Annotated in this window: 66 protein-coding genes, 1 pseudogene and 1 other annotated feature (2 of these 68 cut by a window edge); of the genes and pseudogenes, 50 read left to right on the forward strand and 17 right to left on the reverse strand. The window is 34.7% G+C overall.

The window, feature by feature from the left end; all coding sequences use genetic code 11:
• The 5 genes from MHB55_RS09805 to MHB55_RS09825 all read left to right on the forward strand — a co-directional run.
• Nucleotides 1–274 carry the 3' portion of a site-2 protease family protein gene (locus MHB55_RS09805; protein WP_151109967.1) on the forward strand. 173 nt of this gene lie to the left of the window's left edge, so 274 of the gene's 447 nt are visible here — the last part of the coding sequence; the start codon falls outside the window, past its left edge; its stop codon occupies nt 272–274.
• Nucleotides 275–483: 209 nt separating this feature from the next.
• Complete coding sequence (locus MHB55_RS09810; RefSeq protein ID WP_151109965.1) at nt 484–987, forward strand: GNAT family N-acetyltransferase; 504 nt, start codon at nt 484–486, stop codon at nt 985–987.
• 349 nt (nt 988–1,336) lie between these two features.
• Nucleotides 1,337–1,966, forward strand: a complete 630-nt coding sequence (locus MHB55_RS09815) for a LysE family transporter (RefSeq protein WP_144537198.1) — start codon at nt 1,337–1,339, stop codon at nt 1,964–1,966.
• Nucleotides 1,967–2,141: 175 nt separating this feature from the next.
• Complete coding sequence (locus MHB55_RS09820; protein WP_154310869.1) at nt 2,142–2,597, forward strand: hypothetical protein; 456 nt, start codon at nt 2,142–2,144, stop codon at nt 2,595–2,597.
• Between the two features lie 165 nt (nt 2,598–2,762).
• Nucleotides 2,763–3,005, forward strand: coding sequence for a hypothetical protein (locus tag MHB55_RS09825; protein WP_340863119.1), 243 nt, complete (start codon nt 2,763–2,765; stop codon nt 3,003–3,005).
• An 847-nt stretch (nt 3,006–3,852) separates the two neighbouring features.
• Here the strand turns inward: MHB55_RS09825 and MHB55_RS09830 are convergent.
• Together MHB55_RS09830 and MHB55_RS09835 are read right to left on the reverse strand one after the other, a co-directional pair.
• Complete coding sequence (locus MHB55_RS09830; protein WP_340863120.1) at nt 3,853–4,659, reverse strand: AAA family ATPase; 807 nt, start codon at nt 4,657–4,659, stop codon at nt 3,853–3,855.
• A gap of 306 nt (nt 4,660–4,965) precedes the next feature.
• Entirely contained in the window at nt 4,966–5,766 is an 801-nt protein-coding gene (locus MHB55_RS09835) for a nucleotidyltransferase domain-containing protein (protein ID WP_340863121.1), read from the reverse strand.
• Between the two features lie 635 nt (nt 5,767–6,401).
• Between MHB55_RS09835 and MHB55_RS09840 the strand changes: the two genes are divergently transcribed.
• From MHB55_RS09840 to MHB55_RS09850, 3 genes are all read left to right on the forward strand, one after another.
• A complete protein-coding gene (locus tag MHB55_RS09840) occupies nt 6,402–7,001 on the forward strand; it encodes a dienelactone hydrolase family protein (RefSeq protein WP_340863122.1) in 600 nt (199 codons plus the stop codon).
• A gap of 374 nt (nt 7,002–7,375) precedes the next feature.
• Nucleotides 7,376–7,771, forward strand: a complete 396-nt coding sequence (locus tag MHB55_RS09845) for a hypothetical protein (RefSeq protein ID WP_340863123.1) — start codon at nt 7,376–7,378, stop codon at nt 7,769–7,771.
• A 259-nt stretch (nt 7,772–8,030) separates the two neighbouring features.
• Nucleotides 8,031–8,447 (forward strand): hypothetical protein, encoded by a 417-nt coding sequence (locus tag MHB55_RS09850; protein WP_340863124.1) that lies wholly within the window; start codon nt 8,031–8,033, stop codon nt 8,445–8,447.
• A gap of 71 nt (nt 8,448–8,518) precedes the next feature.
• On the opposite strand, the gene MHB55_RS09855 is transcribed toward MHB55_RS09850, so the two are convergent.
• Together MHB55_RS09855 and secDF are read right to left on the reverse strand one after the other, a co-directional pair.
• Nucleotides 8,519–8,947, reverse strand: a complete 429-nt coding sequence (locus MHB55_RS09855; RefSeq protein ID WP_340863125.1) for a hypothetical protein — start codon at nt 8,945–8,947, stop codon at nt 8,519–8,521.
• Between the two features lie 91 nt (nt 8,948–9,038).
• Nucleotides 9,039–11,309 carry a protein translocase subunit SecDF gene (gene secDF / locus MHB55_RS09860; protein WP_340863126.1) on the reverse strand — a complete coding sequence of 757 codons (2,271 nt, stop codon included), beginning with the start codon at nt 11,307–11,309 and terminating at the stop codon, nt 9,039–9,041.
• A gap of 465 nt (nt 11,310–11,774) precedes the next feature.
• Here secDF and MHB55_RS09865 point away from each other — a divergent pair, with 465 nt between their 5' ends.
• The 9 genes and pseudogenes from MHB55_RS09865 (at nt 11,775) to MHB55_RS09905 (ending at nt 17,832) form a co-directional block, all read left to right on the forward strand.
• Nucleotides 11,775–11,999 (forward strand): hypothetical protein, encoded by a 225-nt coding sequence (locus MHB55_RS09865; protein WP_340863127.1) that lies wholly within the window; start codon nt 11,775–11,777, stop codon nt 11,997–11,999.
• Between the two features lie 80 nt (nt 12,000–12,079).
• Nucleotides 12,080–12,568 carry a hypothetical protein gene (locus MHB55_RS09870; RefSeq protein WP_340863128.1) on the forward strand — a complete coding sequence of 163 codons (489 nt, stop codon included), beginning with the start codon at nt 12,080–12,082 and terminating at the stop codon, nt 12,566–12,568.
• 173 nt (nt 12,569–12,741) lie between these two features.
• A pseudogene (locus MHB55_RS09875) lies at nt 12,742–13,206 on the forward strand (alpha/beta hydrolase family protein); the annotation flags it as partial.
• Between the two features lie 300 nt (nt 13,207–13,506).
• A complete protein-coding gene (locus MHB55_RS09880) occupies nt 13,507–14,121 on the forward strand; it encodes an FMN-binding negative transcriptional regulator (RefSeq protein ID WP_340863129.1) in 615 nt (204 codons plus the stop codon).
• A 218-nt stretch (nt 14,122–14,339) separates the two neighbouring features.
• A complete protein-coding gene (locus tag MHB55_RS09885) occupies nt 14,340–14,675 on the forward strand; it encodes a hypothetical protein (RefSeq protein ID WP_340863130.1) in 336 nt (111 codons plus the stop codon).
• A gap of 152 nt (nt 14,676–14,827) precedes the next feature.
• On the forward strand, nt 14,828–15,307 hold the full coding sequence (locus tag MHB55_RS09890) for a hypothetical protein (RefSeq protein ID WP_340863131.1): 480 nt from the start codon (nt 14,828–14,830) through the stop codon (nt 15,305–15,307).
• Nucleotides 15,308–15,526: 219 nt separating this feature from the next.
• Entirely contained in the window at nt 15,527–16,108 is a 582-nt protein-coding gene (locus MHB55_RS09895; protein ID WP_151109941.1) for a GNAT family N-acetyltransferase, read from the forward strand.
• A 127-nt stretch (nt 16,109–16,235) separates the two neighbouring features.
• Nucleotides 16,236–17,237: a phosphotransferase gene (locus MHB55_RS09900; protein ID WP_340863132.1), complete on the forward strand. Its 1,002-nt coding sequence runs from the start codon at nt 16,236–16,238 to the stop codon at nt 17,235–17,237.
• A gap of 127 nt (nt 17,238–17,364) precedes the next feature.
• Nucleotides 17,365–17,832, forward strand: coding sequence for a hypothetical protein (locus tag MHB55_RS09905; protein ID WP_340863133.1), 468 nt, complete (start codon nt 17,365–17,367; stop codon nt 17,830–17,832).
• Between the two features lie 262 nt (nt 17,833–18,094).
• On the opposite strand, the gene MHB55_RS09910 is transcribed toward MHB55_RS09905, so the two are convergent.
• Together MHB55_RS09910 and MHB55_RS09915 are read right to left on the reverse strand one after the other, a co-directional pair.
• Nucleotides 18,095–19,246 carry an acyl-CoA dehydrogenase family protein gene (locus MHB55_RS09910; RefSeq protein ID WP_340863134.1) on the reverse strand — a complete coding sequence of 384 codons (1,152 nt, stop codon included), beginning with the start codon at nt 19,244–19,246 and terminating at the stop codon, nt 18,095–18,097.
• 18 nt (nt 19,247–19,264) lie between these two features.
• Nucleotides 19,265–20,197: an aldo/keto reductase gene (locus MHB55_RS09915; RefSeq protein WP_340863135.1), complete on the reverse strand. Its 933-nt coding sequence runs from the start codon at nt 20,195–20,197 to the stop codon at nt 19,265–19,267.
• 352 nt (nt 20,198–20,549) lie between these two features.
• Here MHB55_RS09915 and MHB55_RS09920 point away from each other — a divergent pair, with 352 nt between their 5' ends.
• The 3 genes from MHB55_RS09920 to fosB are packed head-to-tail and all read left to right on the forward strand — an operon-like array spanning nt 20,550 to nt 22,102.
• Complete coding sequence (locus tag MHB55_RS09920; protein WP_191697077.1) at nt 20,550–21,092, forward strand: GrpB family protein; 543 nt, start codon at nt 20,550–20,552, stop codon at nt 21,090–21,092.
• Nucleotides 21,082–21,651, forward strand: coding sequence for a histidine phosphatase family protein (locus MHB55_RS09925; RefSeq protein WP_191697078.1), 570 nt, complete (start codon nt 21,082–21,084; stop codon nt 21,649–21,651). Before MHB55_RS09920 ends, MHB55_RS09925 begins: the two co-directional genes overlap by 11 nt.
• Nucleotides 21,652–21,679: 28 nt before the next feature.
• Nucleotides 21,680–22,102, forward strand: coding sequence for a metallothiol transferase FosB (fosB, locus tag MHB55_RS09930; protein WP_191697079.1), 423 nt, complete (start codon nt 21,680–21,682; stop codon nt 22,100–22,102).
• A gap of 98 nt (nt 22,103–22,200) precedes the next feature.
• On the opposite strand, the gene MHB55_RS09935 is transcribed toward fosB, so the two are convergent.
• From MHB55_RS09935 to MHB55_RS09945, 3 genes are read right to left on the reverse strand one after another with little or no spacing between them, the layout of a single operon-like run.
• On the reverse strand, nt 22,201–22,386 hold the full coding sequence (locus tag MHB55_RS09935; RefSeq protein WP_144536540.1) for a hypothetical protein: 186 nt from the start codon (nt 22,384–22,386) through the stop codon (nt 22,201–22,203).
• Nucleotides 22,373–22,561 carry a YvrJ family protein gene (locus MHB55_RS09940; protein WP_340863136.1) on the reverse strand — a complete coding sequence of 63 codons (189 nt, stop codon included), beginning with the start codon at nt 22,559–22,561 and terminating at the stop codon, nt 22,373–22,375. The genes MHB55_RS09935 and MHB55_RS09940 overlap by 14 nt, the downstream gene beginning before the upstream one ends.
• Nucleotides 22,554–23,069, reverse strand: a complete 516-nt coding sequence (locus MHB55_RS09945; RefSeq protein WP_191697080.1) for a sigma factor-like helix-turn-helix DNA-binding protein — start codon at nt 23,067–23,069, stop codon at nt 22,554–22,556. Before MHB55_RS09945 ends, MHB55_RS09940 begins: the two co-directional genes overlap by 8 nt.
• Before the next feature lie 421 nt (nt 23,070–23,490).
• On the opposite strand from MHB55_RS09945, the gene MHB55_RS09950 reads away from it, so the two are divergent.
• The 3 genes from MHB55_RS09950 to ileS all read left to right on the forward strand — a co-directional run bounded on the left by MHB55_RS09950 (nt 23,491) and on the right by ileS (nt 28,551).
• Nucleotides 23,491–24,798, forward strand: a complete 1,308-nt coding sequence (locus MHB55_RS09950; RefSeq protein ID WP_144536534.1) for a tetratricopeptide repeat protein — start codon at nt 23,491–23,493, stop codon at nt 24,796–24,798.
• 1 nt (nt 24,799) lies between these two features.
• Nucleotides 24,800–24,922, forward strand: coding sequence for a hypothetical protein (locus MHB55_RS09955; RefSeq protein WP_260866579.1), 123 nt, complete (start codon nt 24,800–24,802; stop codon nt 24,920–24,922).
• 258 nt (nt 24,923–25,180) lie between these two features.
• Nucleotides 25,181–25,421 (forward strand) — a binding site (T-box leader).
• 76 nt (nt 25,422–25,497) lie between these two features.
• Entirely contained in the window at nt 25,498–28,551 is a 3,054-nt protein-coding gene (gene ileS / locus MHB55_RS09960; RefSeq protein WP_445678247.1) for an isoleucine--tRNA ligase, read from the forward strand.
• Nucleotides 28,552–28,617: 66 nt separating this feature from the next.
• Here the strand turns inward: ileS and MHB55_RS09965 are convergent, their stop codons facing one another.
• Nucleotides 28,618–29,076, reverse strand: a complete 459-nt coding sequence (locus tag MHB55_RS09965) for a hypothetical protein (RefSeq protein ID WP_340863138.1) — start codon at nt 29,074–29,076, stop codon at nt 28,618–28,620.
• Nucleotides 29,077–29,190: 114 nt separating this feature from the next.
• Between MHB55_RS09965 and MHB55_RS09970 the strand changes: the two genes are divergently transcribed.
• Nucleotides 29,191–29,991, forward strand: coding sequence for a class I SAM-dependent methyltransferase (locus tag MHB55_RS09970; RefSeq protein ID WP_340863139.1), 801 nt, complete (start codon nt 29,191–29,193; stop codon nt 29,989–29,991).
• A 43-nt stretch (nt 29,992–30,034) separates the two neighbouring features.
• On the opposite strand, the gene MHB55_RS09975 is transcribed toward MHB55_RS09970, so the two are convergent.
• Complete coding sequence (locus MHB55_RS09975) at nt 30,035–31,441, reverse strand: HD domain-containing protein (protein ID WP_144536526.1); 1,407 nt, start codon at nt 31,439–31,441, stop codon at nt 30,035–30,037.
• Nucleotides 31,442–31,948: 507 nt separating this feature from the next.
• Between MHB55_RS09975 and MHB55_RS09980 the strand changes: the two genes are divergently transcribed.
• The 5 genes from MHB55_RS09980 (at nt 31,949) to MHB55_RS10000 (ending at nt 36,608) form a co-directional block, all read left to right on the forward strand.
• Nucleotides 31,949–32,113, forward strand: coding sequence for a hypothetical protein (locus MHB55_RS09980; RefSeq protein ID WP_186318069.1), 165 nt, complete (start codon nt 31,949–31,951; stop codon nt 32,111–32,113).
• A 143-nt stretch (nt 32,114–32,256) separates the two neighbouring features.
• A complete protein-coding gene (locus MHB55_RS09985) occupies nt 32,257–33,096 on the forward strand; it encodes an ABC transporter permease subunit (protein ID WP_154310852.1) in 840 nt (279 codons plus the stop codon).
• Entirely contained in the window at nt 33,093–34,133 is a 1,041-nt protein-coding gene (locus MHB55_RS09990; RefSeq protein ID WP_340863140.1) for an ABC transporter permease, read from the forward strand. Before MHB55_RS09985 ends, MHB55_RS09990 begins: the two co-directional genes overlap by 4 nt.
• A 20-nt stretch (nt 34,134–34,153) precedes the next feature.
• Nucleotides 34,154–35,131: an HD domain-containing protein gene (locus MHB55_RS09995; RefSeq protein ID WP_340863141.1), complete on the forward strand. Its 978-nt coding sequence runs from the start codon at nt 34,154–34,156 to the stop codon at nt 35,129–35,131.
• A gap of 223 nt (nt 35,132–35,354) precedes the next feature.
• Nucleotides 35,355–36,608 carry a Y-family DNA polymerase gene (locus MHB55_RS10000; protein WP_340863142.1) on the forward strand — a complete coding sequence of 418 codons (1,254 nt, stop codon included), beginning with the start codon at nt 35,355–35,357 and terminating at the stop codon, nt 36,606–36,608.
• Between the two features lie 76 nt (nt 36,609–36,684).
• Here MHB55_RS10000 and MHB55_RS10005 read toward each other — a convergent pair whose 3' ends face one another.
• Nucleotides 36,685–37,188 (reverse strand): cytoplasmic protein, encoded by a 504-nt coding sequence (locus tag MHB55_RS10005; RefSeq protein ID WP_154310850.1) that lies wholly within the window; start codon nt 37,186–37,188, stop codon nt 36,685–36,687.
• A gap of 309 nt (nt 37,189–37,497) precedes the next feature.
• Nucleotides 37,498–37,938: a GNAT family N-acetyltransferase gene (locus tag MHB55_RS10010; RefSeq protein ID WP_144536516.1), complete on the reverse strand. Its 441-nt coding sequence runs from the start codon at nt 37,936–37,938 to the stop codon at nt 37,498–37,500.
• A 136-nt stretch (nt 37,939–38,074) separates the two neighbouring features.
• On the opposite strand from MHB55_RS10010, the gene MHB55_RS10015 reads away from it, so the two are divergent.
• The 7 genes from MHB55_RS10015 (at nt 38,075) to MHB55_RS10045 (ending at nt 41,195) form a co-directional block, all read left to right on the forward strand.
• Nucleotides 38,075–38,368, forward strand: coding sequence for a hypothetical protein (locus tag MHB55_RS10015; protein WP_144536514.1), 294 nt, complete (start codon nt 38,075–38,077; stop codon nt 38,366–38,368).
• 16 nt (nt 38,369–38,384) lie between these two features.
• On the forward strand, nt 38,385–38,798 hold the full coding sequence (locus MHB55_RS10020; protein ID WP_144536512.1) for a DUF6157 family protein: 414 nt from the start codon (nt 38,385–38,387) through the stop codon (nt 38,796–38,798).
• Nucleotide 38,799: 1 nt separating this feature from the next.
• On the forward strand, nt 38,800–39,267 hold the full coding sequence (locus MHB55_RS10025) for a DinB family protein (RefSeq protein ID WP_340844427.1): 468 nt from the start codon (nt 38,800–38,802) through the stop codon (nt 39,265–39,267).
• A 176-nt stretch (nt 39,268–39,443) separates the two neighbouring features.
• A complete protein-coding gene (locus MHB55_RS10030; protein ID WP_340863143.1) occupies nt 39,444–39,860 on the forward strand; it encodes a GNAT family N-acetyltransferase in 417 nt (138 codons plus the stop codon).
• 89 nt (nt 39,861–39,949) lie between these two features.
• Nucleotides 39,950–40,342, forward strand: coding sequence for a VOC family protein (locus tag MHB55_RS10035; protein WP_340863144.1), 393 nt, complete (start codon nt 39,950–39,952; stop codon nt 40,340–40,342).
• A 23-nt stretch (nt 40,343–40,365) separates the two neighbouring features.
• Nucleotides 40,366–40,659 carry a hypothetical protein gene (locus MHB55_RS10040; RefSeq protein WP_340863145.1) on the forward strand — a complete coding sequence of 98 codons (294 nt, stop codon included), beginning with the start codon at nt 40,366–40,368 and terminating at the stop codon, nt 40,657–40,659.
• A 23-nt stretch (nt 40,660–40,682) separates the two neighbouring features.
• Nucleotides 40,683–41,195 carry a GNAT family N-acetyltransferase gene (locus MHB55_RS10045; protein ID WP_340863146.1) on the forward strand — a complete coding sequence of 171 codons (513 nt, stop codon included), beginning with the start codon at nt 40,683–40,685 and terminating at the stop codon, nt 41,193–41,195.
• Nucleotides 41,196–41,403: 208 nt separating this feature from the next.
• Here the strand turns inward: MHB55_RS10045 and MHB55_RS10050 are convergent, their stop codons facing one another.
• On the reverse strand, nt 41,404–42,150 hold the full coding sequence (locus tag MHB55_RS10050; RefSeq protein ID WP_340863147.1) for an SDR family NAD(P)-dependent oxidoreductase: 747 nt from the start codon (nt 42,148–42,150) through the stop codon (nt 41,404–41,406).
• Nucleotides 42,151–42,343: 193 nt separating this feature from the next.
• Between MHB55_RS10050 and MHB55_RS10055 the strand changes: the two genes are divergently transcribed.
• From MHB55_RS10055 to MHB55_RS10075, 5 genes are all read left to right on the forward strand, one after another.
• On the forward strand, nt 42,344–44,098 hold the full coding sequence (locus tag MHB55_RS10055) for an ABC transporter transmembrane domain-containing protein (RefSeq protein WP_144536497.1): 1,755 nt from the start codon (nt 42,344–42,346) through the stop codon (nt 44,096–44,098).
• Entirely contained in the window at nt 44,098–45,882 is a 1,785-nt protein-coding gene (locus tag MHB55_RS10060; RefSeq protein WP_151109895.1) for an ABC transporter ATP-binding protein, read from the forward strand. The genes MHB55_RS10055 and MHB55_RS10060 overlap by 1 nt, the downstream gene beginning before the upstream one ends.
• A gap of 90 nt (nt 45,883–45,972) precedes the next feature.
• Entirely contained in the window at nt 45,973–46,683 is a 711-nt protein-coding gene (locus MHB55_RS10065) for a cytochrome c biogenesis CcdA family protein (RefSeq protein ID WP_144536493.1), read from the forward strand.
• 16 nt (nt 46,684–46,699) lie between these two features.
• Complete coding sequence (locus MHB55_RS10070) at nt 46,700–47,065, forward strand: response regulator (protein WP_144536491.1); 366 nt, start codon at nt 46,700–46,702, stop codon at nt 47,063–47,065.
• 40 nt (nt 47,066–47,105) lie between these two features.
• A complete protein-coding gene (locus tag MHB55_RS10075) occupies nt 47,106–47,591 on the forward strand; it encodes a CcdC family protein (protein WP_144536489.1) in 486 nt (161 codons plus the stop codon).
• 13 nt (nt 47,592–47,604) lie between these two features.
• Here the strand turns inward: MHB55_RS10075 and MHB55_RS10080 are convergent, their stop codons facing one another.
• On the reverse strand, nt 47,605–48,066 hold the full coding sequence (locus MHB55_RS10080) for a DUF2621 family protein (RefSeq protein ID WP_144536487.1): 462 nt from the start codon (nt 48,064–48,066) through the stop codon (nt 47,605–47,607).
• A gap of 116 nt (nt 48,067–48,182) precedes the next feature.
• Here MHB55_RS10080 and MHB55_RS10085 point away from each other — a divergent pair, with 116 nt between their 5' ends.
• The 4 genes from MHB55_RS10085 (at nt 48,183) to MHB55_RS10100 (ending at nt 49,805) form a co-directional block, all read left to right on the forward strand.
• The gene (locus MHB55_RS10085; RefSeq protein ID WP_151109889.1) at nt 48,183–48,398 is read left to right on the forward strand and encodes a DUF1659 domain-containing protein; all 216 of its coding nucleotides are present in this window, start codon (nt 48,183–48,185) and stop codon (nt 48,396–48,398) included.
• Between the two features lie 19 nt (nt 48,399–48,417).
• On the forward strand, nt 48,418–48,630 hold the full coding sequence (locus MHB55_RS10090; protein ID WP_144536484.1) for a DUF2922 domain-containing protein: 213 nt from the start codon (nt 48,418–48,420) through the stop codon (nt 48,628–48,630).
• Between the two features lie 365 nt (nt 48,631–48,995).
• Nucleotides 48,996–49,124, forward strand: a complete 129-nt coding sequence (locus MHB55_RS10095) for a YvrJ family protein (protein ID WP_144536483.1) — start codon at nt 48,996–48,998, stop codon at nt 49,122–49,124.
• Between the two features lie 90 nt (nt 49,125–49,214).
• Nucleotides 49,215–49,805 (forward strand): SCO family protein, encoded by a 591-nt coding sequence (locus MHB55_RS10100; RefSeq protein WP_144536482.1) that lies wholly within the window; start codon nt 49,215–49,217, stop codon nt 49,803–49,805.
• 139 nt (nt 49,806–49,944) lie between these two features.
• Here MHB55_RS10100 and mscL read toward each other — a convergent pair whose 3' ends face one another.
• The gene (gene mscL / locus MHB55_RS10105) at nt 49,945–50,322 is read right to left on the reverse strand and encodes a large conductance mechanosensitive channel protein MscL (RefSeq protein WP_154310841.1); all 378 of its coding nucleotides are present in this window, start codon (nt 50,320–50,322) and stop codon (nt 49,945–49,947) included.
• Nucleotides 50,323–50,963: 641 nt separating this feature from the next.
• Between mscL and MHB55_RS10110 the strand changes: the two genes are divergently transcribed.
• Together MHB55_RS10110 and MHB55_RS10115 are read left to right on the forward strand one after the other, a co-directional pair.
• On the forward strand, nt 50,964–51,338 hold the full coding sequence (locus tag MHB55_RS10110) for an EAL domain-containing protein (protein ID WP_318245409.1): 375 nt from the start codon (nt 50,964–50,966) through the stop codon (nt 51,336–51,338).
• On the forward strand, nt 51,328–51,999 hold the full coding sequence (locus tag MHB55_RS10115; RefSeq protein WP_144536479.1) for a lytic transglycosylase domain-containing protein: 672 nt from the start codon (nt 51,328–51,330) through the stop codon (nt 51,997–51,999). The genes MHB55_RS10110 and MHB55_RS10115 overlap by 11 nt, the downstream gene beginning before the upstream one ends.
• A 108-nt stretch (nt 52,000–52,107) precedes the next feature.
• Here the strand turns inward: MHB55_RS10115 and MHB55_RS10120 are convergent, their stop codons facing one another.
• On the reverse strand, nt 52,108–52,356 hold the full coding sequence (locus tag MHB55_RS10120) for a GlsB/YeaQ/YmgE family stress response membrane protein (protein WP_144536478.1): 249 nt from the start codon (nt 52,354–52,356) through the stop codon (nt 52,108–52,110).
• Between the two features lie 1,233 nt (nt 52,357–53,589).
• On the opposite strand from MHB55_RS10120, the gene MHB55_RS10125 reads away from it, so the two are divergent.
• The 3 genes from MHB55_RS10125 to MHB55_RS10135 all read left to right on the forward strand — a co-directional run.
• Nucleotides 53,590–54,087: a DinB family protein gene (locus MHB55_RS10125; RefSeq protein WP_144536477.1), complete on the forward strand. Its 498-nt coding sequence runs from the start codon at nt 53,590–53,592 to the stop codon at nt 54,085–54,087.
• Nucleotides 54,088–54,209: 122 nt separating this feature from the next.
• Complete coding sequence (gene acnA, locus MHB55_RS10130) at nt 54,210–56,918, forward strand: aconitate hydratase AcnA (RefSeq protein WP_340863148.1); 2,709 nt, start codon at nt 54,210–54,212, stop codon at nt 56,916–56,918.
• A gap of 127 nt (nt 56,919–57,045) precedes the next feature.
• Nucleotides 57,046–57,344, forward strand: partial view of a serine hydrolase domain-containing protein gene (locus tag MHB55_RS10135; protein ID WP_340863149.1) — the beginning only. Its footprint extends 751 nt past the window's final position; the window shows 299 of its 1,050 coding nt (coding positions 1–299); it begins with the start codon at nt 57,046–57,048; the stop codon falls past the right edge of the window.

Here is a 57,344-nt window from a genome sequence, read left to right on the forward strand (position 1 = left end):
AGTTTACTTCTTTGGAGGAAGAGTTTTTTCAGAAAACCATGAGAAATTAAGTAAAAGCCAAAAAACATTTTATTACTTAGGGGGAGTTTTCTTTAACTTTATTTCTGCTATAGTACTTCACTTATTAACTGGTTATGAATTCCTAGTTTTTAGAAACTATTTGGATAGTTTTATTTTTGTATCGTATCTAACTGTTTTAATCAATCTAATTCCACTTAATACAATAATAGGTGCTACGGACGGTAAACAATTAATAGAACTATATAAGAATTAGTTAGAAGTTAATAGTAAAAACATATTGGAATAGACAGGATATTTCTGGAATGATAAACTTTAATGACCATACAATATTGGACGGCAAAGTGTAATGCTACCTTTATTTTGGATAAATTTTAATGGGAGTAGCTGCCAATAACATATACCTATTTTTAAATTTGTTTTTGTCTATAAAATGACGTACAAAATTATGATAGGAGTGTAATAATGATTGAATTAGACACAGAAAGATTAATATTAATTCCACTGACTGCAGAAAATCTAAGATTACTAATTGATAATCCAAAGAAAATGGAACAGAGTTTATCTATCAATGAATCAAATAGATTTCTTAGTTCGGATCTTAAACAAGCTATGGAAATTAGACTTTCAAAACTGTTAAGTGATGAAGAAAATTATATTTGGTATACCAATTGGTTAATCGTTTCGAAAGATCAAAACTGTAGTGTTGGTGGAGTAATGTTAAAAGGTCTTCCGAATGAAAATGGTGAAGTAGTAATAGGGTACTATACTCTTCCAGAATATCAAGGGAACGGCTATATGACGGAAACTATTAATAACATGAAAAACTGGTTGCTAAATCAGGCCGATGTTATGTATGTTATTGCTGATACGGATAAAGACAATATTCCATCGCATAGAGTTTTAGAAAAATGTGGGGCGAAAATTTATAAAGAAACAGATGAATTATATTTTTGGAGATTTGTTTAAAATAAATTAACGTAGAATGAAACGAGGCATCATTTGGCAATGGTGCCTCGTTTTTTTGAATTATTACCAAGGTCTATAGCATTAATAGTTGTTCCCAACATTCTAGTTCTATTATAGGTGCATAAGTAAATATGAAATTTTGAAAAGTAGAAGTATAACTGAGATTGTGATTTTTAATTGAAGATGTGTTTCATTTCGATGATTTGTTTATCAGTGTGAAATATTAAAATTCTACTAACGAAAAAGTTTAGTATAAGAGGTTGAATATACTATACTTTATTCTGTATAATAATTCATATAAACGGACATATGAGGGTATTTATTTTTACTTTTGAGAGAAGTGTTCATTGTGAGTTTGTATTTTGCTTATGTAATGGTGGGACTTGCCATTGCAATGCCTGTAGGCGCAATTACAGTCGAAATGACGAAGCAAGGATTGAAAAATGGATTTATACATGGATGGGCAGTAGGGTTAGGTGGTATGACAATTGATTTTGTGCTAATCATTTTACTATCAACAGGACTTGCTTCTATCTTAGCGCTGCCTATTATCCAAATTCCGATGTGGCTTATTGGAGCTCTGTTTTTATTGTACATAGGTTACGATTCAATTAAAAATGCTGATAAAGATATTACTTTATCTGGAGAAAAAGTAACAAAGTCTTTTTTTAGTTCATTTAAGAACGGACTTCTTGTGGCCATATCTCCAGGGAATCTAGTTTTTTGGGTAAATGTATTTGGAGTAGTACTTGCTAAAAACTATGCCAGCGATGAAAGTCATTTTTTCATTGTTGCATTAGGAATTTTAAGTGGAATATTGCTACACGACATTGGATTACTCACTATTATATCGATTACAAGGAAAGCACTAAATAGAAATATGATTAAATGGTTAACAATAATATCGGGGATATTATTAATAGGTTTTGCGGGATATTTTGTTTATGAGTTCATTCAAAGTTTGAAATTATATATATAAAACTTTTTCACGAACGGGTGCTGAAGTTACACAAGACCATCATTATCGATGGTTTATTTTTACATTATAAATAACAAGTAGAATTCGTTGAACCACTGTGAAATGTTACAGGTTAGTTGAACAAGCTGATAAAGTTTTTGCAATGAAAATATGAAGAAGATGAGGTATGTATGGAATGGGAGAAGAGGAACTTGTATTACTCTTTAAAAATGGAGTTTCTGATTTTAAAAGATGGGCTCGCAAAGCTGATAAATCCTCTGAAGAATGGGAAACAGAATACCCAAACTGGAACTGGCAATACCACGACACAGGAAATTTACTTAAAGAGTTATCAGTTGAGCGATGGAACGAAGAACTTATTGAAGATTTTCTTTATATACTAGCAAGAGATAATGAAGTCGAGAATATCATAGAAAACCTTATAGACTTACCTAATCAACTTTTATCATTAACTAAGTATGCTTTAATTTATAGTGATGCCGATGCAAAATGGCAAGTTGCTTATGGTCTCGGAGAAATCAAGGGAGATAACTTATTGATAAGAATGTATTTAAGTGATTTTCTAAATGATGAACAGGAGTATGTGCGAAGGCGTGCTTCCTTTGCTTTAGATAAACATGGAACACAATAACTAACTTATGATGTGTTTAGTTTTATGAGCTAATTAGTAAACAATATTGGTCAACATACGGTTTGGTACTATTTCTCATTGTATGATTAACATTATATGGAGAAAGCAAAAATAAAGAATTTTTTTCTCTTGTGATGTATATTGATTATTGAGGAGGGATCATTCTTGACTAACGAAGAAATAAACGAACTATCGGATGTATTGTTACAAAGTCTGTATGAGTATCATTTTGCTAATAATGGAGGAAGCTATGTATTACCTAAAGCAATGGTAAATACTGATCTCAATAGCAAACAAGCTATTGAATACCTTATTGAAAAGGAATATGCCATAGATAACGGGCAAGGGTCAGATAACCTAGTTTTAGCGATAACAGCGCAAGGTATGGACTATATTAAAAACAAATAAGTGTATCAGCAGAGGAACGTCCACAGGAGGCGTTCTTTTTATTTTATCCAACTAACTCGAGGGGGGAGAATGATGGAGGGAGTGAGTGTAGGGGACGAAATTTTTGGATAATGGAATTAAATCGATTAGAGTACTTTTAGCGATTATTGGAAAGGTATATGCTCCGTATAGTAAGAGAGGCCATGTGGTAATCTTTCTTTCATGTTATTAGACATGGTAACAGGCCATATTCGACTTGCTTAACTTGCATTCCGTCCAATCTCATTTAGATGGCCTTCATTTTTAGTTCAGCTAGATAACTTATCTTTTTCCCATAGAAAAACACCTCCACGTAGATAAGTTAGGTATTGTTATACCCGATTTTCAAGGAAAGGTGTTTTTATTTGTCTTATTTCTTTAGGTCACTGCATATTGCAGATTTCAAGTATTTGTTACCTTTTTTTTGGTTGATTATCACTTAACGGCACTCTCGTTATGTCCTGGTACTAACCCAGCTCAAGAACACAAATGAACGACGATAGAGAATTGTTTCACGATATCCGTAGCAACTTTGGCTAAGGTTTGCTCAGCCATTCGAGTGGCGATGTCGGGAATGGAGTCCAACCTTCTCGATATCTTCTTGGTGGGAGGATAGTCTAGTAGCCACCTCTTGATTTAGCACCTGTTCAGTAAGAAATTCTATATGAGTTAGAATGGTTTTTACCAAAAGTCGTTGATGAGCCTCTAAGCGCTAGTTCCAGTTCAGTTGGAAATTCGTATAATGACCTTGGCAAACGAATTAGAAGATTATAAGATTGTTTGTTGGCTATTATATGCGTTCTGAAGTGTCCATAGATGTTTCTGCTGATTATTCAAATTCATTCTTACGATTTTTGAAAAAGTCGTAGAAAAATCTTACGTTTTCAAGTTCAGTCCATATATATGTTCTCAAAAGGGGTGCGTCAAGACTATAAATTTTAGCATCTAGTGTTCCCAACATAAATGGAGAGTGTGTCGCTATAATAAACTGACAGTTAAAAAATCTTGCCAGTTTATTGATTTCTTCTGCCAGCTGAATTTGGTTTGTAGGTGAAAGAGATGTTTCAGGTTCATCGAGCAAGTATAATCCATTTGGGACTAGATACTCATCAAATATCTGGATGGATGTCTCACCGTTAGAATACTTTTCATTAGAAAACTTCATAATCTCGATTTGTTTGTACATCTCTGAAGAATGTTTCAACTTTTCCAAATGCTCCTTAGTATATCCCAATCGAGAGTGGTGGTACAGGTAACCTTCCTTAAGAACTGCCTCCTGCTGAATCTTCTTGATCTCATATAAAATATCTTCGCTTTTGATGTACAAACTATGCGGTATTCGATCTGACTCTCCGTCACTCTTATTTTCACCTAGGCCGTAAGAACAATCCGAAATGTAATCTAACGGGTATTTGTTATAGATATTATTTGTGATTTCCTCAGCCCCTGTAATTTTCAGCTTGTTTGCCATTAAATTTAACAGAGTGGACTTACCAGAACCATTGTTACCATACAATACTGTAATGTTATTGAAGATTAACACTTCTCCAGTTAGTTTTCTAAACACATTATATGGATAGGCATTTGGATTCTCGACTGTATGAGGAGGAAGTTTGAAGCTTTTCAGATATATCATACGGGTAAACCTTCCTTTTGGAAAAATGAATAGCTATCATCAATAATATCATCTTTTTACCACGGTTCCAGAAATTTAGTGTGAGGGTTGAATTATGTTTTTCATAAATGCTTATTCTCCTAAAGTATAGGAAAACCTAAGTCTTTGAGGTATTACAGGGTTGTATTAGACTAACTAAAGCGCACGATGATGGATACCTATTAAATTTCTATTAGCTGCTTTTAAACACAATCGATTCTCAATTCTAACAGCCAGTTTTTTTACTTTGTATTAATTATTGATCAACTGGACCTCAACTCGATAAGGTTATAAGTTATTACTTTTTAACATTTTGTCTAAATTGTCAACCAGTTCATTTATGTCATTTAATAGTGTTATGGTATTGTAGCTAAGAATCATGATTATGTTTTCTTCCATCTTGTCTGGTAGATATTTGCATGTTTTTTGTGCTATCTTAATTAACTTCTTTTCTCCAGGGTGTGGCAACTCGTTAATCGCAAATAAGATATCAAAGTAACTTGCAAGTAATGCAGCAACCCTATGATTTATACTTATATAGTCTTTTCTTTTTAGAGCTTTCTCGATTTGACAATAGTAGGATGTAACACTGTCTCGCAATAAAGGGTAATTTTTGTTAAGGATATTTTCTTTTAATTCTTCTGGAAAGGTTACGTTAATTTTATCCTGTAGTTTCTTTAATTTACCATTTTGGTCATATAGTATTTTGGAATTTAAATAATTACTCCATAAGCAAGTGGAGTAACCGACTTGAGCCTGGAAATTCACTACCGTTTTCATAAGTTCATTCTCAATGCCAGCATAATTTCTATATATAATTTCTATACCAATATTGGGTTCATTTAGCGTTCCATCATCTTCTGTTTCCCAATACTGGTTATTAATCTCCATATAATCAGAAAACGGTTCTAACAATTTTTTGCGAGTGCTGGTAGGGATTTCTTGATCACTATATATATACAAATCTATATCAGAATGTTCATCTTGGCTATTTGTTGAAAGAGAGCCAGAGAGCACAACACCTTCCACTTCTTCTAACTGAGAAAATACAGATGAAATCTTCATAATCATGTCATTAATAGTATTCATTTTGGATTTCTTCCCATCTCTTTTTATTTTTTTGTATTGTCCCAATTATAGGGTATTTATAGGATGTAAACCATTTTTATATTAGTAGATTGCTAACATTAAAGCACCTCATATTTCTAACTACTATATATAAGATTGTAAAATAAAAAAAATAATCCCATTTAAACGTTGTTCCATTCTGTTTTGGTAAAAAACAGCTCAAATAAAATTTTGGCACAGATAATCGGTATAGAAGGTTACTGTGACTCCGAATACAAATCTTTTAGTTTTTAGCAACCAAACAATCTTTTCCACACTTTTTGTTCATCATTAATTGCTAATATTGCATAATGAAACTTTTCTAATTCGTCTAATAAAATTACAATCAGATAGTTTTATCATTTCTATATGCCTTCTTATTCAACTAAAATAATCCTTTAGCTAACATCCAAGTATAATAAGAATTTTATAACAATTAGAGATGGAGTTATTTCAATTGATTACATTTGAATAATATCTTGTTGAACTAAAGTGTGCTTTACTTAAAGAAGGAGTAAAGCCTTTTTTATTGAACAAACGGTGCAGTTTAGTTGAAGAAGCAATGATATAATATCTTATTAAATTCTCTAATAAGAATAGCTTTTCAGGAGGAACAAATGATTGAATTAAAGCATACAAAGTCTGATACTGCAATTATTTTAATACACGAAATATATGGTATTAACCAACATATGAAAAGTTTTTGTGAATTTTTATCAGAACAGAATTTTGATGTTATTTGTCCAAATTTATTAGGAAGTGATGTACCTTTTGATTATTCTCAAGAAGAATTAGCTTATCATCTTTTTATGGAGAACGTAGGTTTTGAAAATGCATTACGTAAAATAAAAGCTGTATTATTGGATATTAAAAATAAATACAAAAGAATATATGTTGTTGGGTTTAGTGTTGGTGCCACTTTAGCTTGGTTATGTAGTGAGGAAGAATCTGTTGATGCAATAGTTGGGTACTACGGTTCACGTATTAGAAACTTTGTAAGCATTACACCGAAATCACCAACAATGCTATTCTTTCCAATAGAAGAAAAATCATTTAATGTCGATGAGTTAATTTCAGTTTTAGATAAAAGAAAAATTAAGATATTTAAATTTAGAGGTCAACATGGATTTGGTGACCCTTATTCTTCTAATTATAACAAGGAGTCAGCACAAAAAGCATCTATCCAAATGGTGCTTTTCTTTCAAAATTTACTTTAATTCCAATTAATTGTCAAAGGTAAGATAAAGACAACAACAAGTAAATCACTAGGAGTGTTGTATTGAAATTTTTTTCTAAACTTTTTACAAGCACAAATATTAGTAGTATGGCTATGTTTCTTGGGTTTTTAACTTTATATACTATTATTTCAGATATAGAACCAAACATATATATTATTGCAATCATTACAATTCTTTTTTGGATGGCTAATTCATTGCAAGTTATCAAAGAAAAAAGGTAGAACATTAATACCTTCTGTCTAGTTTTTATTAACCTACATAGGCAGTTTAGTTGAACGAAAATTTAGAAAACTAATTGATATAATTGGATAAATAAGGTAAAGTAAGAATTGATAACAATAGGAGGATTAAATATGAATTTTACGATAACTGGGCATGAATTGAATCAATATCAAGATATGAAGAAGTTAGACATTGTAGTTATACAAGCTATGTTAAATGAACTACAAAAGGAAAAAGTAAATAAAAGAAAAGTAATCATCTTAACTTCAAATTGTTATATAGTTACTGACAAAATCAATACAGAAGAACCTGATAAAGGGAAATTACCTTTATTAGATCGTGCGGTACTTGAATCAGAGGAAATAATATTTAGAATGGATAATCAAAAGTTTATAAATATGACAGGTATGATTTTACTAAATAATGTTGAAATAATTCCTTTTACACATCCCGACAAGGTAATGAAAAAAGAGAGTTTTATACTCTTTACCGATCAAATAATGGGAATTACTCTTTCAGAGGAGTAAAAGATTAAAAATACTTTTTATTGAACTAACGCAAGCAGGATGTATTTACTAACTATCAACAAGTCCCTCAATTTGAACTGCCCCGTAAATGTTAGTTGGTGTCTAACATTTACGGGGCAGTTCATTTCGATGGTCTATTTTTATGATCAAACATTAGAAGTGACCTCACTAATACAATGTGAAATGTTACACTTAAAATAACACAGCACTTTATTAGAGATTAGACATTTTTATCATATTAGAGAAAAGAGGGAGTTAAATGACTAATTTTTTCTTAATACTTATGGGCTTTTTTATGGTAAGTGCAAATATTATCGGATTTCTATCATATAAAAAAAAGAAAAATTTATATTTTGCCGCTTTTATAATTTTGTTATTAGCAGTTTTATTTGGGGCAATCGGTGGTGCAATAGCAGTATTTATGATTCGTGATGCTTTTGCAATATTTTATGGTTTGCAACTAGGACAATATCTAATAGTAAATAGTGTCATCGTTTTTTTTATTGCAATTTTAGTAACTTTAATAAAGAAATTTAGTCTGAAAAATCTTATTCACGATTATATATTCAACTATCGTGGCGCTTCAGGTAAACAGGATCAATACTTTTATGTTGCATTTGACACAAAAAGCGTCAAAAAAGAGCATCAAAATTCGATGCTGAGCAACCTTATTTGAGCATTTCCAAACTGTAATAACATAATTTATACGAAAATTAATCTGTTTTATTCTTTTTTTATACAATAAAACTAATCTTTTTTAACTGTATATCTAACTTGTTTAAAGACTAAGATATCTCCGTTTTCAGTATCATCGGTAGTTTGCCAAAGTTGAACTTTTGGCCTGTAGTCCGTCCTATGAGCATCTTTGATACCCTGAATGTCAAGTTCATAGGGTTCATCATTTTTAATTTTTTGTTCAAATACTTTTTTATTGGCAACAAAAATAAAAGTCACTTTATTTTCATCAATACCCTCCGTCATAAATTCTAATTGACTATCTTTTGTTGTAATAGTTGGTGTTAATAATTCAATACTTCCGTTTCCAGTTTCTTGTTTAATAGCAATTTCATAATTAGCTCTTTCACTTGAATCTATAGAATTTTCTATTACACCTGAACATCCAGGTAATGTGATACCAGCAGAAAGAATAAAACTTAATCCAATTACCTTTTTCATGAGATTACCCCCCTTGACTTAATATCGTGATATGAAAAAAATGAGCAAAGAAAGAACAGGCATAATACCCGTTCTTTTCGTGTTCAAACTGTTATACAACCGGTTCGTCTGTTCCCCATTGTTTTTTCTTTTGCTCGACGTCTATTTCTCCACCTTTTTTCTTCATGCTTCGTTTCATAATGACAAACCAAAGCTGTGCAGAGATATAAATGGATGAATATGTTCCTGCCAATAAACCTAAGAACAGTGCAAATGAGAAGTTTCGAATTGCCTCTGCACCAAATAGAAGTAGGGAAACAACAACAAATGCAATATTCAACACAATGTTTACTGAACGAGCAAGCGTTTGACGAAGTGATTTATTTACAATTTCCGCTAACTCATTTTCATTATTAATTTTCTTCACTCGATTTAAGTTCTCACGTATGCGGTCGAACGTTACGATTTTGTCGTTTATCGAGTACCCGACAATTGTTAGAACAGCAGCAATAAAGGTTAAGTCAACTTCAAAACGAGTAAAACTGAAAATTGCTACCATGAGAATGATATCGTGTAAAACACCAAGTATTGAAGCAATCCCCATTCTCCATTCAAAACGAATTGCTACATAGATAATAATTCCAATTGCTGCATAGATTAATGCATAAATCGCGTTTCTTATAAGTTCTTTACCAACTGTATTAGAAACTGCACTTATATTTGGCTCAGTTCCAAACTCAACCTTCATTTCTTTTTTCAATTTCAAAATTTCATCTTGAGAAAACTCATCTACATAACGAACTGCGGCGATATTTTTCGTATCACCAGAAATAACAATATCGTCAGATGGATAACCTAAGTCTTCCATATAAGTTAAGACTCGTTCTTCAGTTAGTGGCTCGTTTGTTAATACTTCAACTCGTGTTCCACTGGCAAAATCAATACCTAAGTTTAATTTAAATATACTTAATATAATTACTCCAATTAAAATAAAAATAATCGAGAAGGTGAAATATCGTTTACGTGAGTGCACGAAGTCAAATCTATCAAAATTTGTTGAAAGATCAAGTGAGCCGATATTTTCTTCGATCGAATGAACTTTTGAACTCCTAACACCGAACCAACCAATTTTATTATCGAAATATCCACTTCGAATAAGTAATCCAAGTAAAACTCGAGACCCCCAAACAGCAGTAATGAAGCTGACTAAAATACTGATAATTAAAATCGTTGCAAATCCTTTTACAGAACTTGTCCCGAAGTAGAATAATACGACTGCTGCAATTAGTGAAGTTACATTCGCATCAAGAATGGCAGACCATGACGATTTTGTTCCTTCTTCGAAAGCTTGTTTAACAGTTTTACCAATTCGAATTTCTTCTCGAATTCTTTCAGCAGTTAAGATATTCGCATCAACTGCCATTGCAATCCCTAAGACTAGCCCAGCAATTCCAGGTAACGTAAGAACTCCGTTAATCCAATCAAATACTAATAAATTTAAATACACATAAACAACTAACGTAAGATTTGCTACAATTCCTGGTAGACGATAGTAGAACATCAAGAATAGTAAAATAAGTAATGCTCCAATAATTCCTGCATTGACCGTCGATGATAATGCATGTTCACCGAATTGTGCCCCTACGGATGTCGAATAAACTTCAGTTAGTTTAACAGGTAAAGCACCAGCGTTTAAAACACCTGCTAAATTCTTTGTTTCTTCAACTGTGAAGGATCCTGAAATTTGAACCTCTGAAGTATTCAAAACTTTACTTACTTGAGGTGCAGATATAAATTTAGGTTTTTCTTTTGATACTTCTTCTTTGAAAGAATCAACACCCTCTTCAAAGTCCAACCAAATTACAAGGACGTTGTTTGGAGCTTTAGCAAGAATATCTTGTGTTACTTGAGCAAATTTATTTGCGTCCTTTAATTGTAATGACACGATAGGTGCTCCATTTTGATCGAAAGAATCATTTGCACCGCCCTCTTTCAAGTCATTCCCATCAAGCATTAAGTTATCATCAGCGTCACGGAATGTTAAATTTGCTTCTGTTGATAATAATTTACGTGCAGAGGCTTCATCATCAACGCCGGCTAATTGAACTCGAATTCGATTTCCTTCTTCTACTTCAATAACCGGCTCATTAACACCTAATACGTCAATACGATTTAAAAGCGCATTTGCAGTAGCCGCTACATCCTTTTCGGTTATTTTGGGACCATCTTTCAGTGGCTCAACTTGATATAAAACTTCAAATCCACCTTGTAAGTCTAAACCTAATTTAATATCGTTTAAGATTCCCTTTGTCGTCGTGCTCATAGAAGCACCTAAGACTACGATAACAAGGAAAAATGCGACAATACGCCATCTTGTCTTCATATGTAATTCTTCCTCCTCGCTTTAAGTAACGCACAAATCTATAACAAACGAGCGCAGCTTAAGACCGTCACATTTATTTGATAACCGAGTTACATACAACAACTTTTAAAGATAACCTTTTAATGTTTGCGCCTGATATGCATAAATGATGTCCAACTTATGGATTTAAAGTAAAGATACAACAATTTCATTATGAAACACATTGAAAAAAGAGTCAATTTTACTTTACAGAATAAATAAACTAGAAAGTGAGTTATTCCAAGAAAATAAACTCTTTTTGTTGTTTACCGAGTACTTTACTTCGAGAGGGAGTAAAGCATTATTTATTGACCTAAGCAGAAGCTAAGCTTAAAAACAAACTGGATTTTTTAAATAAAAATGGGAAAAATGAGTAAAATTGCAACCTAAATTTATTTTAAACGTATTAAAGGAAGGTTAGTACACAGTTTTAAGTGGAGGGAGTATATGAGTGAACGATTTGAATTAAGTTTTAAAAATAAGGAAGTAAGAATATGGTTTTATGTGATGTTACCGACGTTTATAATAGGAAGTATCTTTATATTTTATGGCCAACAAAAATATCAGTATATTCCTTTTTTATTGTTAGTAATAGCATGGTCTATCTTTTATTTATGGCGTTTCTTTTACCGTAAGAAAAGAAAGAACAGTGAGAAATTCTTCTTAAACTAACTGAGGCAGTTTGTTTTAGGAGGTTAAGTGATAATTACGATGTTTTTTGGTTGTAATCTTTCCTAGGAAGTGGTGTTATTTTGAAGGAAAGAAATAAAGCTCTCCTTATAGCGTTGGCGGTTGTTATGAATGTAATATGTGTATATTTATTTTTTTACATTTGGGAGATGATTGATCAAGGGGAGTATAGGAAATATGATAATGGTGTTACTATTGAGGTAAATAATTTTAGTGATCAAAATCTATCTGATCTTATATTTTCATATAGCGTCAATCAGTTGGATTTTAAAGAAGTAGGAATGATAAAAAGTCTAAAAGCTGGAGAATCAACCCAAATAACTGGGAGCAGCAAAGAGATAAAATCAAGTGATACAAGCTTGTATTTACATTATTACATTGATAATGGTGGAAAAGCAGTGAATAGTTTAGCTTATTTTTATACTGTAGAACCTAAAAAAGCTGTCATTGTTTTAGATATCCATGAAGTAAAACCTCATGGATTTTTAAAGTTTGAATATAGAGGTTATAATGGTTGGACTCAATATGGTCCAGATGAAATTAACTATTGAATAATGAATTATTCAATAATTAATCATTAAGCTATCAGAATAATTCATGCAATAAAAAGCACCTTAAAGGTTACATTAGTTAAAAACCTTCTTAAAGTAATATATGAACATCAAATTATAAACAAGTTCCATTACAATTAAAATAGTTAAATCCATCAAATTTGTTTCATCCAGTAGGAGTTATGGGATGGAGCAATGGGGGATATATAACAGCTTTCTGTTCTACATTTAGTCGTAGGTATAAAGCTGTTTCGGTTGGAGGCGGAATTATTAATTGGAGTACACATTATGTAAATACCGATATCCCTTATTTTATTAGGATGTATTTAGGAAATAATCCATGGAATGATCCTGAGATATATACTAAAACGTCACCAATGACATATATTAAATCAGCCCGTACCCCCACTTTAATCCAACATGGAGAAAAGGATGCAAGAGTTCCAATTCCTAATGCATATGAGCTATATCAAGGATTAAGGGATATGGAAGTTGATACAGAATTAATTATATTTAAAGGAATGGCATATAGTTCAGACCAACCAGGAATTAATGTGGCTATTATGAAGCAGAATTTGATGTGGTTTTCACACTATATTCTTGGAGAAAAAAAGATATTATCAGAGGATGTAAAATGATAAAACAATCTTCATAGAGAATTGTTTTTTCTTATTTAACCTGTGATTACAGCTCTCTTTCATTTTGTGGCAGTTTTCCTTGTTCAATGGGAGAGTAGTGGAAAGGCCATTATTTATAAAGTCTTCTAGTCAAAGAGCGCTATTATGGACTTATGAAAAAGCCCAATTTACCATTTTTAATACTATGAAATTGATCTAGTAACAGTTGGATCTGGTTTGAAATAGTTTCAAAAATAGTATTTTGGGATGTCAAATTGTGTAGTAGGTTACTTATAAAAACAATAAAGGAGTAGTTTAAATATGTTTATTCCTAAATATTTTAAAGTCACAGACATGGATGAAGTCAAAGAGTTTATTCAAACGAACTCTTTTGGAACACTCGTTACAACAAAACAAGGGAAACCTATTGCCACACATATACCTTTGGAGTATAGAAAAAAAGGCGATGAATATTATATTACCGGACATATGGCATACGGGAATCCTCAGTGGAGAACATTCGAAGCATGTGAGACCGCACTTGTTATTTACCAGGGGCCGGATGCGTATATTACTTCTTCATGGTATGGTCATGAAAATGTTCCAACATGGAATTACCAAGCCGTACATGTATATGGAAAACCGGTTGTTTTAGAGCAAGACGAGTTAGAACATGACCTGGTTATGTTACTAGAAAAATATGAAAAACATCGGAAAAATCCAATTTTATGGGACAAACTTTCACCGGGGCTATTGGAAAGGGAACTTAAAGGTATTGTGGGATTTAAGATTAAAGTACAAGAAGTTCAAGCTGCTTATAAATTAAGCCAGAATCGAAATGAAGAGGATTACCGCAACATCATTGAACAACTACAGAAGGAAGAAGATTTGAATTCTCATCAATTGGCGAAAGCGATGAAATATAATAAAAAATAAGAGGAATTAAGAAGATGGTTTGTGTAGATTTCTCTTATACTAATGGATGGTTTAGTCAAGTGAGCGAAGGATTATTCCCAATTTAATAGAATTATAGACATAGGGTGTTTTACAAATCGTGCAGGGTTAGTTCAATAAGAAGGTATTTAAAATGTACGTTAAAGTCATATCATTTGGGGATTCATTGAATGTAAATTGTGTAGAAAGGGGCGGTTACATTGAGGAAAGCAATAAAAATAGGTATTATTTTTGTTTCTATTTTGCTTTCAGGATGTAATACGAACAAAATAAGCAATGCTGAATTTACTAACACTACACCCGCCAAAATTAAAATAGAAAATTTAACCTATTTAATGACCGATGAAGTTTTAGCTACTAACGAGGTTGAAGAACAAATAGGCAAGATCACTCGAATACAAGAAATTGTGTCGTACTCTGAAGACGAAAACCCATATAAAAGCCCCAGTAAAATTTTTAAAATAATTAATACTGATATCGAAGAGGCAATAGCTATTAAAGTTAGTGACAAGTTATATAAAGCATATATGGAATGAACTTAGGAAAAGTTTCGGAGTTAGATGAAATTCCTTATTGAACTACCATGAAAAGTAATTTCTTCAATGACCGGGCTTAAAAAGAGCTCTGCTTAATCGTAATGAAAATGAGGAGAGAGGGCTTTAATAAATGAAAGGTACTGGTAATTAAGATGAAAAAAATTAAGTATTTAGCCTTTGGGATTAGTATAGTTTTATTATCATTCTATCTTTATAAGAGTTTCATATATTATAGTATTCCTTTCAACCCTATTAAAGAGTACGCATCTGAATCCAAGATTGATTTTTTTATGACAAAAAATATCCCTGATGGTGAAGGAATCAATGCAAAATGCCAGGATACAAATACTTGTGACTTAGTTTTGGAATATTTTGGCGATCTAAAATTAGTACCTATAAAGGATAAGGCAGCATATGAGATGTTTAAATATGAAAATAGCACTTTTTATACAGGAATGTTGACGTTTAATGAATCAGATAAGATATTAATCTCGGATATATCTATAGACTCACCTAATATCCTTCATATCAGTTCTACTATAGATGGTTTCAAGAGTGGATATTATAAAATTGTGGATTCTACTTTTGACTATAACTATATTTATGATTTAATTAGTGAGACTGAGGCATGAAACTCTGTTGCTCTCCATTAGTTACCTTTCCGCCCGCCCCATACTATTTTGCAACCCCAGAAAATGTTATAAAAAAAGAAAGATTTTGTCTTTAAACCGACCTTATAACTGGGAACTCTATTTTCTTATTCAACTAAAGCAGCAGTGTAGTTGAAGGAGGGATAGACAACTTCTTTATAGAAGTTGTATTCTCAGCAAGAAAATAGTGGAGGGGATTAAATGAATGTTGAGAAAATATATGGTGATTTACCTATCTTAGAAACAGAACGTCTTATTCTTAGAAAAGTCACTTTAGAAGATATTCAAGATATGTATCTATATGGTTCAGATGAAGAAGTATCTAAGTATGTAACTTGGAATACCCATGAAACGATATCTGATACAAAAGGCTTTGTTGAATTTGTATTGAACAAATATGAAAACAAGCAGGTTTCACCGTGGGGAATTGAATGCAAGGAAAATGGAAAATTTATCGGGACTATCGATTTTGTTTGGTGGCAACCAAATAATAAAACTGCTGAAATCGGATACGTTATTTCAAAAGATTATTGGAGAAAAGGTTTAACTAGTGAAGTAGCGAAAGAAATAATAAAATTTGGTTTTGAAAAAATGGATTTAGTTCGTATACAAGCAAGGTGTGATGTAGAAAATATCGGATCAGCACGAGTAATGGAAAAAGCAGGAATGTCTTTTGAAGGGATCATTAGAAAAGGTATATTTGTGAAAGGAATGCATCGAGATTTAAAAATGTACTCTATCTTAAAGGAAGAGTTTAATTATTCCAATGAAACTCGAACTTGAAGATAAAATTTCTTTTTCAACTTACAGGTGCTTTACTTCAAGAAGAAGTAAAGCTATTTTTTTGAACTACGTATCAGGTTCGCTGAAGAAGTAATCTCTTATTTTAGAGAATAAGGAGAACACCTATATGAAAAATACAATTGATTACGACAAACTCATTGAAGTTGCTTTAGGACATTATGGGATTACTGATTTTTCATCAATATTTATAAGACAAAACGACAATATCACATTAAAAATAGAAAATAATGGAAAAAACAATTGTTATGTTTTGCGGATTCATTCTCCTATTACTCCTGGGCTATATGGTGTACAGCATACCTTTGAAGGACTAAACTCGGAAGTGGAATTGCTAAATAGTTTAAACGAACAAACCTCTTTAACTTTACAACAACCAATTAAAAACAAAAAAGGAAACTTGGTTACTACAATTGTTGATACTGATAATAATTTAATTCAATTGGCAACACTCCTCACTTGGAAAGATGGTGATGTATATACTGGGGTGGAAATAAATTCAAAAAATATTTCTTATGAAGTAGGAGTTGTATTAGCTAAAATACATAATTTCTCAAATAACTGGATTATTCCACAACCATTTATCCGCCCAATTTATGATATTGAAAAGTATAGGAATTTAACTGATCGATTACAGTATGGTGTTGAAATTAACTTATTTACACCTGAACAATATGATGTGATATTGGATACAATGAAATATATAAAAGTTATTTTTGATAGAATACCAAAAACGAATAATAATTGGGGAATTATTCATGCTGACCTACAAGGTGGAAACATAATTGTGAATAATGATATTGTTATCCCTATTGACTTTGGTTTCTCAGGTTATGGTTATTATCTATTCGATATTGGCATTACGCTGACAACCTTTAAAATTAATCACAGAAAAAAAGTGTTAGAAGGATATAAAACATTAAGAAATCTTAATAAAGAAGACGAAATTCTAATAAGTGCGGGTTTTCTTTTAGCTATTTTTGGGGGTTTTGGATTTGTAGTCAATAACCAAGAATCTCACGAATGGATACAGCGGAGAATGCCCTATGTTACACAAAATTATTGTAGTGCTTTTCTCGAGAAAAAATCTTTTCTGTTTGAAATAGAGTAGTAAATTACTTTTTTCCACCAACGTTTTATTTTAGTTTAATAATGATGCACAATTTTCTAGGATATCTAGTTATAAAGAATAGGTAAATTACGGTTCCAAAATTTTCTGTTCGAGGGGGACTAGAGATATGAAATATAGAAAAAAATTAGTATTTATTGCTATAGGTATAATATGTCTTGTAATCATAATTAATTTATTAAAGAAGGATTTATGGGATGTAAACGAAGCTTTATTAAGAGAAAAAGTGTTATCAATTGAACATTCTGATAAAACAGTAAATTTATTAGATATAACACCGTTTGAGTGGGAAGTGGTATATTCCTTTCAGCCATATACCCCAAAAGATGAAATATATAAAACAGTAGGATATAAATGGGATACTATCAGCGAAACAGTAAGTGAGGGAATGAATCAAATTGTTTTTTTACATGATGGAAAAGTGGTTTGCTATTTATATGGGTATCCTGAGAATAACGGTTATGGTATATCTTTTAAATCTAGTAATTATAGTGATTCTGTTTTTATGCTACAAAAGAATGATCATGTAGATTTTAAAATAGAAAGAAGCGATAGTATCGTATTTTTGAGAAACTAGTTATTCTTCAGCTACCGATGTACATGAGTGAGAGATCGTTGAAATGGTGCTGATCTGCACTGTCCAATAAAAACGATGCTTCCTAAAAATAGAATTTGGAAGATGCTTATATTGTAGATAGACTATCTGGAAGTGTTTATGTAAAAGTTTATGAGTAATAAATCCCTTATTGAGCTATCGGATGTTTCGTAAAAAAGTTGGGTTGTGAGTGAATAGTAAAAACGAATGAATTGCAATCTGAAATCCATTCGTTTTATACTATTTAATCTATTTGAATGGCGTTAATCGACGCACTCGCTAGTTTAGCCTTTATCATGTCCTCCATAGGTGGATTGTACAAACCTGCTCTCACATTCATGTAATAGCGATGCATTGGATTAGACTGTGATAGTGCTCTTGAGCCTACAATTTTCATGGCTAAGTCGACTATTTTTATGGCGCCATTCGTTACAGCTATTTTAGTAATATCTAGTGATTCTTGGAGAGTTGTTTTATCTTCCGCCTGCTCATATCTTTCCGCCGTTCCATAGAGCATATGTCTTGCGATGGATAACTCTAGTTCCATTTCTCCTATAATTTGTTTTATATTTGGTGTCTCTGCAATTGGTTTTCCTAAGGAGGAAGGGGTATATGTAGCTGCAAATTCAACTGCATAGTTCCTCGCAGCTGCAGCAATTCCTATGTAGCAGGCAGGAATATGAAGCATCCATCCTTTAGCCTCTGGTCTTGTAGCTGGTAAGGTTTTTAGTATATTCCTTTCAGGAACCCTTACATTTTCTAGAATAAGAGTGTGACTAGCAGTTCCTCTCATAGCAAGCATATCCCAGGTTTCTTCTATTGTTACTCCTGGACTATCTTTGGGAATAACAATCATTTCAATAATTCCAACTTCATTCGTACATGTTACTAAAATATAATTCAAAACAGGTGAAGCGGACGTAAAGGTCTTTTCTCCATTAATAATTAGTTCCTTTTTATCACGAACTACGGTTGTTCGTGGAAGTGCTCCACGTGTAGGGCTGCCAGCATTCTTTTCAGTTGCGGCACTATTGATAATTGCTCCTTTACCAATCTCCCCGAGCAGCCATTCTGCTGTTTCTCTGTTCCAATGGTTATTTTCTGCATACTCCAAAATAATTCCGTTATGCCAGCCGATAGATAATCCTGTGGAGCCACTGCCTTCAGAAATTGCCTCCTGAGCAAGAATATACTCATATAAACCGAACCCTTGACCACCATATTTCTCTGGTAGTGTTAACGTATGATAATTTATATTCTTTAAGTCTTGAAAGTCGGCAAAGGGAAAAGAGCCTAAATTATCTAGGTCAGGCTCTCGATGCCTGAAAACTGGTTTTAAATCATTAATTATAGATAATAATTCATACTGTTGCTCTGTTTTTATAAACTGATCCATTGACTATTGCATCCTCTCTTACTTAAATATGGTATCTATTTTCTCTATCTCTTCTTTTGAGAGGTTTACTTCCTGTGTTTTTAAATTTTCCAAAACCTGTTCGGCTTTCTTAGCACCTGGTATTACGACATCGATTGCATCGTTTGCTAAATACCATGCTAATACTAAATGAGAAACAGCAACGTCTTTAGAATTAGCAATTGTCTTCAATTCATCTACCTTTCTTAAGTTTTGTTTAAAAGCTTCCCCTTGGAATAAAGGATTTTTTGAGCGTCCATCCTCAAAGGTACTATTTACATTAAATTTTCCAGTGAGTAAGCCAGATGCTAAAGGGAAATAGGGTATAAAAGAAATATTATTGTCGATTGAATAAGGGAGCAGATTTTGTTCTGCATCTCTTTGAAGCAGGTTGTAGCCAGATTGAAGAACATCAATATAGCCATCTTTATTTCCTTCTTTCAACTGCTCTAATGAAAAATTAGAAACACCGATGGAACGAATTTTACCTTCTTCTTTCATTCTATGAAGTTCTCCAACTGCCTCATATTTAGGTGTAGCTTCATCTGGAAAATGAATATAAAACAAATCGATATAGTCAGTTTGTAACCGTTTTAAACTATTTTCAACGCTTTCTCTAAGAAAAGCAGGTGAATTATCTACAATCATCTTTCCTTCAACATATTTCTGTGCGCCCTTTGTAGCTAAAACTAGTTCGCTTCTTTTACCGCCTTCTTTTATCACTTCTCCGATAAGCCTTTCGGAGTGTTCGGGACCATACATATATGCAGTATCGATAAAGTTAATATTATTTTGTATAGCAGTTCTCACAATTTCTTTGCCAACCTCATCATTTAAATTAGGGAATATATTATGGCCTCCAACTGCATTTGTTCCTAGTCCTACTGGATAGACGTGTAAGCCAGTTTTACCGATTTCTACTTTTTTAATCAAGTAAACCCTCTCCTTTTCCAAGATGTTTGACTATTTAATCTTAACAATAAATTACACAACGTACTAATAAAGAGCTTTTACTTGCTAGTGTACTGCTAGTTAAATTGCCGTTTAAGAGGATATTTAAACTTTCTTGTCGAAATAAAAATAAAAGGATATTAGAGGACAAGAGGAAAAATTACATTTCAGATAACCAGAAGTTAAAGAGCACAAGAGATGGTCATGAAAAAAATTTAAATAGAGAAAAATCTGTCTTGTTTTCTAGAGGTATGAGATTTTGGCACTGTAGCTAACTCTAAAAATGAACACATTTATGCATGTATCGATTTGTCGACGAAAACGGAGGGATATAATGAATTTAGGTATGTATAAGGATGAGGTTAAGTTAGTTCCATACACAGCAGAGTGGAGCGAAGAATTCCAAAGGGTAAAGAAACAAATATTATTTTCAACCGGTTTAGAAACAGGTCGTGTAGAGCATATCGGTAGCACAGCTATTGTTGATATGCCTTCCAAGCCAATCATTGATATTGTAGTAGGAGTGGAAGATATAAATGCGTTAGATAAGGATTTCTTTAAAGCTATGCATTCTGTAGGTTTTTTGCGACTCCGAGTAGAGAGACCAAAGGAAATTGTACTGGCTCGATTTAAAGATGAATTATATGAGATTAAAACTCACTTTGTTCATTTGGTGAAATATAAAGGGGAGCATTGGAGAAATTTAATATTCTTTCGGGATTATTTAAATATTCATGAACATGAGAAAAAAGAGTACATGGTGTTAAAAGAGGAACTTTCTAAGAGAGGAAATATCAATATTAATAATTATACGAATTTAAAAGAAAGCTTTGTAAAATCACTGATTGCCAAAAGGAGGTCTAGTAATGATAACTAATTTATACTTTGTAAGACATGCTCATTCCACTTATACACCTAACGAGCTCGAACGCCCTTTATCAGAAAGAGGGAAAGAAGATGCAAGATGGATAACTGAATTGCTGAAAGAGGAAGGAATTGATCACGTTATCTCTAGTCCTTATAAACGAGCTATTCAAACTGTAGAAGGAATTGCACGATTTTTGGGCTTACCCATTGAATTGATGGAAGACTATAAAGAACGAGTATTAAGCGAACAACCGGTTGAGAATTTTAGTGAAGCTATAGAAATGGTATGGGATAATTACTCCTATGCTTTTGAAGGTGGAGAATCTAATTATCTTGCACAAAAAAGAGGGGTCGAAGTGGTTTACCATACTTTAGAACGTTTCGAGGGAAAGAACGTAGCTATTGGTACACACGGAAACATCATGGTTCTAATAATGAATTACTTTGACGCGAAATATGATTATAACTTTTGGAGAGAGTTAGGAATGCCTGATATTTACAAACTATCCTTTAAAGGTAAGGATTTGATAGATGTAGAGAGAATCAGTAATCAAAAAATCATTTGCTAAAGAGGAAGAAGATTGAGGAGCGTAGTTTATGAACATTAGAGGGGTAAATCATTTCTTATTTTCGGTATCTAATTTGGAGAAATCTATTAAATTTTATGCGGATGTGTTTGACGCAAAGTTATTAGTCGTAGGAAGAAGCACAGCCTATTTCGACTTAAATGGTATTTGGATTGCATTAAATGAGGAACCTTGTATACCTCGAGAAGAGATAAAAGAATCATATACACATATCGCTTTTACCATTGACGAAAATGATTTGGAACATATTTATTCGAAGTTTAAAAGATTGAATGTTACTATTCTTAAGGGGCGTGATAGGGTAGAAAAGGATAAAAAATCTATATATTTTACGGACCCTGATGGACATAAATTTGAATTTCATACTGGAAGCTTAATGGACAGATTAGAATATTATAAACAAGAAAAACTACATATGAAGTTCTATGAATAGAATTAGTCATATAAAAACACTTGACACCCAGCTATTAAAGAGGGTGTCAAATGCTATTAAATAGAATGATAATATGGTTAATAATAAATCTTCATCTCCTATTCATTACTTAAATCAAAGAAGCTAGGTGTATTATATGAGATTTTACTTTGTATAATCTTTATAATTTTTTCCTTTAACTCCTGCTCCAAATCCTCTCGATATTCAAAGCTAGTTTGATGAAGAACCCTTTGCATCTTTGGCTTTAGCTGCGTTATTAAGGCTAATATCTCAGCTTCGTCCACTCAATTTCCCTCCTTTCTTTTTATCGGTACCTTGGACAACAGCATGAGACAAGTCATGCATGGAATTTTCTAGAGCTTCTAGCTTGTTTTCAAATCGATGAAGTAAATAGATGGAGACTACAATTGGAAAGCCGAAGTTGCCAATCATTTGGACAATATTACCCGCTTCAATCATAAGTAAGCTCCTTTCGAATGTTATCGATTATATTGCGTCGAGATTTTGAAACAGCTTGCTGGGAGATGCCGAAATACGATGCGATTTCTCGGTCTGTCATTTGCTTCACAAAGACTAGGGATAGTATTTTCTTTTGACGTTCAGAAAGTTTCCTAATACTAAAAAATAATTTTTCAGATGATATATGATCGGCTATGTCATCAGAAAAACCAATGAAATCCGTAAAAAACCTTTCATGATAAATGACTGTAATTTTATCATCGCTGTCTAGCGATAATATATTCTTTGATCTGTGCAATCGCTCCTTCTGATCGAACCGTTTGCTTTCATAATGTAAAACCTTTATAACATAAGACAAAATTCGGATATTCTGATAAAACTTTTTGAATTCATTATCTAATTGATTTTTGATCTCTTGGCTCTTGGTGTACTGATAATCCTCAAATAGTTTTTTGTTGTCAGGGTAACTTAGAAACTCTTCTATTATCTTTTTATTACCAGTCCCCATCTTGAACATTCCCCCCTAAATCTTAGAATGTATTGCTAGGCTAGCGGTATGGAAAAAGGATTTTACCGAGGCGAGTGAAATAGTGTTGTACTATAAAGGTATTTTTTTTATAAAATTTACAACTCCATTCTTCGGTTAGAAAAAAAAGTAAAAAATGTATTTCCATATCCTAAATATTACTAAATTTTAGTTGAAAAATAAACAAAATATTAATGGGAAATTAAAAGTAAAAAGTACTGTTATTTAATATTGTTTGATAAATATTTCTTCTTTTCATTCATTTTTATTATAATATATTGATTTTATAAAGAATTTTACTTTTTATTGAGAAATTTGCTGAAAATAGTCGAAAATATAAAAAAGGAATTCAGCGTTTTAAGCAGAATTATAAACTATACTACATGTAAGGAGGTGACTTCCGATGAGTAGTATTGGTCTCATTATTAAGCAGGAAAGATTAAATCGAAATATTAAACAAACAGTATTAGCGAAAGGTATTTGTTCCACTTCTTACTTGAGCAAGATTGAAAATAATTCCACCATGCCTAGTAAAGAGGTAATGGAGCCTTTGTTAGATCGATTAAATTTGATGCTGGAAGAAATATCACAAGAAGAAGAAAATAATATTATTAATAACTTGTATGAATTGTATAAAAGCTCCATATTAACAAGAGATAAAGAGAGACTTAAAGTTTGCATACAACAATATACTGCCCGTAAAGTTAATTTCTCTATGTTGAAAAACTTTTATAGCTACAATTTGTATATGTTTAGATTAATGTTAGTTGTAGATGAGGAGGTCCTTCAGGTTTATCCATATTATCAAGTTTTGATTAAAATGGAAGATGATTTTGATGAAAAACAAAAATTCCTTTTAAACTTGAACCTCGGGTTGTACAACTATCTAATTGGTGAATATTATGCGGCTTTAGAAAGGCTTGAGCAAGCTCTCAAGCTATTGAATAATAATTCTTTTGAGGAGTGGGAGCTAGCAGACTTTCACAATGCTATAAGCTTGACCTACTTTAAATGCAACGAATATTTCAATGCTATCAATCATTCTAGTAAATCACTGAAGTATTATAAGGATAATTTACTCTTTGAAAGAGCAATTGACAGTTACATAGTTACAGGAATGGCCTACAAAAACATGAAAAATTATGTAGAGGCCGAAAAGAACTACAATCTTGCGAAAAAGCTGGCTAAGGATTATAGGCTGACACAGTATAAAGGTATGCTTTATCAAAACCTTGGTTCACTTCAGGCCATTCAAGAAAACCATGAAAAGGCAATCGAGTATTATAAACATAGCTTGGAAAATAAAGAGGGCCCACACCAAGTGGAGGGGTATATGATAACTACTCTTTCAATTATTAAGGAGTATTCCAAGCAAAAGGATCATTTGCGTGTGCTAAGCTGGTGTGAAGCTGGGTTAAGTAAATTGGATGAAATAAAGGACAATCAAACAATGGCCACTCTATCTTACATACACCATTTTCACATATATAAAGCGTTTCATAGTTGCTCTGAAGATTTCGAAGCTATCATTAAAAAAGGGATTAATTATTTTGAGAAGGTCCATGACGATCGACACGTTCAAAAGTACTCTATATTATTAGCAGATTATTATTATAGGAACAGTCGTTTTAAAGCAGCCAATATTTTTTATCAAAAGGCAAATGAGATATTATTCAGACAAAAATCTATTTCAAAATGGGAGGATTTATAATATGAAAAAAATATTTATTCTTAGCTTGATAACATTAACAGTATTGTTTAGCTTTGGGACTTCTACATTTGCTGCAGAGGAAGAGGCACCAAGACCAACTTCAACAGGCAATTCGAACATCTAAAAAAAGTCTTGTCATGGGCTTTTGATAAATATTTAACTATAGACACTCACTTTTAATCCAGGTGAGTGTCTATTATTTTTGCAGGTTTAGTTCTAAGTACGGTCTTTAAAGACTGATAATTACGCGTTTAATAGAGCATATCATGTATACTCGTGTTGAAAAGTGAATTGTTATCCTCCATATGATTTTTAAATTTTTCTATACTTCCTATTGACATTAGTTTTATTTACATGTTAAATTTATCCACAATAAAACCATACAAATTCGTTGATGAGAAAAAGTAGAATATGAACCTGCTCCAAAGAGAGCCGATGCTTTGCTGAAAGTCGGTGTTCAGGTCATTTTTGAAAATCCTCTCTGAGAAGTCGTGCTGAACATAGTAAGCTCGATCGGGTGTCTACCGTTAAAAGGAACGCGTATGCTTGTACGTGGCTAAGTGCTATTGGAATGTAATTTTCCATAGAATTAGGGTGGTATCACGGTTAAACCCGTCCCTTTACTGGGACGGGTTTTTTGTATGTTTTATTAAACTTAATAAGGAGTGATGCCAATTGGTTAACAAGAACAAGAAGGAAATAGTTTCAAAACGGGAAGAAAAAGTACGAAAAGTTTGGTTAGAGAAAAATGTTTTTCAAGAATCTATAAACCAACGAGATGGAAGGCCATCCTTTGTATTTTATGAGGGTCCGCCCACAGCAAATGGCATGCCTCATGTAGGGCATGCCCTCGGAAGAACGATTAAGGATCTGATCGCTAGATACAAAACAATGAAAGGGTATCAAGTTATTCGTAAAGCGGGATGGGATACACACGGGTTGCCAGTAGAATTGGGTGTAGAAAAACAGCTTGGTATCTCTGGAAAGAATGACATAGAAGATTTTGGTGTGGAAGCATTTATCGAAAAATGTAAGGAAAGTGTATTTGTTTATGAGAAGGAATGGCGTGATTTCACAGAGAAGTTAGGATACTGGGTGGATATGGGCAATCCCTATATGACGATGAGCAACAGCTATATTGAAAGTGTATGGAATATCCTTGGTACCATTCACGACAAGGGGTTGCTACAAAAAGGTCATAGAGTATCACCATACTGCCCTAGTTGTCAAACTTCCTTAAGTTCGCACGAAGTATCGCAGGGCTATAAAATGGTGAAGGATCTATCGGCTACAGCGAAATTTAAGTTAACAGATGCAGAGAATGAATACTTACTAGGTTGGACGACCACACCCTGGACGCTACCAGCAAATGTTGCTTTAGCAGTTAACCCTACGCTGGAATATGTTCGTGTGAAGAAGGGAGAAGAGGTTTATATACTTGCTAAAGTTTTGTTAGAAAAAGTAATGCAAGATGATTATGAGATTCTGTCCACCTTTAGAGGGGAGGAATTAGAAGGCATTACCTATACTCCACTTTTTGACTTTATGAGTGTTGAGTCTGGTCATAAAGTAGTTACCGCCAGCTATGTCACATGCGATAGCGGTACTGGAATTGTGCATATCGCGCCAGCTTATGGAGAAGACGATTATAAAGTGGTAAAGGAAAATGACTTGTCCTTTATCAGTGTGGTGGATGAGAGAGGGAGATACACTTCAGCAATAAAAGGATTTGAAGGTCGATTTGTAAAAGAATGCGATATAGATATAGTCCGATTTCTCTCCAATAAAGGACTACTATTCCATAAGGAAAAATATGAACATAGCTATCCCCATTGTTGGCGCTGTGACACCCCACTCCTTTACTACGCAATGGAAAGTTGGTTTATACAAACGACAGCTCTAAAAGAAATATTAATTGATAACAACGAATCTGTATCATGGCATCCAGAGTACATTAAGCATGGTAGGTTCGGTAACTTTTTGGAACAAATGATGGATTGGAATATCAGTCGCAAACGTTATTGGGGGACACCACTTAATGTGTGGGAATGTAATAATTGTAAGGTAGAGATAGTGCCGAAATCGATCGATGAATTAAATAAATATTCTTTAAATGTACTAGGGGATATTGAGCTACACAAGCCATATGTGGATAAGGTTCAGCTATCTTGTCCTTCCTGTGGTGGACCGATGCAAAGAACTCCAGAAGTAATAGATGTATGGTTTGACAGTGGTTCTATGCCCTTTGCCCAATATCATTATCCATTTGAGAACAAAGAGTTATTTTCCAAGCAGTTTCCAGCGGATATTATAGTCGAAGGAATTGACCAAACAAGAGGGTGGTTTTATAGTTTATTGGCCGTTTCTACCCTATTTACAGGTAAAGCACCATATAAGCGTGTGCTTTCCACTGGGCATATTTTAGATGAGAACGGTCAAAAAATGTCTAAAAGCAAAGGGAATGCGTTGGATCCTGTTGACCTAATCCAAAAATATGGAGCGGATTCACTTAGATGGGCTTTACTAATTGACAGTGCCCCATGGAATGAGAAACGGTTTTCAGAAAAAATTGTTCAGGAAGCAAAATCCAAACTGGTTGATACGCTCGATAATGTTTATCTTTTTTATGATTTATATACGAAATTAGATAAATATATTGTGACTTGCGATAGACAGGTAAAGAAAACAATATTAGATAATTGGATTATTTCATGCCTGCATAGTACTATCAGCAAAGTCAACAGTCATTTAGATGATTATAAATTTACAAGTGCCGCTAGGGATATTGCAAAGTTAGTAGAGCAGTTGAGTAACTGGTATGTGAGAAGGTCTCGGGAACGTTTTTGGTCAAGTGGGATAGATGAGGATAAGGTAGCAGCATATGAAACACTTTACGAAGTTTTGACTAAAACCAGCCAATTACTTGCCCCGTTTGTTCCCTTTATAGCTGATGATATCTATTTATCGCTTACAGGAAAAAGTGTTCACCTTTCGGATTATCCTCAAGCAGAAAAATCGCTTATAGATCAAACACTCGAACAGGAAATGGAGGAGGTTCTCCAGGTTGTAGAGCTAGGAAGAAGTATACGAAATAGCTTGGCTATAAAAGTAAAGCAGCCACTTTCTCAACTGTTTGTTACGAGCAATAAGTCAATAAATTGGTTCACATATGAAGGTATTATAAAAGAAGAGTTAAATGTAAAACAGTTACATTTGGCTGATAGTGATGAAGATTTTTTCACATATACCGTCAAACTAGATTTTAAAAAATCAGCGGCTAAGTTTGGAAAACAATCCAACACTATCAATAATTATTTAAAAGGCCTAGTGTCTAGTCAGGTTTCGGAGCTATTTCAAAAAGGAGGTATCATGTTCGAGGATACCTTTATTTTAAAGGAAGATGTTATGATCGAAAAGAAAGTAATGGATGGCTTTGCTTCAGCTACAAATAGGGAAACAACTGTTACTTTAGATGTGAAGTTAACAGAAGCACTCGTTCGAGAGGGATGGATGCGTGAGCTGATTAGGGCTATACAGTCTTATAGAAAACAGCTGCTTCTCCCCGTAGAGCAGAGAGTGGATATTATACTCCGTACAGACAACGAGATGCATAGGATTATTAAGGATTTTCACCAAATGTTGGAGCAAAACGTACTAATGCGTGAACTCATCGTTACTCAGTCATCCGTCCATGGTTTAAAACTGTCGATAGGAGACCATGAAATTGAAATAGAATTATCACCGCTTGTATAGATGGCAAAACAAAAGGGAGCATTCTTTATTGATTGCTTCCTTTTGTTTAAGCCTCATCTTTTGTGTTTAATGCCAATAATTTCTTTCTACTAAACGAGCACATAAAACATAAAACTCTCTTTCGGGATACTTCTGTTTCATTTTATCAATTTTCTTAACAGCAAAATCTTCAGCATCCTCGTAAGTAAGATGAGCAGCTATTCCATCTGTTTTGGGGTACATCGGGGGAGTCGCTTGGTTAATTTGTATGAATGTGAATGTTATATATTTTTTATCGGGGAGGTACTTGTCGCTTTCATCTTCTGCTTTTTGATCATTTTCGGGAAAGTAGAAAGCATTTTGCTGGCTGATTAATCCCGCTCTTTTTAGTACCCATAAATCTGTATACCCCATAGAAATTTCTTCTCTCAGATTTGTATGTATTTCCCTTAAGCTATCACCTATTTTAGGGAAGGCATCTGATCTGTTCGTTAAATAAACAAAATAGTTAACGTTGCGTGTCTCATCCAGTAACTGATGGATCATTGTGTTCCTCCTTTAAAAAATATATCAAGAGTAGTTAAAGTATATTATATTTAATTGTATTAGCATTTATTTGTTTAAGTGTAACATTTATTAGTCTGGGAGGGGGTGGGAGAAATGGAAGAATTACTTACTTACATGAAAACATTAGGGGATCAATCTATTCAACGAACACAGCTTAAACATCGTCTAGATTTAGTACAAGCTTTTAAGATTGAAGAGGGTATGCGAGTTTTAGAAATTGGATGCGGACAAGGTGATACAACAGTTGCGCTTGCAAACGCTGTAGGGGAAACAGGATTTGTAAAGGCAGTCGATATTGCAAGCAGAGAATACGGTGCTCCTATTACCCTCGGAGAAGCAACTGATTTTATTAAGGCTTCTCCATTAGGCAACAGAGTTTCCTTTATTTTTGAGGCGGATATTTTGAAGATGAATATAGAGGGAAAATATGATGTAGCCGTTCTCTCTCACTCTCTTTGGTATTTTCAGGATCCGGCTTTGTTGCTTTCATATTTTAGAAAGCTCAAGCATATTGCTAAACGCATATGCATCGCTGAATGGGATTTAGAATGGTCTATGAAAGAGCAACTTGCTCACTTTTATGCAGCCAACATTTTAGCGATTTATGCTGATCAGTTTGATGACGAGGGCAATATTCAAAATTTATTTCATAAGGAGCAACTGAAAGAAATAATGAAAGAAGCAGGTTGGAAATTACTAGACACAAAAATAGTAGATGCTTCTTTTCTGCAGGACGGGAAATGGGAGATAGACTTTGCAAAATCGATTAGGGAAAAATTCAAAAATTCATCAATCAAAATAAACACGCTGGTTCAAAGTAATTATTCTATGTTAGAAAAGGCAACTTCTCATGGTGAGCAATCGTTAAACAGCGTTGTGTTAATCGCAATTTAACATAATAAATACTCCATAAGTGATCACTCTTATGGAGTATTTATTATGCATGGTTCGTTTCATCATTAACAATATCAGTTATTTCTTTGACTGCCTTAGAGGTTTTCACAAAATGGAGCCATTTTGCATTTGCAGTAATTTTATTTTTTATATGAATCTCCACAATATCTTTGTCTTTTAATATCGTTTGAAGTGAGCTTACCTTGCCGTTTACTTTAGCAAAGGCCATTTTACTTGCCATATTCGGGTTTAGAGCATAAGCAAAATCAATAATATTAGAATTTACCGGCAACTTGATAATATCCATTTTAGGTGTGTATATTTCCATTTCTTTATGAAAAAGTTCTAGGGAGACAAGTTCGCAAAAGGCAATCGAATTATTAGCAATGGATTTAGCAAAAGGAATAGAGCTTCCTAATAGGGACGAGCTCAATGTAGTGGAGTCTATCGATTTTAAGATTGCAAAAATTCCATTTTGGTAAAAATATTGGGTCTGTTGGTCTTGTAAAACAATCGTCAAAGGGACTCCAGCTACCCTTACCTTAGTTTTGAGCTGCTTGATAAAGGGATGTTTTTCAATAGCAATCTGGTCTACAAATTGATCTGGCATAGTTTCAAAGTTGGAATGTACGAGACCAAGAGCTGTATAGCAATTGAAGGGCGAATTGATAGTGATGTGGACGGTGAAAATATCTGAAAGATAAAATCCCTCACTTAACAAATTATATCCTTGAAATAGGGGGATATTAATCCATCTAGATTTTATTATTATGTTAGTTGTATCCTCTTTTTTTAATTTAGTAATAAATTCTTTATATGATTCTTCAAAAACTTTAGTGTAATTGTTTATCTTTTCTTTAAATTGCTTATAACGCTGCGGATGTAAATAGCTAAAGGCTAATTCTTCGAGCTCTCTTTGGAGTGTAAATAATCCTATTCTTTCTGCTAAAGGTGAAAAAAATAGGAGTGTTTCGTTTGAATAGGGAATTTTCTTTTCCGTTCTTTTAATGGCCAGGGTTCTCATATTATGCAATCGATCCGCTAGCTTAATAGCAGCTATTCGTATATCTTGGATAGCGTAGGAGAGGAGTTTTTCCATATTGATAGCGCTATACTCTTCCTTTTCAAAGCTTCCTTTTTCGAACTTTGTCAATCCATCCACGATAAAGGAAACATCATCTCCAAATAAATTTTCTATTTCCTTCAGGTCAATGGTTGTGTCTTCTACAACATCATGAAGTAAAGAGCAGACTAGAGTGGTTAAGTCAGCCTTATATTCCGATAAAATAAGACAAACCTCCAATGGGTGTACAATGTAAGGCTCACCGGTGGCCCTTGTTTGGCCTAAATGTGCTTTTTCAGCAAATTCCATTACTTTTTTTAATTGTTCCATTTCTAATTCCTCTAAATAGTTACAGCTATGTAAAAGCTGCTCTTTTACTTCTTTCATTTGAAATCACCTCCATTTAATAATATATGTATTAAGTCCTCCTTGAGCAAAGCAATTTAGACTATTATTTTGATACTTTTATATGTATTCTACTGATTTTTCAAAAAACCTTTTTCTTTGTTATAGAGTAATAATAAGTTGGATAAAAGACCTCAAGTTATTCATTTCCAAAATCATGTTAATATAATATTGCATAGACTGGTGTTCGAAATCAGAGGAGTAAATGTGGAAACGCTAGTTAATGCTAGAGCTTGTCGAGAACCACTCCTAAAGTGCTAAGAAGTGTCACGTAAAACGTTGAATCTGTCTTCTAATTGAGTAGAAATCACCCCTAACGGGGGAAGTGTCTTATAAGTTATAGGAACACTCCCCTTAACCAGAGGAACGTTCTTAACAACAGGGGGCAAGAGCCACATCTAACTATTAGGAAATTCTATCACAGCATTATTTTTTGCTTAATAGCTATTTTTTGGCTACATTGTAAATGAACAATATGGAGGGATTTATATGAGATGTGGTGAAAAATGCTTTCTAGTGGAGATGGAAGTGAATGGGGTTGTTCAAGTTAAGCCCGTGACCGCAAAATCTCCAAATGAGGCGAGAAAAAATATTCGATTAGAATATGGGGGAGAATCTAAGATTCTTTCTGTAACTGCGGAGAAAAAGAAATAACGGTCATTTATAATTTAGAGAAGCAGCTTCGATTAGAGAGGCTCCTTTATTAATATATCAACCTTCTAAAAATTCTCTTTTATTTGTTAATTATTGTGATATGATAATTTCATCGTAATTTTCAGACAACGGGGGAATTTTTTATGAAGGCTTTTGGGAGATGGATGCTACAGCTGTCTGTAGCATTTATTGGTATCCTACTGATTAGTGGGTTGCCTTTGTTAATCACCGGCTTCCAACAAGGAGAATTTTGGTGGGAAGAATATAGAAATCATTTACTCGGCTTGTTTTCTATAGGAGAACTTCTGGACCGATATGCTGGCATGCATATTGAGGGGTTTGTACAATATTCGTTAGAAGTTTTATTTTTGGCGCTTCTGGTGGCTGTTTTGTTGGCGTTATTTTTTACAGTGCTAACTATGCTATGTAAGGAACGGGTTAGACAACGTATTAAAACAGTTTTTTTCTTTTTGGAATCGATTCCGGACATATTGGTTATTATGCTTATTCAGTTATTGATCATTATTATCCATAAGCATACAGGTATATTCTTGAAAATAGCTGTTACTGGTGGGGAAAAAATTTATTTACTTCCCGTGGTTTGTCTAATGATTCTACCAATGGTTCAGCTCTATCGTTTAAGTATGCTTACTTTCGAGGCTGAAGAACGTAAAATGTATGCAGAGCTTGCAAGGTCGCTTGGATTCGGTAAATTGGCTATTCTACTTATACATATTTTTAGAAATGCAGTTATTAGTATTTTCTTTCAATCGAAAAAGACTATGTGGTTCATGCTTTCAAACTTATTCATTCTTGAACGAATGTTCAATATGCCCGGTATTATGTATTACTTGAGCAATAACATTTCAGGAGAGTTATTTTTAATCACGGTATGCAGCTTCTTTTTCCCAGTGTTTCTCCTTTATAGTTTTGGCGAGTGGTATTTTCTACGTCATTTGAACAAGGGGAGAGCAATCGGATGAAGATGAAATCAGTTTGGAGACAGCCATATTTTGTTTTTGGATTTACTATATTAGCCTTCTTTTTAATAGGCAGTTTTATATTTGAGTGGATTTTTGGGCCAGATCCGAAACAAACTTATTTTTTAATGGAAAATGGCAGAGTAATAGAAGCAGCTCCACTATCCCCAAGCTGGATGCACCCACTTGGGACCGATCAATATGGCTATGACATGTTTGCTAAAATCATGCTTGGAGCAAAATATACCATTATATCTGCCATGGGAGTTGCAGCTGTTCGAATGCTTATTGCAGTACCACTAGGATTTGCAATCGCTACTTATTGGCAGAAGAGACGGGCCATTATTAATAGCGCTATCGATCCTCTACATTATATTCCTATGACTATTTTTTCTTATCTTATGCTTTACCCAGTGCTATGGGAGCCGATGGAGGGATTTTCTACAACTGTGTGGGAGAGAATTATCATCCAGGTTGTGCTAATGGCCATTATCACCGTACCAATTGTGGCTTCTCTCATAGGCAACGAGGCCAATCTGCTTTATCAGGAGGAATATATTCTGGCTTCTAAAACGTTAGGGGCTGGTCGACCGAGAATCATTACCCGTCACCTATTTCCAATGATGAGAGAGAAATTATTCGTTTTGTATGGACAACAGGTCGTCGAAACATTAGTTGTGTTTACGCATCTCGGGTTGCTCCAATTGTATATTGGAGGTACAGCAGTTAGCTATGACCCTATGTTTGGAGATCCTCCAAAGTCTATTGCCTATGAATGGGCAGGACTTTTTGGTTCCTCTTTCCGATATCTGCAAGGTGTACCATGGCTTCCACTAGGACCTGCTATATGCTTTGCATTGCTCATCTTGGCAATTTCCGCAATGATAGAAGGCTATACTCGCGCAGTGAACGGACAAGTCAATATTCCAAAAAGAAAGAAAGTATCGTTTCTGTCTGAGGACATCATTGAATGGAACCAGCAGCAACTACAAGAAAAGATGCAACTTCTTTATAAGGATAAAGAAAAGCAAAAAGTCTGAGCTTAAGGAGGATATCTTCAATGCTTATTCTAGATTCCTTATATGGAGAATTTTATGTAGATGGAGTATTAGAAGAATTAATAAATTGTAAGCCTGTTCAACGATTAAAGGGCATACATCAAGGCGGGGCAAGCTATTTAGTAAAGAAAGAATGGAATGTCACTCGATATGAGCATTCCATTGGTGTCATGCTTCTAGTAAAAAAAATAGGGGGTTCGTTAGAAGAACAGATTGCTGGTCTTCTTCACGATGTTTCACATACTGCTTTTTCTCATGTCATCGATTTTGTTCTGGATAATAAGGACGAGGACTATCATGAAAAAATATATAGTAGAATAATTAACGGTTCCTCAATACCTACTATCCTAACTAAATATGGATATAACTTAAAAGACATCCTATTTAATGATTCGAGATGGTCCTTGCTCGAGCAAAGTGCCCCTGATTTATGTGCAGATCGTGTCGATTACACATTACGCGATCTGTATGCCTATGGAAATATTTCAATGGAAGAAGTTCAACATTTTTTACAGAATCTAATCGTGAAAGACGGTAAAATGGTTCTTCCAAATATAGAAATCGCCGAGTGGTTTACATCGGTCTACTATGAGGAAGTAATTGATTTCTTTATGAATCCTTTAAATTTATATGGCAACTACCAGTTAGCTTTTGTTTTAAAGGCAGCATTGGATAAACAAATCATCACATTAGAGGATTTTCTTTTGGAGGATGATCAGTTGCTCCAATTGGTAGTATGCTCACAGGATGATGAAATTCAACATGCTCTTCAAAAGCTTCATCCTTCTGTTGAAGTGATAGACGAGCTAACCAATTATGATTTTCATCAGAAAATGAAGGTTAGACTAATAGACCCTCTAGTTTGTTCGGAAAATGGTTTAGTAAGAGCTTCTGACTGCTCTAAACAGATTCAAAAATTAAACCAAACGGCATTGCAACGAGCAGTAAAAGGAACCTATGTAAAAATTTTATCTTGCTAATAAAGACAAGCCTATATCGTGATTAGGCTTGTCTTTATTTTGTTATTAGAATTAGTGTCCCAATTACCTGTTGAAATTGTTTCTCATTAGTAATGAATTTATTCAATTTATTCGATTAAGTGTTTTCCTTCCTAATGGTCTACATTACCATTGAATAAGAACGTACGTTTGCAATATAATAATAAGAACGAACGAATGTTCCTTTCGAAGGAGAGTAGATTTTATGTATGAGGGCTTAGAAAATCGAAATATTATTTGCATCGACATTCGAAGCTTTTTTGCGAGCTGTGCAGCGGCAGAAGCAGGACTAGATGTGATGAATACGCCTATTGCTGTTATTGGAAACTTGGAGCAGAAGGGGAGCATTGTGCTTGCTGCTTCTCCTCCAATGAAAAAAAGGTTTGGCGTAAAGACCGGGACGAGGTTATTTGAAATACCAGACGATCCTTCTATCCATCTGTTGGAACCAAAAATGGAATTTTTTGTTCGAGTTTCAATGGAAATCACGCGCTATTTGAATCAGTTTGTCCCAAGTGAAGCGATTCATGTCTATAGTGTGGATGAATGCTTTGCAGACCTTGGGGGAACAGAAAGGCTTTGGGGGCCAATTGAGAACACGGTGAAACGTATACAGGACGGTTTGCATTATCAGTTTCAGCTTCCATGTGCTGTTGGACTGGGGCCAAATATGCTTATGGCAAAGCTGGCGCTTGATTTGGATGCCAAAAAAACAGGTTTTGCCAAATGGACGTATGAAGATATTCAACAAAAGCTATGGCCTGTTTCACCTTTAAGTAAAATGTGGGGAATTGGCTCTCGTTTAGAAAAAACACTAAATAACATGGGGATTTTTAATGTAGGACAGCTAGCAAAAACTCCCTTGAAGTTGTTGGAGGATAAATTTGGAGTGATGGGAAATCAATTGTATCACCATGCCTGGGGGATAGATCTCTCTGAACTGGGAGCGCCCATTGTAGACGGCCAGATAAGCTATGGAAAGGGGCAGGTGTTGTTTCGAGATTACCGGACAAAAAAAGAAGTAATGGCAGTCATATTGGAAATGTGTGAGGATGTGGCAAGACGAGCAAGAGAGGCTAATATGGTGGGGCGCACTATACATCTTGCAGTGGGCTATAGTAAAGACTCTTTTGGGGGAGGATTTAATCGTTCACGCTCCATAGATGAACCGACGAATGCGACTATGAAGATTTATAAAATTTGCGAAAAAATATTTGATGAGTTTTATGACCGTAGTCCAGTGAGAAGGCTATCCATTTCTATCACTAATCTAGAGCCGGAGAACTCTATGCAGCTTAGCCTTTTTGAAGAAGGAAAGTGGAAGGAACGCAAGCTTGGAAAGACGATGGATTATCTGCGTAGCAAGTATGGTTCAACCGCTATTTTACGCGCAGTTTCCTATACCGAAGCTGGCACTGCAGTGAAACGAGCGGGCTTGCTCGGAGGTCATAAGAAATAGGATGAACAAATATTAGAGAAAAAATACGATAAAAAAACCCTGTGAAAATTGATCATATTCTCACAGGGAAGGTCAGTTAAAGAAGCTTAATCATAATGGTGTCATTCGGCATAACTTTTGCGCTTGGCTTAATCGATAGACCATTTACTAAAATAAAACCATTTCTTATTTTGTCTACGACAGCTGTTCTGCTCCAGTCAGGTATTTGTTGAGAAAGAAGAAAATCAATTCGATAAACTCCTTCTACAGATTTAATCGTTACATGAACTTCCGATATAAGCTTTTCCATATAAAGATTTACAGGGAGCTCTGTCAACGTGCTTTCTTTGTTTACAGGTTCACGACCGTGGACTCTTTCATGTCTTCGAAAAGTTTTATAAATATCTAATTTTTTATTCCAGGTATGGTTTTTTTCGCATTTATAAATGGCAAAACGGTATATATGCTTTCCATTTGAATTATGTCTTCGAATATTTGTATCAGTAAACAAGGAATTTTTCCCGCACATTTTACAGTGCTTTACTTCTCTACGAATCGTTTGTTTTTTTAGTATTTCCCAATTGTGATATACAACGGTCATTTCCTTCACCTCATATAAGATAAAGGCACAATCGCATCCGTTTGGATGTTGGCAGGATCGTTATTAATTTGCACTAAAAAAGGCCCCTAAAAGGACCTCAAAAAGCATACGAAACTACTGGTTTGCTCTTGTCCCTTTGTAATGGTAGATGGGCAGACTAATCCCTTGGTTAAAACAGATGTTTTTAAGGAAAAGTGCTATCCAATTTAGTTGGTCCATTACAAAGTAAAAGTTGGCATACGAGTTTTTGTATCCTTTCTCCAAACAGATTTAACTATATTATAACATATAACAGTATTTTTAGAATAGTTAAATTAAGGTGAATTCTTTCGTCATCAAGATATGAGGAATACCATCTTCCATGAAGATATCCGAAGTTGTTTTGTATCCAAGTCCAGTATAAAATCCTTCAGCATGGGTTTGACCATGAAGCTTCACTTTCGAAACCTTCAATTCTTTCGCAACATCCTCCAGAGCTTTGACAATTACTTTCCCTAATCCTAATTTTCGATAAGGCGGAAGAATACAAATACGCTCTAGCTTTCCGAATTCATCTACTACTCTTAAGCGACCTGTCCCAACTGCTACATTGTCAATTAAAACTAGAATATGCTGACAATCCCCGGCAAGGGTATCAAATTGGTCAAATTCATCTTCTAAAGGCACACCCTGTTCTTTAACAAATACTTCTTCTCTAATTGCGAAAGCTTTTTTTAAATCCTCTTGGGAGGTAATTTTATTTGATTTCAATTTTTTCAGTCCTTTCCCTATTTTTCTATAAGTTAGTTTATTTTTATTTAAATTGCAATGGGAAACCTTTGGAAATGAGAAGGTGATTAAACTGCTAAAGGCGAATATATAGGAAGAAGTTAAGGGGGGGATGTTTTTGTATTTGATTAATATAGCTGTAATTGCAGCTTCTTTTTCACTAGTAACTATTTTCTCCCTTTTTGTCTTAAAAAGATGCAACAGGCAGATGGCCATGATTACCAACTTTATAGCGAGTTTCATCCTATTAGCGTCGGCCTCTATATTTCTTTATCAACAGAACCCTAGCGAATTTCTAAAAGAGACAAATGGATTGTTAATCATGCTTCTGTTTTTCCCCATCAACGTATGGGTTACTTGTCTAATCATTATGCTGAAAAGTAATAAAGTAAACAAACCATACCAAACGTAATAGGAGCTGCTATGAAATGTGCTATGCAAACACCTTTATCACCATTTCAGAGGACTCGACAGTTATATCTGCAATAGTCCCCACACCAAAACACAATAAGCCAACAATTGCTTCTATAGAATATGATCTTATTTATCGTAATCCATACGAGTACACCCAGGAGGATGTGCAGTTTTTAACCTACTTGATAAAAAATCAAATTGAAATGAATAATTTAGAAGAAAAGAGAAGCGAGTTTTTCAGCAAATCTAAGGCATGCTTTAGAGCTTCCCCACTCGTTAAAAATTATGGTTGGGGAATTCATTATAATGAGGTTGGGAAGGTTGCTATCTATGAAAAAGGAAGTGAGCACTACAAACAATTGGAGAATAGCTCGCAGTTAAAAATTTTAAAGGGCATGCGTACTAAAAAAACTGTAAGGGTGGATTAAAATGGAGAAAATTTTTTATCGACATATGGATCAAGTACGGGAGCTCACATTAAAGGCTATCAAGCAAATACCAGAAAACCTAGCAGACGAAATTCCAAATGGCTTTAACAACAACATCCGATGGAATTTTGGGCATATTGCTTATACCCAAGAAAAGTTATGCTTTATGCTGCTAGGGATAGAGATGGGTGTACCAGATACTTATGAAACCTATTTTGCAGCAGGAACAAAACCTGCAAAGTGGAGAGAAACACCTTCAACGCTAGAGGAAATTGCTCAAGTACTAGTAGAGCAATCACATAGGATTAAACAAACATTTCCAATTGAACAGTCACTACCTAAGCCTTTTACAAACAAGATGGGCGTTACATTTAATACTAGTACAGAGGCTCTTTTATTCAGCTTTTATCATGAAGGTATACATATGGAAACGATTCAACGATTATATAAACTAGTTTCCGACTACTAATTGGTTGATGTTGAATACGTGGAGCACAATCAATGAATGATAGTGGATTGACTGCATAGCGTGAATTTATTTATGACCGGATAAAAATTTTTATAACCGGATAGCGAGGATTTATGACCGGATAAAAAAATTTATAACCGTTCGCTCATTACGAGCAACAAAGGATAGGTGTTTAGATGAATAAAGTTGAAGAGGATACTATTGATCCGTACATTTTTATCCTACTTGAACATGCTACCTCAAGCGATAAAGTTTTACGTGAATATAATCTTTATCAACAAATTAAGACAAGAAAGCTATATGGCTGGAAAAGAAACAACGATTATGTGGCCTGTATAGGCATTGAGATGACACTTAGTAATGACGCAGAGATCAAACATATCGCTGTTTCTCCAAATCTTCGAGAACAACGAATAGGAAGTAAAATGTTGGACTATATGGTGAATGAACTGGGAATTCGCCGTTTGACTGCGGAAACCGACCAGGACGCAGTTGGCTTTTATAGAAACTATGGATTTATTGTTTCAAGCATTGGTGAGAAATACCCAGGGGTCGAGCGTTTCTGGTGTGAATGGGAAAAAAAGAGTAAGTAACATTTAGGCTAACTGAAGAAGCCGACCGATTATCGGATAGAGCGAACCAATTATGTTTTCAATTTTTCGTTTGATATGGAGGGGAAGTTATGTTTTTTGAGATGACAGTGCAAATTAGGGTTTCTAATTTCCAAGAAGGTCATAGATGGTATAAAACTTTGTTGAAAAAAGAGGCAGATCTTATTCCGCATGGTGGATTTGTTGAATGGGAGGTAATTCCTGGATGCTGGCTTCAAGTCTCAGAAGGAGTTCCCGCACAAGGGAGTGGACCACTTCGATTAGGAGTGAAAGACCTAACTGTGGAACGTGAAAGAATAATGAAGGAGCTTCGTGTTGATTATTTTGATATTCATTCGCGACAGGAAGTTGGTGCTAAATGGGCTACATTTTCAGATCCATGGGGAAATCAAATAGGATTTTTTGAATACATCAATAAACTGGAAGAGAAAGAGCGAATACAAACAGTAACGAATCTAAAATAGTCAAAACCGGAAAGGACTAGCTTATGCGAGTAAATGTAAACCTTTTTTCATTTATCATTGCGCTTATTTCCGTAATCCTATTTCTAGTCTTGACATCTTCTAATTATTGGATAGATTTATCCATGCAAACACTAGGCTGGCATCCCTTGTTTATAGTGCTCGGCTTAACACTAGCTACCTTTGTTTTGGCAGTTGTTGGTTTTAAGGACATAAAGGGCTGGGCGGCGATGACAAGAGGTATTATTACGCTGGCAGTATCTACAGGGTTATCAATTATTGCAATTTTCATACTTTTTATTGGTAAGCTAATGAGCTAGTCTACAACAAAAAGGAGTTTTATATGAATATTAGTATTGAAATGCTAAGCTTGGATGATTTAACAGATTTATATCTTTTTGAACAGAAGAACAGAGTATATTTTGAACAGATGGTCCCCTCTCGAGGAGAAGAATACTATCTTCCAGAAATTTTTAATAGTAGAAATAAGACTTTGCTAGAAGAACAGGCAAGAGGTGAGTCTTATATTTATCTCATCAAACAAGATAATGCTATTATAGGACGCATCAATTTAGTAGATATTGATAAAAAACAAAAAAGAGGTGAGTTAGGCTACAGAATTGGAGAGGTGAATACTGGCAAAGGTATTGCCAGTTTGGCCTTGCAAATGTTATTGCAGACTATTTCATGGGAAGAGATTAACCAAGTAGATGCAAAGACAACAACAAATAACATCCCTTCTCAAAAAGTTTTAGAGAAAAATGGATTCCAGAAAATCTCATCTCATAAAGAATTCTATTATATGAACGGTGAGAAAATAGAGTTCATTAGTTATAGGAAAGAGGTTGAAAAGTGAATGTAAGGATACATAGGGAGTTTTAAGCGATTTCGTTTATAAAATGAAGTCTATTCCCTTGAAACAATTAGGCAAAAACGATGAGGCATATCATAAGAGGCATTGTTTTTGCCATTTTGAATTCTATAGGCAATGCACATAGCTAGAGGAGTAGCTTGAATATACATTCATTATAGAGGACATCCCCTATGTCTTCCTTGCTCCTGATTTACTCCTCGTAAATCATTTTTTTCGTCATCCCGCCATCAACGGTCACATTAATACCTGTTACAAAGTCGTTTGATGGGTCCGTCAGATATATACAAGCCTTTGCAATGTCGTTAGGTTTTCCTACACGGCCTGAGAAATGCTGGCTGTGATCCACTGCTCGTAATTTGTCATAGTTCCCAGTTTCGATCCAGCCAGGAGATATACAATTGACCATAATATGATCAGGAGCTAGCGAGCTGGCAAGAGAATGTGTTAATGCAATAATTCCGCCTTTTGTGGCTGCATAGGACTCTGAGTTGGGCTCTGACATGAACGCTCTTGTGGAAGCCATCGACACAATTGAGCCACCGTGCTCATTGTTTCTCATTACCTTGGCCGCTTCCCTAGAACAAAGAAAGACACTGCGTAAATTTGTATTGATAATGTCATCCCAATCCTCTAAAGACAAATCATAAGGGGAGCTGGGCTTAAACTTACCAGCGTTGTTAACTAGAATGTCAATGGTGCCGAATTTCCTAGTAGTTTGTGTCATTAGATTCATGACATCCTTTTCAATTCGGACATCTGTCTGTATAAAAAGGCAGGAGTAACCTTGTTGTAACAATGAAACCTCCGTTTCTTTACCTAGAGTTTCGTCGATATCGGCCAAAACCACATTAGCTCCTTTTTCCGCGTATACCAGTGCCAAACCTCTACCAATACCTTGAGATGCCCCTGTTATAATTACCACCTTGTCTTTGAACATGCTTATGCCACCTTTCAGTAGTTTTTATTAAATGTATCATAATTATTTTTTTTGTGTTTTCGTAATCGAAAGCTTCTAATATAGCTCGTTGGAATTATTTCAGATTTCGAATTATTTTGTTTTCCCATCTTTCGTAATGTTCAAACATTTGCTAAACTAGTAAAGTCTTAATTTGTAATTTGGGGGAAATAAAGTGAAAGTATTCTTGGAGTTGGGTTGGTATTTTAAACAAAGGAAAAAGCAATACTTATTTGGTATTTTAATGCTTCTTTTTGTAGCATTTTTGCAGCTTTTTCCACCAAAAATTATTGGTTTAGTAGTTGATGAGATTCATGAGGGTACGCTGACAAGCGAATTCTTAATAAAATGGCTTGCAATTTTGGCTGCTGCCGCTTTGGGCATGTATGTTTTGCGGTATTATTGGAGAATTATGATTTTCGGCTCTTCCATTTATCTCGCAAGATTATTGAGAGAAAAGTTATTTCATCATTTCACCAAAATGGCTCCTTCCTTTTATCAGAAAAAGAGAGTTGGAGATTTAATGGCTCACGCAACTAATGATTTGTCTGCTGTGCAGCAAACTGCGGGTTCGGGGGTTTTGACATTGGTTGATTCCTTAGCAACTGGAGGTTTTGTAATTGCCGCTATGGCTTTTACGATTAACTGGAAACTTACAATTATTGCTTTGCTTCCTTTACCGTTGATGGCAATCTCTACTAGTTATTATGGGAAGCTGCTACACCAACGTTTCCGTTTCGCGCAGGAGGCTTTCTCAAATTTAAATGATAAAGCTCAAGAAAGCATTTCAGGTGTAAAGGTTATTAAAACTTTTGGACAAGAGAAAGAAGATACAGACGACTTTGTTCACCTTTCTAAAGAAGTTGTAGACAAAAATATGCATGTTGCGAAAGTGGATTCTCTGTTTGACCCTACGATTTCTTTAGTAGTTGGAATGTGTTTTTTCTTATCGATTGTGTTCGGAACACGTTTTATATTGGCAGAAGAGATGAGCGTAGGAGACCTCTTTGCATTCACTTCGTATTTAGGCTTATTGGTGTGGCCGATGCTTGCTTTCGGATGGTTGTTTAACATTGTTGAACGTGGGAGAGCTTCCTATGACCGAATTCGAAATATCCTAGAGGAAGAAATTGAAATTGATGACCATGTTGGGGCTTTAGAGATTAAGCCTGCTGGCGATATTCACTTTGATATCGAACAATTCAAGTTTACTGGAGATGATCGTGTTGCCCTTCGTGACATTCATTTTACCCTTAAACAAGGTGAAACGCTTGGGATTGTTGGAAAGACAGGTTCAGGAAAAACAGCAATTTTAAAATTGCTTATGAGAGAGTTTGAGGGCTACCAGGGAAGAATCATGTATGGTAATCATTCCATTGATGCATATAAGAAAAGAAACCTGCGAGAAGCAATCGGTTATGTGCCACAGGATCACTTCTTATTTTCTACTACTGTTGCGGGCAATATTGCATTTGCAAATGCTGGGGCAACAATGGAGGAAGTATATGAAGCCGCAAAGTTAGCAAATATCCATGAGGATATACTGCTGTTCACAGATGGCTATAACACGATTGTCGGTGAACGTGGCGTGTCATTATCGGGCGGACAAAAGCAACGCATATCCATAGCACGCGCTCTTATGATGAAGCCTGAATTGCTTATACTAGACGATTCTCTTTCTGCAGTAGATGCAAGGACAGAGGAAGCAATATTAGAAGCACTGAAGAAAAATCGAACAGATGAAACAACGATTATTACTTCCCATCGTTTGAGTGCTATTCAGCACGCTCATCAAATTATTGTAATGGATGAAGGTACTATTTTAGAAAAAGGAACTCATGAGGAGTTAATGAGGCTAAAAGGGATGTATTATGAAATGTATCAATTACAGCAACTAGAAACACTTGTGGAAAAAGGAGGTAGCGTCTGATGAATGAAAAGCAGCCAGTGCTTACAGGAAAAGACCAATGGCAAGTTCTCAAAAGACTGCTCACTTACCTAAAACCACATAAAAAAGCGATTACTCTTGCCTTGTTTCTATTAATATTAACAGTGACGGGAGATATTCTTGGACCATACTTGATTAAAACCTTTATGGACAATTATTTAACTCCTAGAATATTCCCAACGGGTCCACTTGTTGGACTAGCGCTAGGATATATTTTTATTCAAATAGGAAATATTATAGTTAGTTACTTTCAATTATTGAAGTTCCAGGAAATTGCCTTAAAGATAATACAGCAAATGCGTATAGACGTCTTTTCAAAGGTGCATCGACTAGGAATGCGCTATTTCGATAAAACGCCTGCCGGTAGCATCGTATCTAGGGTAACAAATGATACAGAGGCTATTAAGGATATGTTTGTGAGCGTACTAGTAGGCTTTATACAAAGTGGATTCCTAATCATCGGGGTCTATATTGCCATGTTCCTATTGAACGTGAAGCTTGCTTTAATAACAACTGTATTACTTCCGATTCTATTTGTGATTATTGTTACCTACCGTCGATATAGTTCGGTAGTATATCAGGATTTACGCGAAAGACTTAGTCAATTGAATGCCAAGCTTGCTGAATCCTTACAAGGGATGACGATGATTCAAGCGTTTAGGCAGGAGGATAGACTTCAAGATGAGTTCAATGATATAAACAACTCACATTGGAAGGCTGGAAGAAAAAACATTAAATTAGATAGCTTGTTACTACGCCCTGCAATTGATATGGTTTACGCACTTGCGATCATTATCTTGCTGAGCTATTTTGGAATCACTTCTATGAACAATATTGTGGAGGTTGGGGTTATCTATGCTTTTGTCACATATATTGATAGATTCTTTGAACCCATCAATCAAGTGATGCAGAGATTATCTATTTTTCAACAAGCAATCGTAGCAGCTTCCCGAGTATTTAAGCTATTAGATGAAAATGACCTAACTCCAGAACAGCAAAATAAAGAAACTGCAAAAATTGAGTCAGGGAAAATAGAGTTTAAAAATGTTACCTTTTCCTATGATGGAAAAACAGATGTGCTGAAAAATATCTCATTCACAGCTGAGCCAGGTCAAACAGTCGCACTAGTTGGACACACTGGAAGTGGAAAAAGTTCCATTATCAACTTGCTTATGCGCTTCTATGAGTTCGAACGTGGAGATATAAGAATTGATGATCATTCTATTAAAGAGTTTCCAATGGCCGAGATTAGAAATAAGTTGGGGCTAGTGCTACAGGATCCATTCCTCTTTTATGGAGACATTGAAAGCAACATTAGACTTCACGCACCCGATATGACAGACGAAGAAGTAAGAAATGCTGCGGAGTTCGTGCAGGCTAACAAATTTATTGAAAAATTACCAAAGGGTTATAAGCAAAAAGTTTCTGAGAGAGGATCTACATTCTCAAGTGGACAAAGGCAGCTAATTGCCTTCGCAAGAACAATTGCCACTAATCCGAAAATCCTCGTCTTGGATGAGGCAACTGCCAATATAGATACAGAAACTGAGGTAGCGATACAAAGCAGTCTTGAAAATATGCGAAAAGGAAGAACAACGATTGCGATTGCCCATCGATTAAGTACAATCCAGGATGCAGAACTAATACTTGTACTTCATCATGGAGAGATTGTAGAAAGAGGGACACATCAGCAATTATTAAATGAAAAAGGGTTATATCATAAGATGTACCTGCTACAAAATGGAGTTGTAGATGATATAGCATAAAAAATTCAAAAAGCTGTCACAAGCATTAATAGAGTAAAAGTATGGGAAATTTGATACGATAGGAACAGTAATTCGGAAAGGAAGACTGCCGTGAGTTCAGATGTTAATTTACTACTGGCGTTCGGTGCTGGGTTTTTAAGCTTTATTTCCCCATGTACTTTACCGTTGTATCCCGCATTTCTATCTTATATTACTGGAATGTCTTTAGAAGAACTTAAAACCGATAGAAAGCTAATGCAAAAAAGAGGAATGCTTCATACTTTGTTTTTCTTGCTTGGCTTCTCTGTCATATTCATTGCATTAGGTTTTGCCACTTCCTTTGTAGGAACATTTTTTATTCAATACGATGATTTGATACGTCAGGTCGGTGCTATATTTATCGTAGCGTTTGGATTAATGGTAGTCGGCGTTTTTAAACCTGAATTTTTAATGAAGGAGAAAAGATTACAGTTTAAAAACAAACCATCTGGTTACATAGGAACTGCATTAATCGGTATGGCTTTTGCAGCAGGCTGGCAGCCTTGTACAGGGCCAATCTTAGCTTCTGTATTGCTATTAGCTAGTTCTAACCCTGGGTCAGGTGTTTGGTATATGCTCGCATATGTATTAGGCTTTGCTATTCCTTTCTTTGTCCTTTCGTTCTTTATAACACGCTTGAACTGGATTCGTAAAAATAGTAACCTGATTGTTAAAATCGGTGGCTATATTATGATCGCATTAGGAATTTTGTTGTTTTTCGACGGATTAACTTATATAATTCGTATTTTAAGCCCTATTTTTGGAGACTTTACCGGATTTTAAGTAAGGAGGCAATAATATGCCGACAGTTTTAGTAGTGGATGATGCGGTATTCATGCGAACAACGATTAAACGAATGCTACAAGATCATCAATTTGATATAGTGGGTGAAGCCACTAATGGGCTTGAGGCGATCGAGCAATATAGGAATTTAAAACCGGATGTGGTGACAATGGATGTTACCATGCCGACAATGACAGGTATCGAAGCTGTAAAGCATATCGTTACTGAATTTCCTGATGCGAAGATTGTTATGGTCACTGCACTTGGCCAACAAAAACTAATTGTAGATGCTTTAGAATACGGAGCGAAGGATTTTATCACCAAACCTTTTGATCCTGATCAGCTTATTAATGTGTTACGTAATGTAACTGAAGTGTTTTAAAAAATTTAAATGAAGAATTTATATGATGTGGGGAATACCAATGTTTGATATAGTTCCGGCCAATGTTATGATAATTGTTTCTACGGTCATTGCGCTAGGTATGGGAGTACTGGTGACGACCTTGCGAGCAAAATCTGCAAAGCGACCAGCAAGTGTAAAAAAAATCTTATTACCGCCTCTATTTATGTCAACCGGAGCACTAATGTTTGTGTTTCCTTTCTTTCGAGTAACGTTAGCACAAATTGGCGAAGCACTACTAGTTGGTATGCTATTTTCCATTATTCTCATATGGACATCCAAGTTCGAATACAAAGATGGGGAAATCTATCTTAAGCAGTCGAAGGCATTTATCTTTATATTAATCGGTCTACTAATTATTCGATTAATAGGGAAGATAATACTTAGCTCTAGCATAGATGTGGGAGCACTAAGTGGAATGTTTTGGATTTTAGCATTTGGAATGATTGTTCCATGGAGAATAGCAATGTTCATAAAGTTTAAGAAAATACAAAAACAGCCAATATAAAAACGAGCATCCTCTAAGGGGTGCTCGTTTTTTTTCTGTCCTCTGATAAAGCAAAGTACTTTTCAAAAGGAGATACATCTACAGCCAATTCCTTGAGTTTCTTCCGCAAAAATTTATGATCTCTTTTAGGGGTGGCGATAATATATCCACGAATTAACAATTCTTGTGTGATTGCAGTAGCATTTTCTTCTATGGCAATCTGACCAATCTTACCAGCAATTTTCTGTTTGGCTACAGGTCGGAATAAATCAGGAACCGGAGCAACCAGCTCATTTAACAGAGCTTTTTGCTCATCATTCCAAAGGTGAATTGTTTTATCTACATAATACTCTTCCCAGTCGAGATCCGATTTACCATCGTTTTTAGGCATAGATTTGAGAAATTTTCGGAACATGAAGAATCCTCCAATTCCCATTAAAACTACTAAGACAACAACCCAAAAAAGTATAAACCATAAAAACCATCCATCTAACAATCTATTCACCTCATTCTTCTAACTATTAGTATAAAGTGTTTGAAAAGAATTTTCATCATGAATGTATCCTTTCTGCTAAAAACTTTCTATATAGAGAGTGAGAGGAGGTGATTCAGATGGCAAACTTGGCACATAAACAATCAGTTTTAAGAATAACTTTTGAAGCAGGAATTGGAACAGATGGGAAAATGAAAACAAAGTCAAAGACGTATCGCAATGTAAAGGCGAATGCAAACGCAGACCAGCTAGAAGCAGCGGTAACAATTCTTTCGGGATTTTCTACTAGCCCATTTGTGGGGGCAGAGAAAATACAAACATCTAATCTTAACTAAAAAATAAGGAGGAATAATCATGGCTAAAACTTTACAAATGCAATTTGAATCGTCAAACGGAAAAGCAGTACTTTTGACCGTTGATGACCCTCGTGAAAACCTGACTCGAAACGAAATTGAAGCTGGAATGCAAGCTATTATTACTAGTGATGCTTTTCATGCAGAAAGCTTTAGTTTAACCTCGATCAAAAGCGCGAAGGTAGTAGATCGAAACGTTAATGAAATAATCTAGCAAATATGCTAACTAGCCCGAGCTTAGATTGCAGACATATATCTTTGTCCATAGCTCACGTATAATTTGTTGTCATTTAAAGATTCGAAACAGTTGATAGGGAACAAGTTCGTCATTATTACTTTTCTAAACATTAGGCTCTCCTTAGGAGGGCCTTTTTGAAAGCAACAGAGAAAATATACATTTTTCCAAATGCTTGTGTAGATTTGTGGTCCCTAAATGTGACATAAAGGAGGTGACCTATATTTCATAGCTCTTTAGTAATTTCACAAGCTTTGTGACATTTCTGAGGTGTATATTAAAACCTGTCTTTGTTATGGTACGAATATGTATTTTCTAAAAGTTACTAGGAAGGAGGATATCCGATGGAGCAGTGGCTAATGGTTATTCAAGATATAGGCTTTCCCATCTTTGTCTCGTTCTATTTAATGCACAGAGTTGAGAGCAAGCTTGAAGAAATAAAAAACGCACTGTTGTCCTTAAGTAAAGTGTAGACACAAAACTGTTGAAATATCTGAGACAGAGTAGTTGAATGAATTATTTTCTTTCTATAAGATTAGGCTATGATGTTATAAAGGGGTCATATGATGAAGAAATTATTAGTTATGTTAACAATAAGTATATTGGTCCTCGCAGGATGTGGCAGCAGTGATTTTAAAGCCCAAACTAACTGGGAGATAGAAGATTTTGCTTTTGATAATCAGCGTGGCGAAGAGGTATCATTAGATGATTTAAAAGGAACCGTTTGGTTAGCTACTTTTATTTTTACTAATTGTACTACGGTCTGTCCTCCAATGACCTTTAACCTTACAGAAATACAAGGAATGTTAGAGGAAAAAGGTATTGAGGATTATAAAATTGTGGCTTTCAGCGTAGATCCGGATGTAGATTCACCTGAAGTATTAAAAGAATATCTGGAATTGTATGAGGTGCCAGATGAAAGTAAATGGGAGCTTTTAACTGGATATTCTCAAGAGTATATCTCACAGTTTGCTGAAAAATCATTTAAAGCACTTGTTCGCAACAATCCAAACGATGACCAAGTGATTCACGGATCCTCCTTTTATTTAGTCGATCAAAATGGAGTAGCTGTAAAAAACTACGGCGGGGTTAAAGAAGTGCCAAAAGAAGAAATAGTAATCGATATCGAAACTTTAATTAAAGAAGGCCAATAATAAGCTGTTTCTCGAAAAAAGTCTGTAAATAATAAATTATCCCGTAAATATTAGATCCTAAACTAATATTTACGGGGTATTTTTTTGACTACTTTTACTGCCGGAAATTCGTTTTACCTGGAAGAGAAACTTATGTATATCAATTGTTTGCTTGTTTTTTTAGTAAATCTCTAATTTCTTCCAACAATACTTCCTTTGAGTCTACAGGAGGAGCATCTTGTGTAGCTGCAACCACGTCTTCTTTACGTTTAAATCTAGATAGTAATCTTATAAATATGAAGATAGAAAATGCAATCACTAAAAAATTGAAGACTGATTGAAGAAAATTTCCAATTAGGAGTTCTCCTAATTTAATACTTGTAAAATCTATATCTCCTAACAGTATTCCTAGTAAAGGAGTGATGATATTTTCTACTAATGATGTAACGATGTTTCCAAAAGCAGCTCCGATTACTACGGCAACTGCAAGGTCTAATACATTACCCTTGAATGCAAATTCTTTAAAGTCCTTCCACATAAAATTTTCACCTCCCGTTATTGAATATCCAAAATAGTATATATTTTAAATAGAAAGTTCGCAATTTTTTATGCAGTTATTGTCAATTTGTGCTATTGTTTTCTTAGAGAAATGGCTAGGTAGGGTGGGGGGCACCCATGAACTTAAAGAAAACATATAGAGCTCTATCTTTTAGAATGTATTAATATATACGTGAAGTTAAGAAATTAGGTGTATTAAAGTATATTCCTTACCATATAGAACTTTCAATTCTTGTTAATAGGGTGCTTAACAACGAGCTTTTTTAAAATTTTCATCCACAAATTTCAACTAGTACTAGTGAGATTATTGGAGTAGAATCATTGCTAGGGTAGAGATATGAAGGTAATTTTGTTTCTCTAGGAGAATTTATTTCACTAGCTGATAAAGTGGATTAATAATCTAGAATGGTGACTTTGTATTAAGAGAAACATGTGAGAATTTCTTGTTATAGAGAAATTTTTAGGTAAAAAATTACTTTTTAGCATAAATGTTTCAGCTAGACAATTTTATCAACAGGATTATATTTAGCGTACAAAGCTAATACTGCATGAGACCAATATCTCCCCAAACAAGATTGTATTGGAAATCACAGACTCAATTATTATGGAATATACTTTGTCATCAGATTCCTTCAGGAATTAAAGGAATTCGGATTTCAAATTGCCATGGATGATTTTGGCACAGGCTACTCTTATTTTAAACATCTTGAACAGCTTCCGGGGAATATTATTAATATTGACCAAAGCTTCACACAAGAGATACATAAATCTAAAACAAGGGCAATCGTTCAATCCATCCTTTCTTTAGCTCATAACTTGGAGGTGAAAATCTTAGCCGAGGGAGTAGAAGACCCTTATCAGGTTTGTTGCTTAAAGAATTTAGATTGCCATTACCTCCAAAGCTATTTCTTCAATAAGGCGTTAACTTTAAACCATTTATTGAAGGAGTATTCTGAAGCAAGTAATGAAAAGGTGGCTTTTAAGAATGACATCTAAGAAACAAAAATCATATAAATGGAAGCTGTGGAGTATTATCCTCTTGTTGCCAGTAACGATCACAGTATATGTTCTGTTAATAGTGAGCTGGCAGGAGCTTCGTAAAATACCTGCTGTCCAGGAATGGGCGACATCTATTCAAAAGTCTACGACAAAGATAGATGTTCCAGGGGAATACATACCAATTTATAAAGATGCTGCGGATGAATATGGGATTCCTTGGACTCTTCTCGCTGCACATCATCGAATCGAAACCAAGTTTTCTACTATGGATCCTTTGTTATCACCAGTGGGGGCAGAGGGGCATATGCAATTTATGCCTTGTACCTTTGTGGGGTGGTCGCATCCTAGCTGTGGTGGACTTGGTTTAGGAGAAATACCTGAGGAGGATAAAATAAACCCTGCAGTAATAGCTCAATACGGAGGATATGGTATAGATGCAAATGGAGATGGTTATGCGGATCCTTATGACTTAGAGGATGCTATCTACAGTGCTGCTAATTACTTGGCAGCAAGTGGTGCAGCAGATGGTGAAATTGAAAAAGCCATTTTTAACTATAACCGCAGCAATAAATATGTGGAGGACGTGCTCCACTTTTATCATCTTTATGAAAAACAGCTTGCCACACTCCAAACTGCTACCGTTCAGGATGGCCTATAAGAACTTCTAACAGTGAATAGCATTTGGCCTTCACTTCAACAATTACAATGAAAAAGGGACTGACTATGATATAGTCGTCCCTTTTTGGTGTACATATAATTTTTTTGCTTACTTACGCATACTCTTTAAAATCAAACTTAATATTGCAACTAAAATAATTGCTCCGATTAATGCAGGAATAATTGCCATATCCCAAATAACTGGACCCAAGTCAGGGAAAATCATTCCACCGATCCATGCCCCGATAATACCTGCTACAATATTACCTATAATTCCTCCAGGTATATCTTTACCAAGAATTAATCCTGCTAGCCAACCGATGATCCCACCGATGATTAAGTATAAAATTAGTCCCATTGTCTTCATCTCCTCAAATAATTGTTATCTTGTACACTCTTTATATAACCAACTTCCACAGAAACTAAACATACCTAATTAATTTAAAAAAATTCGCACTTAAGGAATATTTAAATAATTATCGCCCCATGGTCTCCATTCTCGATAAAACTTGAAGCTCCAGCTTCATACGCTACTGTAGACAATTCAGAATTATGAGCTTCTAATATTGTTTGCCCACTGCATATATACTTGTTCAAACCTCATATCAAGAATATTTTGTAGTACTACTAATTCACCTAGAATGAATTGCTTCTCTTTTCCATACAAATCAAATGGAGCAAGACTTCTATATTATTTTAGATCGGTTGTAAAGGTTTCAGCCCTATTAGATACAATTGGATGCAATAAAGGTCACTATACAATCAAAAACCCATAAGTATGAAAAACAATACCTCTAATAGAAGTATGGATGAGTTTGATAAAATTCTCACTTAGATTACCCATTTTAAAAGAGCTTATTCAAATAAAAACCATGAATAATGTGGGGAGAAATCAAATATATACTATTAGATTGAAAGGGTTTATTGATTTCTGTTCCAAGCGGTTTCTTTTATTAATCAGGTTAAGGGCAAAATATTAAACCTCTATTTCATTATTAATTTTGTCCCAGTATCAGTGTCAATGCTTTATCAAGCAACAAATTGATAAATGTTCGTTTTTATTGTTAAAGCTCTGAGATAAACACAAATGTAAAATTACAATCTAAAAAGGAGCGATTAAGAATTGGATAAAAAACAAACAAAAAAGCTAAATAAACAAGCAATTTGGTTTGCTATATTTCATACAATCCTCATCTTGGATATTATTCTCGAATTTAGTTCCTTTCATTAAATAAATAATTTTTAATTCAAATTTTAATAAGTATAAAGTAGAGAAATCTTGTTTCTCTGCTTTTTTATTTGCTAAATACGATAAGATAGAGTTGTCTAGTTTTAAATCGAGCGGAGTAAACCATACTTCGTGACAAATTTTAATTATTAAATTTTGATTTATTTATAGTGATTTTATCAACCTTGGATAATTATCAAATTTCCTGGATAGAACATCCATGTCTTTTCATATAAATTGGAATTGTGAAAATGGTATTTAAGTATAAACTAAATAAGAATATGTTCTGAAATTTAGATTGTATTACTAGGGAAATGGGTATAAGTTAAAAGATATGTAAACAAAGCTTAGTGGAGGTATAAAATGTTTTTAGAAAAAAATAATGAAATTCGAGCGGATCTATTCCGTCTGGTAGATTCCTTAACAGAGGAAGAGTTTAATAAAAAACCTGATAATAATGCTTGGTCGCCAAAGGAAATTATGGAACACTTAGTTAAGATGGAGAATACCATTGTAAAAGGAATAAAGGCCGAAATTGCCAATCCTCAAAGCCCACAAGTGAAAAAGAAGCCTATTGGGGTTTCGACTTTCCGATTGATCAAAGTAAAGGCACCTAAACATACAGTGCCAAAGCCTGATTATGAGACAAAAGAGGTTATGAAAAATAAATTGCATGAGGCAAGAATGGAATTATTAAAAGTATATGCTGATAATGATTATCAGGTATTTCAAAAAAAATCATTAAAGCATCCTTTATTTGGACAAGTACCACTTGTGCAGTGGTTTCCATTCGTAGGATTACATGAAAAACGTCATTTGAAGCAATTAGAGAAAACAATCAAAAAGATAAAAGGTCATTAGAATTAATTATTACTTATAATAATTTTAATGTAATTTACTTATCAATAGAGATAAGTTATGATTAGTTATGGAGAAAAGTTACTTGAATAGAGTCTTTTCAATAGATATTAGGAGGATTACTAATGGCAAAAGATAGCTTACACAATAGCCGTACTTCTTTCACGCTAAATGGAAAAGAATATACTTATTATCGTTTAGCAGCTCTAGAAGAAGCAGGAATTGCAAACGTTTCACGTCTACCATACTCAATTAAAGTATTGCTAGAGTCTGTGCTACGTCAACATGATGGATATGTTATTAAAGATGAACATGTAGAACAATTAGCAAAATGGGGTAAAGATGCAGACCCAGAAGCAGAAGTTCCATTTAAACCTTCTCGAGTTGTACTACAAGATTTCACAGGAGTACCAGTAGTAGTTGATTTAGCAGCATTACGTTCTGCCATGAACGAAATGGGCGGTAATCCGGACAAAATTAACCCTGCTATTCCAGTTGACCTTGTAATCGATCACTCAGTACAAGTAGATAAATATGGTACTGCTTCAGCTTTACAAGCTAATATGGATCTTGAGTTCGAACGTAATGCAGAGCGTTACAACTTCTTAAAATGGGCTCAAACAGCATACGATAATTTCCGTGCTGTACCTCCAGCGACTGGTATCGTTCACCAAGTTAACTTAGAGTACCTAGCGCCAATCGTACACGTAAACGAATCAACTGACGGTACATTAGAAACATTCCCAGACTCAGTAGTTGGTACTGATTCACATACAACAATGATTAATGGTCTTGGTGTACTTGGATGGGGTGTAGGTGGTATTGAGGCTGAGGCAGGAATGCTTGGTCAACCTTCATACTTCCCAATTCCTGAAGTTATCGGAGTGAAATTAACAGGAGATCTTCCAAACGGAACGACTGCTACTGACTTAGCGCTTAAAGTTACTCAAGTACTTCGTCAACGTGGTGTTGTTGGTAAATTTGTTGAATTCTTCGGCCCTGGGGTATCTAAATTACCACTTGCTGACCGTGCAACTATTGCTAACATGGCTCCTGAGTATGGTGCTACTTGTGGTTACTTCGCTATCGATGAGGAATCACTTGAATACTTGCGTCTAACTGGCCGTGAAGAAGAACATATTGCAGTTGTTGAAGCTTACTTAAAAGCAAACGACATGTTCTTTGATCCAACTTTAGAGCCTGTATACACAGATGTTATTGAAATTGACCTTGGTGCAATCCAAGCAAATCTTTCAGGACCAAAACGTCCACAAGATTTAATTCCTCTTACTGATATGAAATCTCGTTACCGTGAAGCAGTAGTTGCTCCTCAAGGTACACAAGGCTTCGGATTATCAGAAAAAGAGTTTGCTAAATCTGCAACTGTAAAATTTGAAGACAGAGATGTTGTTATGCCAACTGGTGCTGTTGCAATTGCTGCAATCACTTCTTGTACAAACACATCTAACCCATACGTTATGATAGCAGCTGGTTTAGTTGCGAAAAAAGCTGTAGAAAAAGGATTGAAAGTACCTGCATATGTAAAAACATCATTAGCACCTGGTTCTAAGGTAGTTACTGGTTATTTACAAGATTCAGGACTAGACAAATTCCTTGATGAAATTGGATTCAACACAGTTGGTTATGGTTGTACTACATGTATCGGTAACTCTGGTCCATTGTTGCCTGAAATCGAGAAAGCAATTATTGACGAAGATTTATTCGTAACTTCTGTGCTTTCTGGTAACCGTAACTTTGAAGGTCGTGTGCATCCATTAGTAAAAGCTAACTACTTGGCTTCACCACCATTAGTTGTGGCATATGCTCTTGCTGGAACTGTAGATATTGACCTACAAAAAGATTCATTTGGTAAAGACCAAGATGGCAACGAAGTATTCTTTGCTGATATTTGGCCATCTACTGAAGAAGTTAACCAAGTACTTTCTAAAGTGGTTACTCGTGAACTATTCCAAAAGGAATATGCACGTGTATTCGATGAAAACGAAGCTTGGAATGCAATTGAAACTTCTACAGAATCACTATATTCATTTGATGACAAATCAACTTATATTCAAAATCCACCATTCTTCCAAGGATTATCTAAGGAACCTGGTCAAATTGAATCACTTGATGGTCTTCGCATAGTAGCCAAATTTGGTGACTCTATTACTACTGACCATATTTCACCGGCTGGTGCAATTGGTAAAGATACTCCTGCAGGTAAATACTTACGTGAAAATGGTGTAGAGGTACGTGACTTCAACTCATATGGTTCTCGTCGTGGTAACCATGAAGTAATGATGCGCGGTACATTTGCAAATATTCGTATTCGTAACCAAGTAGCTCCTGGCACAGAAGGTGGATATACTACTTACTGGCCAACAGGCGAAATCATGTCCATCTATGATGCTGCTATGAAGTATCAAGAAGAAGGTACCGGTTTAGTAGTAATTGGCGGAAAAGATTATGGTATGGGATCATCTCGTGACTGGGCAGCTAAAGGAACAAATCTTTTAGGCATTAAAGCAGTAATTACGGAAAGCTTTGAGCGTATTCACCGTTCAAATCTTGTAATGATGGGTGTTTTACCTCTTAATTTCTTACCAGGTGAAAATGCTGAAACATTAGGCTTAACTGGTAAAGAAGAAATTAGTGTGAATATTGCTGAAGGAGTTAAACCTCGTGATATCCTGAAAGTAACAGCTAAAGCAGAAGATGGTTCTGTAAAAGAATTCAATGTGCTTGCTCGTTTCGACTCAGAGGTTGAGGTAGATTACTACCGTCATGGCGGTATCCTTCAAATGGTTTTACGTAACAAAATGCTAGAAGCATAATAGATAGAAACGGGCCCTAAATCTTATATGATTTAGGGCTCTTTTTTTGTGTAAATTAACGAAATATTCGTTACAAGAACATACATTCGTGTTAATATATAGATAACGAGTTGTAGGAGGAAATTACATGAGACTAAAAAACTTCAATCTGGCAGAACGAATGCATTACTATAAGGTACCAGGAGTAAGTATTACATTAATTGATCAGGGACAAATCAGTGCATGCATAAACCAAGGGGTTTTAGAGGTGGGAAGCAGAAAAGCTATCAACGAGAATTCTCTTTTTAACGCTTGTTCTATTAGTAAGTTTCTAACTGGAATGTTGGTTATAAAACTCGTCCAACAAGGGGATTTAGATTTAGATGAAAATGTTAACGAGAAACTTATATCTTGGAATATCCCAGAGAATGATTTTACTAACTTAAA

This window comes from Psychrobacillus sp. FSL K6-1267, from assembly GCF_038003265.1.
GTDB lineage: Bacteria > Bacillota > Bacilli > Bacillales_A > Planococcaceae > Psychrobacillus > Psychrobacillus faecigallinarum.

Bases quoted from the DNA above. Each gene is read 5' to 3' on its own strand.
- MHB55_RS09810 (WP_151109965.1), top strand. From the start codon at position 484: ATGATTGAATTAGACACAGAAAGATTAATATTAATTCCACTGACTGCA.
- MHB55_RS09820 (WP_154310869.1), top strand. From the start codon at position 2,142: ATGGGAGAAGAGGAACTTGTATTACTCTTTAAAAATGGAGTTTCTGAT.
- MHB55_RS09830 (WP_340863120.1), bottom strand. From the start codon at position 4,659: ATGATATATCTGAAAAGCTTCAAACTTCCTCCTCATACAGTCGAGAAT.
- MHB55_RS09835 (WP_340863121.1), bottom strand. From the start codon at position 5,766: ATGAATACTATTAATGACATGATTATGAAGATTTCATCTGTATTTTCT.
- MHB55_RS09840 (WP_340863122.1), top strand. From the start codon at position 6,402: ATGATTGAATTAAAGCATACAAAGTCTGATACTGCAATTATTTTAATA.
- MHB55_RS09845 (WP_340863123.1), top strand. From the start codon at position 7,376: ATGAATTTTACGATAACTGGGCATGAATTGAATCAATATCAAGATATG.
- MHB55_RS09850 (WP_340863124.1), top strand. From the start codon at position 8,031: ATGACTAATTTTTTCTTAATACTTATGGGCTTTTTTATGGTAAGTGCA.
- MHB55_RS09855 (WP_340863125.1), bottom strand. From the start codon at position 8,947: ATGAAAAAGGTAATTGGATTAAGTTTTATTCTTTCTGCTGGTATCACA.
- secDF (WP_340863126.1), bottom strand. From the start codon at position 11,309: ATGAAGACAAGATGGCGTATTGTCGCATTTTTCCTTGTTATCGTAGTC.
- MHB55_RS09865 (WP_340863127.1), top strand. From the start codon at position 11,775: ATGAGTGAACGATTTGAATTAAGTTTTAAAAATAAGGAAGTAAGAATA.
- MHB55_RS09880 (WP_340863129.1), top strand. From the start codon at position 13,507: ATGTTTATTCCTAAATATTTTAAAGTCACAGACATGGATGAAGTCAAA.
- MHB55_RS09890 (WP_340863131.1), top strand. From the start codon at position 14,828: ATGAAAAAAATTAAGTATTTAGCCTTTGGGATTAGTATAGTTTTATTA.
- MHB55_RS09895 (WP_151109941.1), top strand. From the start codon at position 15,527: ATGAATGTTGAGAAAATATATGGTGATTTACCTATCTTAGAAACAGAA.
- MHB55_RS09900 (WP_340863132.1), top strand. From the start codon at position 16,236: ATGAAAAATACAATTGATTACGACAAACTCATTGAAGTTGCTTTAGGA.
- MHB55_RS09905 (WP_340863133.1), top strand. From the start codon at position 17,365: ATGAAATATAGAAAAAAATTAGTATTTATTGCTATAGGTATAATATGT.
- MHB55_RS09910 (WP_340863134.1), bottom strand. From the start codon at position 19,246: ATGGATCAGTTTATAAAAACAGAGCAACAGTATGAATTATTATCTATA.
- MHB55_RS09920 (WP_191697077.1), top strand. From the start codon at position 20,550: ATGAATTTAGGTATGTATAAGGATGAGGTTAAGTTAGTTCCATACACA.
- MHB55_RS09925 (WP_191697078.1), top strand. From the start codon at position 21,082: ATGATAACTAATTTATACTTTGTAAGACATGCTCATTCCACTTATACA.
- fosB (WP_191697079.1), top strand. From the start codon at position 21,680: ATGAACATTAGAGGGGTAAATCATTTCTTATTTTCGGTATCTAATTTG.
- MHB55_RS09940 (WP_340863136.1), bottom strand. From the start codon at position 22,561: ATGATTGAAGCGGGTAATATTGTCCAAATGATTGGCAACTTCGGCTTT.
- MHB55_RS09945 (WP_191697080.1), bottom strand. From the start codon at position 23,069: ATGGGGACTGGTAATAAAAAGATAATAGAAGAGTTTCTAAGTTACCCT.
- MHB55_RS09950 (WP_144536534.1), top strand. From the start codon at position 23,491: ATGAGTAGTATTGGTCTCATTATTAAGCAGGAAAGATTAAATCGAAAT.
- MHB55_RS09955 (WP_260866579.1), top strand. From the start codon at position 24,800: ATGAAAAAAATATTTATTCTTAGCTTGATAACATTAACAGTATTGTTT.
- MHB55_RS09965 (WP_340863138.1), bottom strand. From the start codon at position 29,076: ATGATCCATCAGTTACTGGATGAGACACGCAACGTTAACTATTTTGTT.
- MHB55_RS09970 (WP_340863139.1), top strand. From the start codon at position 29,191: ATGGAAGAATTACTTACTTACATGAAAACATTAGGGGATCAATCTATT.
- MHB55_RS09975 (WP_144536526.1), bottom strand. From the start codon at position 31,441: ATGAAAGAAGTAAAAGAGCAGCTTTTACATAGCTGTAACTATTTAGAG.
- MHB55_RS09980 (WP_186318069.1), top strand. From the start codon at position 31,949: ATGAGATGTGGTGAAAAATGCTTTCTAGTGGAGATGGAAGTGAATGGG.
- MHB55_RS09985 (WP_154310852.1), top strand. From the start codon at position 32,257: ATGAAGGCTTTTGGGAGATGGATGCTACAGCTGTCTGTAGCATTTATT.
- MHB55_RS09990 (WP_340863140.1), top strand. From the start codon at position 33,093: ATGAAGATGAAATCAGTTTGGAGACAGCCATATTTTGTTTTTGGATTT.
- MHB55_RS09995 (WP_340863141.1), top strand. From the start codon at position 34,154: ATGCTTATTCTAGATTCCTTATATGGAGAATTTTATGTAGATGGAGTA.
- MHB55_RS10000 (WP_340863142.1), top strand. From the start codon at position 35,355: ATGTATGAGGGCTTAGAAAATCGAAATATTATTTGCATCGACATTCGA.
- MHB55_RS10005 (WP_154310850.1), bottom strand. From the start codon at position 37,188: ATGACCGTTGTATATCACAATTGGGAAATACTAAAAAAACAAACGATT.
- MHB55_RS10020 (WP_144536512.1), top strand. From the start codon at position 38,385: ATGTGCTATGCAAACACCTTTATCACCATTTCAGAGGACTCGACAGTT.
- MHB55_RS10025 (WP_340844427.1), top strand. From the start codon at position 38,800: ATGGAGAAAATTTTTTATCGACATATGGATCAAGTACGGGAGCTCACA.
- MHB55_RS10030 (WP_340863143.1), top strand. From the start codon at position 39,444: ATGAATAAAGTTGAAGAGGATACTATTGATCCGTACATTTTTATCCTA.
- MHB55_RS10035 (WP_340863144.1), top strand. From the start codon at position 39,950: ATGTTTTTTGAGATGACAGTGCAAATTAGGGTTTCTAATTTCCAAGAA.
- MHB55_RS10040 (WP_340863145.1), top strand. From the start codon at position 40,366: ATGCGAGTAAATGTAAACCTTTTTTCATTTATCATTGCGCTTATTTCC.
- MHB55_RS10045 (WP_340863146.1), top strand. From the start codon at position 40,683: ATGAATATTAGTATTGAAATGCTAAGCTTGGATGATTTAACAGATTTA.
- MHB55_RS10050 (WP_340863147.1), bottom strand. From the start codon at position 42,150: ATGTTCAAAGACAAGGTGGTAATTATAACAGGGGCATCTCAAGGTATT.
- MHB55_RS10060 (WP_151109895.1), top strand. From the start codon at position 44,098: ATGAATGAAAAGCAGCCAGTGCTTACAGGAAAAGACCAATGGCAAGTT.
- MHB55_RS10070 (WP_144536491.1), top strand. From the start codon at position 46,700: ATGCCGACAGTTTTAGTAGTGGATGATGCGGTATTCATGCGAACAACG.
- MHB55_RS10075 (WP_144536489.1), top strand. From the start codon at position 47,106: ATGTTTGATATAGTTCCGGCCAATGTTATGATAATTGTTTCTACGGTC.
- MHB55_RS10085 (WP_151109889.1), top strand. From the start codon at position 48,183: ATGGCAAACTTGGCACATAAACAATCAGTTTTAAGAATAACTTTTGAA.
- MHB55_RS10090 (WP_144536484.1), top strand. From the start codon at position 48,418: ATGGCTAAAACTTTACAAATGCAATTTGAATCGTCAAACGGAAAAGCA.
- MHB55_RS10095 (WP_144536483.1), top strand. From the start codon at position 48,996: ATGGAGCAGTGGCTAATGGTTATTCAAGATATAGGCTTTCCCATCTTT.
- MHB55_RS10100 (WP_144536482.1), top strand. From the start codon at position 49,215: ATGATGAAGAAATTATTAGTTATGTTAACAATAAGTATATTGGTCCTC.
- mscL (WP_154310841.1), bottom strand. From the start codon at position 50,322: ATGTGGAAGGACTTTAAAGAATTTGCATTCAAGGGTAATGTATTAGAC.
- MHB55_RS10115 (WP_144536479.1), top strand. From the start codon at position 51,328: ATGACATCTAAGAAACAAAAATCATATAAATGGAAGCTGTGGAGTATT.
- MHB55_RS10120 (WP_144536478.1), bottom strand. From the start codon at position 52,356: ATGGGACTAATTTTATACTTAATCATCGGTGGGATCATCGGTTGGCTA.
- MHB55_RS10125 (WP_144536477.1), top strand. From the start codon at position 53,590: ATGTTTTTAGAAAAAAATAATGAAATTCGAGCGGATCTATTCCGTCTG.
- acnA (WP_340863148.1), top strand. From the start codon at position 54,210: ATGGCAAAAGATAGCTTACACAATAGCCGTACTTCTTTCACGCTAAAT.